We start from the raw sequence: 57,671 nt of genomic DNA, 5'->3' as shown, positions 1-57,671 counted from the left end.
GGTTGGTAATATCGTAAACCATAATCCCGCCCATGCGCTCAAGACCTATAAAGGCAAAAGTGCGTTCGTCTATCGTACCTATTGTTAGCGCTTCGGGTTCTGCGCCTTTATCATCTGAGCGTGTGTCACCTTCGTTTTCATCTTCATTGTTATTAAAGGCTTCACCATGAACCGATGCGGTAATACGACCTATGTCATCGCCTGAGTCAAATACCACCAGCCCATTACTGTCCCAAATAGTAAATGAGCGTGCACCATAGGCATAAAGCGATTCGTATTGATCGTCGTCATTCGTATTACCTTTTACAGTGCTTACTTTCAAGCGGCCTATATCGTCATCGTCGTTATTTAAGTAATCAAAATTAGCTGCAAGCGTTAAATCTTCAACACGGCTTTCATCTATATAGGCAAGACAGCCATCATCTTCATCGTAATCTAGGCCGCCCTTTGCTGCGCAGTCTGCTTCATCTGTTACATCAAAGAAGTACTCGCGTGCATCACCTTCATTTGCCGATACTATAAAATTTGCGCCTTTCCAGCTAAAGCTTGAGATAGTATCTGGCTGATACATACCATAAAGCCCTGGGTACGATTTAAAATTAACACCGCCGTCTTTATCTGATGCATCTATTTGTAAATTTGACCAGTCTTTAAAGCCTAGCGCTTTTAGCTCTACGCTATTATCTTCTAGGTTAATAATAGCGAGACCGTTATTTTCTTGAATTGATACGTAGGCATATTTGTTATCTTTAGAAATGCTGACGTACTCAGGCTCTAAATCCATAGCTACTGTCGTATTTATTACATTTCCGTTAATAGTGCGCCCTGTAGGGTTAGCAAACACAAATCCATCAGACTCAAGTTCAGCTTGCTGACTATTGTAAGTAGTAAAGTCAATATTAGTTGCCGTATCAGCTACTACACCTTCTACTATATTAATTATGCTTACAGAGCCTTCTGGGTCGATACTGTAATCGCCATTAGGTTCACCTTCATTGGCTACAACTACTTTTGTACCGTCGTGGTTAAAAGTCACCATGTCTGGTAAAAAGCCCGCTGGTACATTTTTTATGAATGCGGGTGCATCGCCGCTTATGTCGTAAAATGCAATTTGACCCGCTTCGCCCACATTTTTAGCAGCCATAGCCACAGCTAGCATTTGGTTGTTTTCATCTATTGCTATGCTGTTTGCATCGCCTGGGGTGTTGTCGTTTAAGGTAAGGGTAATGGTTGATGTTAGGTTAGTTGCACTCACTATCCCTTCGTTATCTTGAACAAGGGCCGCCGTATCAAAGGTGTCGGCGGGTATAATATTCACTACTGCTTCATCACCAGAACTATTAATGGCGTATATCCACTTTTTAGATGCTTGATAAGCGACTATTTCGGCTGCACCTTCGGGGCTTTGGGCATTAAGTACAGCGCGGCCTACTAAACTTATATTTAACGCAGAGTTTGCATTAGTGCCGTTAGTACCATTTTGACCCGCTGTGCCTTGCTCCCCTTGGATACCTTGCGTGCCGTCTTGGCCGTCATCTCCATCTAGTGAGCAACCCGTTAATATTGATATGAGTGAAAGTGCTATAAGTGACCTTTTTAACATTGTTATTTTCCTTAGTGTGGTATTGAACAAAATAACAACACACAGGTATGACAAAGCTATGGCACTTTTATTTTCATTAGATTTCGGCAATAAAAAAGCGAGTGTTAAACTCGCTTGAAGCTAAGGAGTAGCTTATTACCCATGAAAGCAGCTTTGTAGCTAAAAGCTATTAATTTCGAGTTTCTTTTATAAACTCTTTTAGCTCATCAACCGAAGGCTCAATACCTTGTTGGTTTTTTTGCTCGAACCAATCGGCTAGATCACTGATTATGACAGAGCCATCTTGTAAGCATAACTCATCGTTTTTTAGCCAAACATCAGGCGATCGAAGTGAGGGTTCAGTATACCAACTACAATAAGTGTAACCTCTGCTTTTTAAATTAGCCTCTATAACGAGATTCGTCGGGATTGATAGAATTAATAAAACAATTAAACCTACAACTGCAGTTTTAAATGCATTAATTAAAGTTAGCTTTATATCAAACCCCAAAAAGCGCTGTAAAGTCGATAAAAACGTTAGAAATAAGCAAGGCAATAATAAAAAAGATAATAGTATGGTGGCCTGCTCTTTGATAAAAAATTGAGGCTGACTAACTAAAAATATAGTTTCCACTTCGGAAAAAAAGTTTAAGGCTATTTTGTAGCACAGTCCTCCACTAATAATTAACAAGAAAAAAACAGATGCTAATTCCTTCATATTTGCAAAAGATAACTTCTTATCTGCTTTTTTCCATTCTAAAAACTTCAAAAGTTATAAGACCTATTTTTTTTAAACATAGGAACCCCAAAAAACTCATGTAAAAATTCATTTGGATTTTCTTTATATTCGTTATTAATTTTCTGCGCTCCAGCCCTAATTTTAACTACATCACTTTGTATCTTATTTTCAATATTTCTTAACTCTTCAGAAAGTACTTTTACATAACCACTGGTATCCGAAAATGCAATTGAAAAAGCCACCCCAACGACTACAACAACCAACAAGGGCACTAATACTGTACCAGCAATTATTGTTGCTAAACCTGCTGATGCTGATGATGCAACACCTAATATTGTACTAGTAGTCACAATAGCAGCTCCAACTACAGCCATGTCTACGGCTACACCTGCTACTAAGTCATGCCATGTTTTTTGATCGTTTAATAAATAGTCTGTAGCATGAAATGTCACTGAAATTACTAGAGTAAGCACAAACCCACCCTTCATAGCTTTTGCAGCTTCTAATTTACCGACACCGATAGTAAAAAGTTTGGGGTTGCTTGCTAAATAACGAGTACCCGTTAAATGAGCTTTGATACCGGGGTAAGAGGACATTATAATAGCGGGGGAACCATTATAAACTTTAATTTTAAACTTACCGAAAACATTACCTTGGCGGTGCATTGCAACCGCTATAATGGCTAATGCCTTCACATCATTAAATAAAGGATAGAGTCCACCTCCAGTCTTTAACTGATCTTTAATTCGTTTCCATTTACTTGATAGTGAATTATGCTCTTCCAGTAACTCATCAAGCCAATCAACCACTTCTGAACGAGATTTACCTTGCTTCATCTTTACAGAAATAATGTAGTCTACAAACTCTGCTGAGTTCATTTGGATAAGCGTGTGATTATTACCTGATAGTATGTTTTTGATTTGATTTTGGCGCTGCCTTTCGGCGACAGCACGACGAGCATATGCAGACATAAGACTTCCTTGAGTGTAATTTTTAATCCGTTAACTATAAGTTTAAATAATAGTCAAAATTTAAGCAATAAAAAAGCGAGTGTTAAACTCGCTGTAATTATTTAATAAGTAATGATCGTTGCTATTTTTTAACCGGGCGTTTCCAGCCCGTTAAATTACGCTGTTTAGAGCGTGCTATTGCAAGTTGTTCATCTTCAACGGTACTGGTGATCACAGAGCCTGCACCTACAGTTGCTGTTGTACCAATGTGTACTGGGGCAACAAGCGATGAGTTAGAACCAATAAAGGCGTTATCACCAATAATGGTTTTTGCTTTATTAACTCCATCGTAGTTACAGGTAATAGTGCCTGCGCCTATATTCACTTTTTCACCAATTTCAGCGTCGCCTAAGTAACTTAAGTGGTTTGCTTTAGAGCCTTTACCTAAGCGGGTTTTTTTAATCTCTACAAAGTTACCAATGTGCGAGTCTTCTTCCATTACCGCACCTGGGCGTAGGCGTGCATAAGGCCCCAGCGTACATTTAGCCGCTACGCTTGCATCTTCAATTAGGGTATTCGCTTTTATTACAACGTTATCGCCTATGGTACAGTTTTTAAGTACGCAGTTAGGGCCAATTTGTACGTTATTGCCAAGGGTTACATTACCTTCAAAAATAACGTTTATATCAATTAATACGTCTTCGCCTGTTTTAACATTGCCACGTACATCAATACGAGCAGGGTCGGCGAGGGTGGCACCATTTAACATTAGCTCTTCTGCTTGCCATGCTTGATAAGCACGCTCTAGGCCTGCAAGTTGTACGCGGTTGTTTGCGCCTTCTACTTCCATTGCATGATCGGGCTGTGCTGAGGTGATTTCTACACCTTCACTGTGCGCCATAGCAACGATATCTGTAAGGTAGTATTCGCCTTGCGCATTATTGTTAGATAGATTGCCTAACCATGTTTTTAAAAGCTTGCCGTTAACCGCCATAATGCCGGTGTTTACTTCGCTGATAAGTAGCTGCTCAGCGCTTGCATCTTTTTGCTCAATAATACCTACAAGCTTGCCCTCTTCTCGTAGCATACGGCCATAGCCATTTGGGTTAACCAAATTAACTGTTAATACCGCCAAACCATTTTTAGGTGTTGCGGCTAGTAAGCGCTCAAGTGTTGATTGCTTTGTAAGGGGTACATCGCCGTATAAAACAAGCACAGTGTCGTCATCATTAATATGAGGGCTTGCTTGTGCTACTGCGTGGCCAGTACCAAGTTGTTCTGCTTGCAGTACCCAGTTTACGTCGTTATCGGCAAGTTGTTGTTGTAATAGTCCGCCGCCATGCCCGTAAACTAAATTAGTGGTGGTTGCACCAAGTGCCTTTGCGTTATCTATAACATGCTGCACCATAGGTTTACCTGCCACTTTATGCAGTACTTTTGGTAGAGCAGAGCGCATACGAGTACCTTTACCCGCAGCAAGAATTACTGTTGTTAGAGCCATTAAAACAATTTCCTTTTTCCGTTGTTTTAGTGAGGAGTTAATGAAAGTAGCTTAACTAGATTACGCATGTCACTCCATGTATACATACTCAGCGGTATTATAAAAAATAATGACTGAATCTATGATAAACAAACTATTCATAATAATTACACTTATTGTAACCAGCTTTGCTAACCGATATAAGTGTAAAGCCAAATTACAGGCACAAAAAAGCCCACATAACGTGGGCTTTTAAAAACCGGATAGGCTTACTTTTTACGTAATTGCTGTATTACGCGAAGTTGTGCAATAGCTTCTGCTAGTTGCATAGCTGCTTTTTGATAATCAAATTCAGCTGCTGACGCATTAGCCATTTGGCTTTCTGCGTCACGCTTAGCTTGCTCTGCGGCTTGCTCGTCTAGGTCTTCACCACGAACAGCTGTATCAGCAAGTACGGTTACTATGTTCGGTTGAACTTCTAGTGTACCGCCAGCAATATAGATCAGTTCTTCTTCACCATGTTGCTTAACTAAACGTACCATACCAGGTTTAAGGGCAGTTAGTAGTGGGGCGTGACCGGCATTAACACCAAGCTCACCTTCACTACCAGATACTTGAATCGATTCAACTAGACCAGAGAACAAGCTCTGCTCTGCGCTTACTACGTCAAGATGTACAGTCATAGCTGCCATACTACCCTCCTAATTACATGCTTTTAGCTTTTTCTTGAGCTTCTTCGATAGAGCCAACCATGTAGAACGCTTGCTCTGGAAGGTCATCAAATTCACCGCTTAGAATGCCTTTAAAGCCAGCAATTGTGTCTTTTAGTGAAACGTATTTACCTGGCGCACCTGTAAATACCTCTGCCACGAAGAATGGCTGAGATAGGAAACGCTGGATTTTACGTGCACGAGATACAAGTTGCTTATCTTCGTCAGAAAGCTCGTCCATACCTAGGATAGCAATGATGTCTTTAAGTTCTTTGTAACGCTGAAGAACTGTTTGAACGCCACGTGCTGTATCGTAGTGCTCTTGACCAATTACTAATGGGTCAAGTTGACGTGAAGATGAATCAAGTGGGTCTACCGCTGGGTAGATACCAAGTGATGCGATATCACGTGAAAGTACGACTGTTGCATCTAAGTGAGCAAAGGTAGTTGCTGGAGATGGATCCGTTAAATCATCCGCAGGTACGTATACCGCTTGGATTGATGTAATTGAACCTGTCTTCGTTGAAGCGATACGCTCTTGAAGTACACCCATTTCTTCAGCAAGTGTAGGCTGGTAACCTACCGCTGATGGCATACGACCAAGAAGTGCAGATACTTCTGTACCAGCAAGCGTGTAACGGTAGATGTTATCTACGAAGAAAAGTACATCGCGACCTTCGTCACGGAACTTCTCAGCCATAGTAAGACCAGTTAACGCTACGCGTAAACGGTTACCAGGAGGCTCGTTCATCTGACCGTATACAAGCGATACTTTATCAAGTACGTTTGAATCGTTCATCTCATGGTAGAAATCGTTACCCTCACGAGTACGCTCACCAACACCTGCGAATACTGAGTAGCCGCTATGCTCGATTGCGATGTTACGGATAAGTTCCATCATGTTTACGGTTTTACCTACACCGGCACCACCGAATAAACCAACTTTACCACCTTTAGCAAATGGACATACAAGGTCGATTACCTTGATACCAGTTTCTAAAAGTTCTACTGAACTTGATTGCTCTTCGTATGAAGGCGCTGCACGGTGAATAGACATACGGTCTTCTTCGCCGATTGGGCCAGCTTCATCGATTGGCTCACCAAGTACGTTCATAATACGACCAAGCGTTGCTTTACCAACTGGAACTTGAATCGCTTCACCTGTATTTTCTACCGCTGCGCCACGACGTAAACCGTCAGTAGTACCTAGTGCGATAGTACGAACAACACCGCCACCTAGCTGTTGTTGAACTTCTAAAGTCAAACCAGCTAAATCGCCATCTGTTACTTTTAGCGCGTCATATACGGCTGGCACGTTGTCTTGAGAAAACTCAATATCCACAACGGCACCGATAATTTGGACGACCTTACCTAAACTCATGTCTATTCCTCTCGTTAATCTTTGCCTGAAGCATTAAACTGCGGCTGAACCAGAAACAATCTCACTAATTTCTTGTGTGATTGCCGCTTGGCGGGCCTTGTTATAAACAAGCTGTAACTCATCCATAAGGTCGCCGGCATTATCTGTTGCAGCTTTCATTGCAACCATACGGGCAGCCTGTTCAGAGGCAGCGTTCTCAACCACACCTTGGTATACCTGAGACTCAACAAAGCGTACAAGCAAAGACTCTAATATAGCGTCTGGGCCTGGCTCGTATAAGTAGTCCCATGTGTGGGCAGATACTTCTTCTTCAGCTTTTGGCAAAGGGAGTAACTGGTCAATTGTTGGTTCTTGCTTCATGGTATTAACGAAGTTGTTATATACCAGGAATAAACGGTCAATTTTACCTTCAGAGAATGCATCTAGCATAATTTTTACAGGACCAATTACGTCTTGTACTGAAGGCTTATCTCCAAGGCCTGCTTTTTTAGCAAGCACTTGACCGCCAAAACGTTGAAAGAAGCTAGCTGCTTTGCTACCTAAAGTTGCAAACTCAGCGTCCACACCTTTTTCTTTCCACGCTTTAATGTCTAATGCAACTTTTTTAAACTCATTTGAGTTTAAGCCGCCACATAGACCACGGTCTGTAGAGATAACAATATAACCAACTCGTTTTACTTCACGTTCTTCTAAGAACGGGTGAGTAAAATCAAGATTTGCTTGAGCAACACGACCAATTACTTTGCGTAATTTGTCAGCGTATGGACGGCTTGAAGCCACTCGTTCTTGCGCCTTTTTCATTTTAGACGCAGCAACCATTTCCATTGCGCTAGTGATCTTTTGAGTATTTTTAATACTCCCGATCTTGCTTTTAATCTCTTTTCCGCTGGCCATGACTCTCTCTCCGAATCAAGGTGTGCTTTAGTAAACTAAAGCGCACCATTAATAACTAAATTACCAAGTTTGCGTAGACTTGAACTTCTCAAGAAGTTCTTTAAGCTGCGCTTCGATCTCGGCGTTGTAGTTACCAGTTTCATTGATTTGAGCCACAAGCTCTGCGTATGTGCTACTTGCATAAGAAAGTAAAGCTGCTTCGAAATCCATAATTTTAGAGATTTCGATATCTTTAAGATAACCTTTCTCAGCTGCAAATAACGACAAAGACATTTCAGCAACAGACATTGGTGCGTACTGTTTCTGCTTCATTAGCTCTGTTACACGCTCACCATGCTCAAGTTGAGCACGAGTTGCATCATCAAGGTCAGACGCGAACTGCGAGAACGCAGCTAATTCACGGTACTGAGCTAGGGCTAGACGGATACCGCCACCTAGTTTCTTAACGATTTTAGTTTGTGCAGCACCACCAACACGCGATACCGAGATACCAGCATTTACTGCCGGACGGATACCTGAGTTGAATAAGTCAGTTTCTAAGAAGATCTGACCATCGGTGATAGAGATAACGTTTGTCGGTACGAACGCAGAAACGTCGCCGCCTTGAGTTTCAATGATTGGCAATGCCGTCAATGAACCAGTTTGTCCTTTCACTTCACCGTTAGTGAACTTTTCAACGTAATCAGCGTTTACACGCGATGCACGCTCTAAAAGACGCGAGTGAAGGTAGAATACGTCACCTGGGTATGCTTCACGACCTGGTGGACGCTTAAGTAGTAATGAGATTTGACGGTAAGCAACAGCTTGCTTAGATAAATCATCATATACGATTAATGCGTTTTCACCACGGTCACGGAAGTATTCACCCATAGTACAGCCCGAGAACGGTGCTAAGTACTGAAGTGCCGCAGACTCAGAAGCAGATGCTACAACTACGATAGTATTTGCAAGTGCACCGTGCTCTTCTAATTTACGTACTACGTTAGCAATAGTAGATGCTTTTTGGCCAACCGCTACGTACACACACTTAACGCCTGTGTTCTTTTGGTTGATGATTGCATCGATTGCTAGTGCAGTTTTACCTGTTTGGCGGTCACCGATTACAAGCTCACGCTGACCACGACCAACTGGAATCATCGCATCAATAGATTTGTAACCAGTTTGAACTGGCTCATCTACAGATTGACGCTCGATTACACCTGGTGCAATTTTTTCTACAGGTTCAAAACCATCGTTATCTAAAGCGCCTTTACCGTCGATAGGAGCACCTAGTGTGTTTACAACACGACCAAGTAAGCCAGCACCAACAGGAACTTCTAAGATACGACCAGTTGTGTATACTTTTACGCCTTCAGTAAGGTCAGCGTAAGGACCCATAACTACTGCACCAATTGAGTCACGCTCAAGGTTTAGTGCGATAGCATAACGGTTGCCTGGAAGCTCAATCATCTCACCTTGCATACAGTCAGCTAGACCGTGGATGCGGATGATACCGTCAGTAACAGATACGATAGTACCTTCGTTACGAGCTTCACTTACAACTTCGAACTGCTCAATACGTTGTTTGATCAGATCTGAAATTTCAGTGGAATTAAGTTGCATGCTCTTTTTCCCAATTACGATTGTAGTGTTGTGGCTAAGCGGTTTAATTTACCGCGTACTGAGCCGTCGATTACAGTGTCACCCGCCTTAATAATAAGGCCGCCAACAACTGCAGCGTCTTCACTACAATTCAGCTTAACTTTGCGTGCGAAACGTTTTTCAAGTGTCGCTACCAATGACTCTTGCTGCGCTGCAGCAAGAGGGGTTGCCGAAATCACATCTACGTCGATTTCTTTGTCATACTCTGCTTTAAACGCAGCGAATAACTGAGCAACCTCAGGCAGTGCAATCAAACGTCCATTTTCAGCCATCACCTTAACTAGGTTCTGACCTTGTTCGTTGAGCTGCTCAGCACATAAGTTAATAAATAACTCAGCTTGTGCAGTAGCAGTAGGCAATCCAGCTAGAATGGCTGATGCTTGTTCATTGCTGGCAACTTCGCCTGCAAAAAACAACATGTCATTCCAGCTTTCAATCGTGCCTTTTTCAACGGCAAGTTCAAAAGCCGCTTTAGCGTATGGGCGAGCGATAGTAGTCAATTCAGACATGCTCATACCCTCCTAATTACAGCTCAGCGACAAGTTTTTCAACGATGTCACTATGTGCGGCTTGATTGATTTCACGCTCTAAAATTCTTTCAGCGCCAACCACTGCCAGAGTTGCTACTTGCTTACGTAGCTCTTCTGTTACACGGTTACGCTCTGATTCAATTTCAGAGTGCCCTTGAGCAATAATTTTTTCACGCTCTTCTTGTCCACGAACAGTTTCTTCGTCAACAATAAGCACGGCACGCTTTTTAGCTTGTTCAATGATATCAGCCGCTTGAGCTTTTGCATCTTTAAGCTGTTCTGCAGCTTTTTGTTGCGCAAGTTCTAAGTCTTTTTCGGCTCTATCAGAGGCAGCTAAACCATCTTCAATTTTCTTCTGGCGAGACTCAATTGCATCATTAAGTGGTGGCCATACATATTTCATACAAAATAGTACAAACACCGTAAACGCAATTAATTCACCGATAAGAGTGGCTGTTATGTTCACGACCGCTCCTCCTTAAAATAGTAAGCTGTTCAAAAAATAAAATTAAAGTACGAACAGGATTACCATTGCGATACCAACACCGATCATTGCTACCGCATCGATTAGACCAGCTAGGATGAACATCTTAACTTGTAATGAAGGTGCAAGTTCAGGTTGACGCGCACATGCTTCTAGGAATTTACCACCCATGTTACCGAAGCCGATAGCAGTACCGATTGCACCGAAGCCGATAAGTAAAGCAACTGCGATGTACTTAAGACCGATCATTAGTTCCATTTTTTTCTCCAAAGTTTCAATTGTTAAAGTTAAATATAAAAAGTGTATAAATTAGTGATTGTCTGAACTTGCCATGCTTAGGTAAACAATGGTTAGCATCATAAATACGAATGCTTGTAACACGATTACTAAGATATGGAATACAGCCCAAACAAAGTGCAACGGAAGTTGCATTAAACCAACTGCGCCGATAAGTATGAATATCAATTCACCAGCGTATAAGTTACCGAATAAACGCAGTGCTAGCGAGAAAGGCTTAGACACTAGAGCGATTGTTTCTAGTAATAAATTACAAGGAATTAAGAAAATCATAGCCACTTTGCTATTAGAGCTAAACGGGTGAAGTGTAAGCTCTTTAATGAAGCCACCAACCCCTTTAATTTTAATAGAGTAACCAATCATCAGAATAAACACACCCAATGCTAATGCAGCAGTTAAGTTTATGTCTGTGGTAGGTACAATTTTCATGTAAACGTCGTGTGAGTCCATGCCAAAGGCTTGTTCACCAACAAAACCAGCAAGTGCAGGTAAGAAATCAACTGGGATTAAGTCCATTAAGTTCATTAAGAACACCCAAACAAAAATTGTTAAGGCTAATGGAGCAATTAATTTGCTTTTACCGTGGTATGTGTCACGTACGTTGTCACCAACGAACTCAACAATCATTTCAATAAAACATTGAAATTTACCCGGTACTCCGGTGTGTGCTTTCTTTGCGGCGCTTCGGAAGGTCCATAAAAATAATAGACCAAGTCCGATTGACCATGCGAGGGTATCTATATTCCATGTCCAGAAACCACTGTCTGCACACGCTTTGTTGAAGGCAAGACCTGAGTCGGTCATACACATCTTAGCGTTTGTTAAGTGATGCTGGATATGGCTTGATATAGTAACTTCTTCTGCAGCCATGTTATATCCCAAAAGTTAATGTTTAAAAAAAACGGGTGCAAACAATCCAGTAAAGAGCACAAATACGTAAACACAAAAAAACGGCACTAAAACGACCGTGGTTGACTTGAGTATCAGTGCAAACAATACGATTGTTAGCATAAATTTTAATCCGTTACCGCGTTTTAACGAGGTATACGCTTGATTTGCTTTGCTTGCACCCATATATCTGAATGCATAAAGCGCAAATACTAGGTGGGGAAGTATTGCTACGCTGCTACCGGCAAGTGCTGATACGCTGGCGTTTACTCCCCAACCAACAAAAATAATTACTGCAGCTACAAGTGCTACGATACCCTGAAGACAAATTAATTTAAATGCGGCAAGCCTATAAGGTCTTGCTAACTTATTAGTCACGTTTAGTTAACCTTTATGGCGTTCTAATTGTTAGGGTGTGAAAACTGGCGAAATTATACTTAATCCTACCAGTTTTGCAACTTGAGTAGACGCTTTGTAACACAAAATAGCTACAAATGTCTCTTATCGGACATGTAAAATTTTAATGGTCGGTATTGCTGTGATTTATACGATTTAAAATGCCATCAAGCTCATCTAAATTGGTGTAAGAAATAACCAACTTACCTTTGCCTTTCGCGTTATAATTTATTTCTACTTTAGCCCCTAAGTTGTCGGCTAATTTTTGCTCTAAACGCTTAACATCTGGGTCTTTTTCAGGTGCTTCTTTAGCAGCAACCGGCTCTAAAATTGAGCGAACTAACTTTTCGGTTTCGCGAACAGTTAGCGCTTTAGCAACGGCTAATCTTGCAGCGTCAGATTGTGTTTCACCTTCAAGGGCTAATAAACAGCGTGCGTGGCCCATTTCTATGTCGCCATGCTCTAACAGAATTTTAACATCACTATTTAAATTGTTTAATCGTAGTAAATTGGTCACGGTAGTGCGCGACTTACCCACCGCATCGGCAACTTGCTGGTGCGTTAATTCAAATTCATTCAATAATCTGTTTAAAGCGATAGCTTCTTCCATTGCGTTTAAATCTTCACGCTGAATATTTTCTATCAGCGCAATAGCAACGGCGGCTTCATCTGGCACATCTTTTACAATACAAGGTACGCTTTCAAGCTTTGCTATTTGTGCAGCACGCCAACGGCGCTCACCGGCAATTATTTCAAAGCTATTTTCTGCAACAGGGCGCACCACAATTGGCTGAATAATGCCTTGAGAGCGGATAGAGCTTGCTAATTCCTCAAGCGCTTCTTCAGACATATCTTTACGAGGCTGGTATTTTCCTGAGTGTAAAAACTCAATAGGCAGCTTTTGCAATTCATTCGCAACGGGCTGTGCTGCAGTTTGTACAGCTTCAGTCACATTTACTGTGTCTTGTTCCTTGCTTGAGCTCGGCGCTGGTTTTGATGAACTTAAAAGGGCATCGAGTCCTCGGCCTAAACCTCGTTTTTTAGCAGACATGTTATTTTTTTACCTTAAAGTTAGGCGACTACCGGCGCTGTTTTTTCTTTTCTGCGTAGCATTTCGCCCGCAAGTGCTAAGTAGGCTTTTGCGCCACTTGATGCGCGGTCGTAGTACATTGCTGGTGCACCAAAACTAGGTGCCTCGGCAAGACGCACATTACGTGGGATCACGGTGCGGTATACTTTATCGCCAAAATGTTGTTTTAATTGTTCTGATACATCATTTGCTAATCGATTGCGCGGATCGTACATAGTACGAAGAATGCCTTCAATTTGTAAGTTAGGGTTAACTAACTTTGCAAGTTGCGTAATAGTGTCCATTAATGCGGTTAACCCTTCAAGCGCATAATATTCACATTGCATAGGTACTAAAATAGAATCAGCAGCAGCCATGGCGTTTACTGTTAACATATTTAGTGAAGGCGGGCAGTCGATAAAAATAAATTCGTATTTATCTTGTATTTTTTCAAGCGCATTACGAAGGCGTACTTCGCGTGCAAACAATTCCATTAACTTTACTTCGGCTGCGGTTACATCGCCGTTGGCCGCTATCATATGATACTCACCCGAGGTTTCAGTGATTATCACCTCATCCATTGGTTTTTCTTCAATGAGTAAATCGTAAATGGTGGCGACATCGCCATATTTGTCTACACCGCTACCCATCGTAGCGTTGCCTTGGGGGTCGAGATCTATTAACAGCACTTTACGCTTCGTTGCAGCCATAGATGCAGCGAGATTAACAGCCGTTGTTGTTTTACCAACGCCGCCTTTTTGATTTGCTAATGCGATGACTTTTGCCACTATGTCTCTGATCCCTAGTCTTTAGAAAGAATAATTAAATGTCGTTGTGCATCAAGCTCAGGCACTACTAGCGAGATTTTATCTTCAAATTTTACCCCCTCAGGAAGCGACTCTAGCTCTTCACTAGGAAACACACCTTTAAGCGCTATAAATTTGCCTGAGTGATCAATTAAGTGTGAACACCAATCAACCATATCTTGCAGTGAAGCAAACGCACGACTTAGTACGCCATCTAATTTAACACTTGGTTGATATTCTTCAACTCTTGACTGCACAGGGGTGACATTATTTAGCCCGAGCTCGTGTTTAACTTGCATTAAAAAGCGAACACGTTTGCCTAAGCTATCAAGCAATACAAATTGCGTATCAGGTAGTGCAATAGCTAATACAATACCTGGTAAGCCAGGACCTGTGCCTACATCAATATAATGATGACCGGGTAAATGAGGTGCAACAACTAAGCTATCCATAATGTGCTTAATCATCATTTCTTCTGGTAAGCGTACAGACGTTAAATTATACGCTTTGTTCCATTTGTTTAGTAACTCAACGTATTTAACTAATTGCTGTTGTTGTTTTTCAGTTAGCGCAATATCAGTTTGCGCTAACAATGTTGTTAATTGTTGCTGTAACACAGTTTACCTTTACCATTACGCAGTTTTGCGTAATAAGCCTTGCTTCTTCAGATACACTAATAATAGCGAAATCGCCGCTGGGGTGATACCAGAAATACGAGAAGCTTGGCCAATAGTGTCTGGACGCGCATCCGTTAGCTTAGCAACTACCTCGTTTGATAAACCCGATACCGTTGAGTAATCGAACTCTTTAGGCAAAATGGTTTCTTCATGACGAAGCTGTTTATTGATCTCATCTTGCTGGCGCGCAATGTAGCCTGCATATTTAGTGTGGATCTCAACTTGTTCAAGTGCAGCTTGGTTTGTAAACTCAGATCCAAGCCCATCAATAGCCATTAAGTCGTCGTAACGAATTTCTGGACGACGAAGTAGATCCTCTAAACTTGCTTCACGAGTAAGCGGTGTTTTTAATAAAGCGTTTACTTGATCAACCACAGCATGATCTTTATGGATCCAGGTTTCTTTAATACGCTGTTTCTCTTTTTCGATCACTTCCATTTTTTCGTTAAATGCCTGCCAGCGCTCATCGTTAACTAAACCAAGTTCACGGCCTTTTTCTGTTAAGCGAATATCAGCGTTATCTTCACGCAATAATAAACGGTATTCCGCACGGCTAGTAAACATACGGTACGGTTCTTTTGTACCAAGCGTCGCTAAGTCGTCTATTAGTACGCCCACATACGCTTCATCACGACGTGGAGTCCATGCATCTTTGCCTTGTACTTGTAAAGCGGCGTTCATGCCGGCAATTAAACCTTGTGCACCGGCTTCTTCGTAACCAGTAGTACCATTTATTTGGCCTGCAAAAAATAATCCGTCTATAAATTTGGTTTCTAATGATTGTTTTAAATCACGTGGGTCAAAGAAATCATATTCAATAGCATAACCAGGACGACAAATATGTGCGTTTTCAAAACCATCTATCGATTGCACAATTTGTAACTGCACATCAAAAGGTAAGCTGGTTGAAATACCGTTAGGGTAAAGCTCGTACGATGTTAAACCTTCTGGCTCTACAAATATTTGGTGCTTGTCTTTATCAGCAAAGCGCACAATTTTATCTTCTATTGAAGGGCAGTAACGTGGTCCTATACCTTCAATTACGCCAGAGTACATAGGCGAGCGATGTAAATTGTTACGAATAACCTCATGGGTTTTTTCGTTTGTGTAGGTGATATAACACGGTATTTGCTGTGGGTGATCGCTTTGTTTACCAATAAACGAAAATACCGGTGTAGGCGCATCACCTGGTTGTTCTTGCATCTTGCTAAAATCAACTGTACGGGCATCAATACGTGGTGGAGTACCTGTTTTTAAACGGTCTACTCTAAAAGGTAACTCACGTAAACGATCAGCAAGTGCAATTGAAGGGGGATCGCCTGCACGACCACCTTTAAAATTCTCTAAACCAATATGTATTTGGCCACCTAAGAAAGTTCCTACGGTTAATACAACACTAGGTGCGCTAAAACGTAATCCCATTTGGGTTACTACGCCAACAACTTTGTCGTTTTCAACGATAAGATCATCACACGATTGTTGAAATATTTTTAGGTTTTCTTGGTTTTGTAATGTGTTTTGAATTGCAGCTTTGTACAAAGCGCGATCTGCTTGTGCTCGAGTTGCACGAACAGCAGGTCCCTTTGAAGAATTTAAGGTACGAAATTGAATACCGCCTTTATCAATAGCTTGTGCCATAGCACCGCCTAGCGCATCAATTTCTTTAACCAAATGGCCTTTGCCTATGCCACCAATTGCAGGGTTGCAAGACATTTGACCAAGTGTATCCATATTATGAGTTAGCAGCAGGGTATTCATCCCCATACGTGCAGCAGCCAATGAGGCTTCAGTGCCTGCATGTCCACCACCTACTACGATAACGTCAAACTTTTCGTGAAAAATCATTAATGGGATCCTACTTAATCAAACCAGTAAACTTCAAAAGGGAGCGTATTCTACCTAGAAATTAGCAGAAGATAAATGATTAAACAGTGGGCAAGATCTAAGTCACTGATCACTTATAATATAAAGGATCTTTTAAAGAGATCTTTTAATACTATTACTACTAGTGATCGGGTTTTCTGTTGATAAGCTCTATTTATTCATTTAAAACATAAAATTAGATCAGATCTAAAGGTGTTAATATGATCGGATCATCAGGCAAATAAGCTCTGATCAAAAAGGGGGTTTATACACAGCCCAATATCGATTGGATCTTATCCCATGGATAAGCATGCTTAAAAACGCAGTTTGATCAGCGGTTATCCACAAAAGCTATTAAATTATTAGTAAATTGTGGGTAACTTTGTTTATGCATTTTGATCGATCACATTACTTTAATTGTGTTTTCTCTATCCACGAGTCTAACCACTCTAGGGCGGTATCTTCGGGTAATGCCTCATCAAGAATATTTAATTCAAGCCTTGGCGCTATGCATATTGCGCCTTTGCTGGCCATTAAACTATTTATATTACGTCCAGCAAGGTTATAGGTGTCGTAGCTGGTATCGCCTAAGCCAATGACTGAATATTTAATTGCAGATAAGTCACTTTGCTGATTTAGCTGCTCAATAAATGGTAAAAGGTTGTCGGGGTAATCGCCCGCGCCATAGGTCGATGTGCATATAAGCCAGATTGTATTGTGTTGATCAATATCAGATAAATTAGGTTGATCATGTAGTTCAGCACTTATACCTTGGTTATTTAACTCATCACATAGTTGCTCTGCTACATATTCTGCAGATCCCATTTGACTACCAACGATTATATTTACAGAACTCATATTTAAACTGATCACACTTTACTTATTTGCCCGCTATGATAACTGAGTTAGCCTTGCAGTAAAGAAAACCTTTGTAATTTTGTATAACTATTTTTGAGTTGTTTTTACTCTTTGTTGCAATCGCTTATATAAGTTATTGAATATAAATGAATTAACAAAAACTATTTAAATGTAATCTTCTGATCAAGTTGTTGATAAGGTTGGGGAAAGCTCTGCTTAACTAGTATGTTTTGTTGATCTAAATAAAGCTAAGTCATTGATTTTTTATTATAAGTGAGGCCACCAGCCCACGTTTTTATATAGCTAAGCTGTTGTTGATCATAATGTGGATAGTAATCTTGTTGATAACTTAAAAGGGCGATCAAAAATAATTTTTAAAAACGATCCGATTAAGCGGATCTGCCCTAAAAAAGTGAAAATAAGTGTAATAAACCACGCTTTTTTATAGATCGTGACTGTTTAAGCTTATAAATGTGCCGCTATTTTAAATTTATTAGCCATAAAGTAGGCGATTGTGGATAACCTTTTTTTAATTAGTTTTATTATTTTTCAAGTTCAGAGAGGAGTTTTGCTGGTGGATCAATTAAAAACGAGGGCGTTGGCCTTAATAGTACCGGTTACTTTTGCTTATAAATTCACAAACCGTAGTTAAAACGATCTACTTAAGGATACTTTTTAGCGGCATATTGGTACTTTTTTAAGCTATATCGAGCGCCAATTACGCGCTTAACGTGGTGTATTTTTATACTGTAAGAGATTAAAGAGGTGAGTTGAATATGCTAAAATCAGGCGCGTTTTTATTAAATTTTTAACCCATTTTAGCTTTTTAATTTTTATACCGGGCATAAAAAAGGGCACTAATGTGCCCTAAAGTAAGTGTTATTTTATGCTGCTTTAGCGAGTTATTTACCAATACAGAACGAGCTAAATATTTTGCCTAGTAGGTCGTCTGAGGTAAATTCACCGGTTATTTCGTTTAAGTACTGCTGCGTTAAGCGTAGCTCTTCGGCTAATATTTCGCCGGCGACGTGCATTTCTAACTGCGTTTTACCAGTATCTAAGTGATAGGCCGCATGTTCAAGTGCATCTAAATGACGGCGACGCGCCATAAATCCACCTTCTGTTGCGCCTTGAAAGCCAATACAAGCTTTTAAGTGATCGCGTACAAGCTCAATACCTTGCGCATTTTTAGCGCTTAAACTAATTACTGGGTATTGTTGGTTTTCATCCATACCTACTGCATCGCCCGATAAATCGGCTTTATTTCTGATAACGGTAACACCCATACCTTGCGGTAATTTTGCCATAAACTCAGGCCAAATTGCGTGTGGGTCGGTGTCGGTGGTGTCGGTGCCATCAAGCATAAACAACACGCGATCAGCTTGATTTATTTCATCCCACGCGCGCTCTATACCTATTTGTTCAACGCGGTCAGGGCTTTCACGTAGGCCTGCGGTATCGATAATATGCAGTGGCATGCCATCAATATGAATGTGCTCACGTAGTACGTCGCGAGTAGTACCGGCTATTTCGGTTACTATAGCGGCTTCGCGTCCTGCTAAGGCATTAAGTAGGCTTGATTTACCCGCATTAGGGCGCCCTGCGATAACAACGCGCATACCTTCGCGCATAATACTGCCTTGCTTAGCTTGGCTCGTTACTGTGTGTAATTGACTGATAATGGCATCTAAATCGCCCGACACTTTGCCATCGGATAAAAAGTCAATTTCCTCATCAGGGAAGTCAATGGCTGCCTCTACATACATACGTAAATGAATAACTTTTTCTACTAGGGTTTCAATGTGTTTAGAAAACTCACCTTGTAGCGACTGTAGGGCGCTTTTAGCTGCTTGCTCTGAGGTTGCATTAATTAAATCGCTAATAGCCTCTGCTTGGGTTAAATCAAGCTTGTCGTTCATAAAAGCGCGCTCAGAAAACTCACCAGGCTTAGCTAAGCGAACGCCTTCTATTTGGCTAATTTCTTTTAATAGCATGTCGAGTACAACAGGGCCGCCGTGACCTTGCAGTTCAAGTACGTCTTCGCCGGTAAATGAATTTGGCCCTGCAAAATAAATAGCAATACCTTGGTCGAGTTGCTCGCCGCTTAAACTTTTAAAAGGAACGTAGTCGGCATAGCGAAGCTTAGGTACTTTACCTATTATTTTTTCGGCCACGCTTTTAGCAAGGCTGCCAGAAACCCGAATTATACCTACGCCACCACGCCCAGGAGCGGTCGCTTGTGCTGCAATTGTGTCTTGATTGATCATGCTATTTATTTGCCAACGAGAGTAACTTTAATGGCGCTATTGTAACCTATGCATTTATTGGTAGCGAATAGCTGTGGTAAAAAATAGGCAATAAAAAAGGCGACCTAAGTCGCCTTTATATGAGTAGCCGTTAAGCTAGCCTCTTACTTTTATACCTTGCTTTTCCATGCCACGGTAGATGATAAGCATCTGGACAATAGAAATAAGGTTAGACACTAACCAGTAAAGTACTAAACCAGATGGGAACCATAAGAAGAATACAGAGAAGATAACCGGCATAAAGGTCATCATTTTTTGCTGCATTGGATCGGTAACCGTCATTGGTTGTAGTTTTTGCGTCACAAACATACTTGCACCAAATAATATTGGTAATACGTAGTATGGGTCTTTTGTAGAAAGGTCAGTAAGCCAAAGAATGAACTCTGCATGGCGCAGCTCTGTTGATTCTAAGAATACGTAAAATAGCGCTAAGAAAATTGGCATTTGTAGCAAAATAGGGAAACAGCCACCCATAGGGTTAACTTTTTCTTTTTTGTACATTTCCATAGTAGCTTGGCCGAACTTTTGACGGTCATCACCATATTTTTCTTTTAGGGCAGCCATTTTAGGCTGAAGGGCACGCATTTTAGCCATTGACGTGTATTGCGCTTTAGTCAGTGGGTACATTAACGATTTAACGATAATAGTGATGGCAATAATAGCGACACCCCAGTTACCTAAAATGCTGTGTAACCATTTAAGAAGTACAAATAAAGGCTGCGAAATAAACCATAACCAACCGTAATCTACAGTCAGGTCTAAATCTGGGTGAATCGCTTCAAGAATATCTGACTCTTTAGGACCCATGTAGTAAGTCGCATTAAGAGTTTGCTCGCTGCCGGCTTGTACATTTATAGGCGCTGCTTTTGTACCAATAATAGCAGCATTACTTTTAGTAATTAAGCTGTAAAGCGTGTGTGTTTCGTCTTGCTTAGGTACCCATGCACTTACAAAGTAATGCTGAATAAATGCAACGTAACCGCCTTGGGTGTTTTTATTTAGGTTTTTGTCAGCCATATCTGAAAAGCTGTATTTTTCGTACGACTCTTCATCAGTACCGTAAGCTGCACCTAGATAGTTTTGATCTACTAAGCTGCCTTTTTCTTGTACGGTACGCTTAATTTGCGTGTATAGCTGTACTTGCACTGGCGCACTTGTCGCATTATTTACTGTGTACTCTAGGCCTACATCGTATTGACCTTTTTTAAATACGTATGTTTTAGTGAAGCTAACGCCATTACTATCAACATAGGTAAGTGGTACACGTAGCTCATCACCGCTTAGCGTGTAGGCTTTTTGCGTTGCTTGGTAAGTAGGGCGACCATTCGCTGATGCGTCTGGGCCATTTAAACCAATTAAACCACTTTGTGAGAAGTATTGATTGCCATCAAACTCGCCTAGAAGCATAAATGGTGTTTCTTCACCTTTTACTTCTTCGTATTGGAGTAAGTCTGCTTCAACAATGTCACCGCCTTTGGTGTCTATTTTTACTTTGAAAACGTCAGTCGTAATGTCAATAACTGAACGCTTAGCAGCGGTAGCCGAAGCAGGTAAACCTGAATCTGACGATGACGGTATATAATCATCTGACTCTGGTGACGTTGTGTTTAGTGTTTGTGTAGTGGCACTAGGATCGGCTTTAGGTGTGTTGTAGTCATTATTCCATTCTTGAAATAATAAAAACGACACTAACATTAAACCGATTAATAAAAACGTGCGTTGCGATTCCATAACAGCTCTTATTTCTCGTGTTGGTGGTTAATACGGGTTAATTTTTCAGGAACGGGGTCTTCTCCGCCTGAATGTAAAGGATGGCATTTTAATATGCGTTTAAGTGCTAACCAACTCCCTTTTACAAATCCATGCAAATTAATTGCTTGAATAGCGTAATGAGAGCAGCTTGGATTAAAACGACAATGCGGGCCTAGTAGTGGGCTTATCCACATTTGATAACCGCGGATAAATAACACCAAACAACGCTTTGGAATAGCAACAAGTGGTTTAAGTAACCTCATGGTGTTTATACCCCTGCGTATATTTAGTGAATAGATACCATGTATTTAAAGGCTCAATTAGAGATTTTAAACGCATGATTAAAAGGTGAGCTAAAGATACCCTAATTAACCCTGCAATTCTATTGCTATCGGGTTTGTTTATTAGATTTAGCTGATTTGTTTGGGCGTTTTTTAAAAGGTGGTGGTTTAGGTGCACCAGGTTTGCAGCGTTCATTTATTTTACGCCACAGCTTTGTAAGTTGTTTGGTTATTTCTTCGTTAGACTGCTCATCAATACCACTTTTTACCATAAGCACAATATCGATATTATCGATGGTGTGTTGATTTAAACGAAAACTTTCGCGAGCGAGTCGTTTAATACGGTTACGTTGGCATGCCTTTTTTACACGTTTTTTAGCAACAGTGAGTCCTAACCTAGGTTTATCTTGGTCATTAGGTTTAGCTAAAAGAGTAAATAAGGGAGTTGCAGCCCGAGCGGGTTCGTTAAATATGCGAGAGTAATGCGAGGGAGTTAACAGACGTAACTCCCTGCCAAAGCTAAAGTCTTCCACTTATATATTAAGCAGAAAGAACTTTGCGGCCTTTAGCGCGGCGACGTGCTAATACTTTACGGCCATTTACAGTTGCCATGCGAGCACGGAAGCCGTGTGCACGTTTGCGTTTTAAAACGCTAGGTTGAAAAGTTCTTTTCATAACAATCTCATCCGATCGGTTAAAGTTAAAACATCCTATGCAGGTCGCGATCCTGGCACAGGTGCCATTGCGAGCGCGAGATATTATAGATTAAGCACTTTAAAGTCAATCATAATTGCGCTGTAAACACCGTGTTTATTACATTTTTTGTACGCTGGCTTGATATTTATGGATTAATTTTAAAGCAAAATGGTCTGCTTTTGCGCAAAAAGGCGAATTAATGGCCGAGACTGACTTAAAGAATGTGGATCGTAATAAAGTAGGGTGATCAACTAGGATCATCATAATTAAGAAGTTTTCCACAGCTGGTGTTTAAAAAGTGAATAAAAGCATGGGAAAACTCATTTAGATCGTAAAATTGGTTCGCGATCTCAGTGTGTTTTTGTTATGATCTGTTATCAGGCTTTAAAATAAAAGTCGCTATAAATCAGTCTGTTAAGATATTTATACACTGATATCAACAATTTTATAAAAATCAATCTTTTACTTGTGGATAAAGTGCCTTCATAATACCCGGTCTTGGGTCGGGTAGCTGGCCAATTGAACGCAATAAATGCATGATTTTTAATCATTATTGATGTGCGGGAATAAAAATTATACCTCTGGGAGTTTAACTGTGTATCTGTCGGTTTGGCAAAGTTGTTTATATGTATTGCAAGATGAGTTGCCTTCGCAACAATTCAGTATGTGGGTAAGACCACTACAAGCAGAAAGTACCGAAGATACCTTAACGATTTACGCACCTAATCGCTTTGTTCTTGATTGGGTAAGAGAAAAGTATTTAAACCGTATTAATGAGTTACTGGTAGAAATTTGTGGTGATGAAGCGCCCGAATTGCGTTTTGATGTAGGTAGTAAACCACTACTAAATACTCAAGCGGCGGCGCCAAGTGTTGAAGCCCCTGCATCACCTAGTTCACAGGCACCTGCTAAACAGCAACCTGTAGAACAAAAAGCAGCAGTAGAGCCTGCGCCTAAATCAGGCTATAAATCTAATATAAAAGATAACTATACCTTTGACAGCTTTGTTGAGGGTAAATCTAACCAGCTAGCAAAAGCGGCTGCAACACAAGTTGCAGATAACCCTGGCTCTGCCTTTAACCCGGTATTTATTTACGGTGGCACTGGCTTAGGTAAAACTCACTTATTACATGCAGTAGGTAATGGCATTATGGCTAACAAGCCCGATGCTAAAATTGTTTACATGCATTCTGAGCGTTTTGTGCAAGACATGGTAAAAGCACTACAAAATAACGCCATTGAAGAATTTAAACGTTATTACCGTAGTGTAGATGCGCTAATGATTGATGATATTCAATTTTTTGCTAATAAAGAGCGCTCACAAGAAGAATTTTTTCATACCTTTAATGCATTATTAGAAGGTAATCAGCAAATTATTTTAACCTCTGACCGCTACCCAAAAGAAATTGAGGGCGTAGAAGACAGGCTTAAATCACGATTTGGTTGGGGTTTAACGATTGCTATAGAGCCGCCAGAGCTTGAAACGCGCGTTGCCATTTTGATGAAAAAAGCGCAGCAGAGTAAAATTAATTTACCGCACGAAGTCGCTTTTTTTATCGCTAAAAAATTACGCTCAAACGTACGTGAATTAGAAGGCGCGCTTAACCGTGTAATAGCTAATGCTAATTTTACCGGGCGTCCTATTTCTATCGACTTTGTAAAAGAAGCGCTGCGTGATTTATTGGCGCTACAAGATAAGCTTGTCACTATAGACAACATACAGCGCACCGTGGCTGAGTATTACAGAATACGTGTGTCAGATCTGTTATCTAAGCGCCGCAGCCGCTCTATCGCGAGGCCGCGCCAGGTAGCTATGGCATTATCAAAAGAATTAACTAATCACAGCTTACCTGAGATTGGTGACGCATTTGGTGGACGTGACCACACCACGGTATTACATGCGTGTAGAAAGGTTAAATCACTTCGTGATGAAAGCCACGAAATAAAAGAAGATTATCAAAATTTAATAAGAACGTTGTCATCTTAGGGCTGACTTTATTATGCAAATAACCATTTCAAGAGAACAATTTTTAAAGCCATTAGTGCAAGTATCGGGTGCGATTGAACGTAAACATACGTTACCTATATTATCTAATGTATTGTTAGTGGTAGAAAACGGGCAACTTTCAATGACAGGCACAGACCTTGAAATTGAACTAGTTGCAGGTGTTTTTGTTGGTGATGATATTGCCGATACAAAGTTAACGCTACCTGCTAAAAAATTACTCGATATTTGTAAAAGCCTGCCTGATGGTTCTGAGCTTACATTGAGCTTACAAGAGCACCAACTGCTTTTAACCAGTGGTAAAAGCCGCTTTTCACTTACAACGCTTGCCGCGGAAGACTTTCCTAATTTAGAGCAGTGGGATGGCGAGGTTGAGTTTCAGCTAACGCGTTTAGAGTTACGTAAATTACTTGAAAGCACGCATTTTTCAATGGCTAACCAAGACGTTCGTTATTACTTAAATGGCATGTCGTTTGAAGTAGATAATACCGACATAAAAACAGTGGCCACCGATGGCCACCGTTTGGCAATAGCGCAAAAAGAATTAGGCCAATCGTTAAATACGCAGCGCCAATTAATAATACCGCGCAAAGGTGTGCAAGAAATTATGCGCCTTATGGTTGCCGACGAAGAATTAGTTACTATTCAATTTGGCGCTAACCATATTCGTATTATCGATGTGGAATTTACTTTTACAAGTAAGTTAGTGGATGGCCGCTTCCCTGATTATCGCCGCGTATTACCTCGTGGTGGAGATAAAGTAATTACCGCTAACCGTGAATGGTTACGTAATGCGTTTCAACGTGTGTCTATTTTATCTAACGAAAAATTTAGAGGTGTGCGTTTAAACCTTGCCAATGGCTTACTTAAAATTACGGCTAATAACCCTGAGCAAGAAGAGGCTGAGGAAATAGTAGAAGTAATGTATGAGGGTGATGAGCTAGAAATTGGTTTTAATGTATCGTATGTATTAGATGTACTAAATACATTAAAAACAGAAGATGTACTATTTACATTAGCAGATTCAAACAGCAGTGCACTTATTGAAGGTGCGGGCGATGAAGAAGCAATGTACGTGGTTATGCCTATGCGATTATAAGATACCCATTATAAATGAGTTTAAGTCACTTGAGCCTCAAGTATTTTCGTAATATTGAGGCACTGACGCTAGAACCAGTCAACGGCGTTAATATAATTTATGGTGAAAACGGCAGCGGAAAAACCAGCCTTTTAGAGGCTATTTATTACCTTTCTCACGGCAAATCTTTTCGAACACCTAAACATAAAAGTATTATTCAACATCAGCAAGATCAGTTTGTAATACATGGCCGCAAAGCGCTACACGACTTGTCTATTCCTATTGGGATTAGTAAAACCCAAAGTGGTGAAACCAATTTAAAAATACAAGGCAAAGCCAGTAGAAAAATCTCTGAACTTGCGCAGTTAATGCCTGTGCAAATTATTACACCCGAAAGCTATTCATTGTTTTTTGGTGGCCCAAAAGAGCGACGCAAGTTTTTAGATTTGGGTTTGTTCCACGTGGAACATGAGTTTTTTTATTTATGGCAATCGTTTAATAAAGTGCTAAAACAACGCAATGCATTATTAAAAAGTAAGCCAAAGAATTATTTTGACCAAATTAGGTTTTGGGACAAAGAATTTGTTAGACTGGCAGAACAAATAAATAAATTAAGAATGGCGTATATAAGTAGGTTTAAGCAGCAGTTTTTTGATAAAATGTGTGCAGAATTAACGCTTATACGCGATTTAGAAATCAACTTTAATGCAGGTTGGAAAGACAGTGAGTCTTTAAGTGATGCGTTAGAGCAAAACTTTGAGCGAGACGCTCGCCAAGGTTTTACAAGTAAAGGCCCTCATAAGGCCGATTTTAGTTTTAGTGTCGCTGGCAACAGCGTAGAGAATACGTTTTCACGCGGTCAATTGAAGTTATTGCTTTATGCGTTAAAAGTAACGCAAAATAGTTTAATTGAGTCAGAGACAGATAAGCAATCTATATTGCTAATAGATGATCTACCTTCAGAGTTAGGCGAGGATACAAAAGAGAAAGTGGGACAATTATTGGCTCACTGCAGTTCTCAAATTTTTATTTCTTCAATTTTGTCTGAAAGTATTTCTGCTGTGGTGGAACCCATGCAACGAGAACTACAAATGTTCCACGTGAAACATGGCAACCTAATAACAAGATAAGTGGGATTAACCATGTCTGAGAATTATGATTCGTCGAGTATTAAAGTACTTAAAGGATTAGACGCTGTAAGAAAGCGTCCTGGAATGTATATAGGGGACACCGATGATGGCACAGGCTTACACCACATGGTGTTTGAGGTCGTTGATAACTCTATCGATGAAGCCTTAGCAGGTCATTGTGATGATATTTATGTAACGATTCACTTAGACGGTTCAGTCTCTGTAAGAGATAACGGTCGTGGTATCCCAACTTCTATCCATGAAGAAGAAGGTGTGTCTGCTGCCGAGGTTATCATGACGGTACTTCATGCCGGTGGTAAGTTTGATGATAACTCTTATAAAGTATCAGGTGGCTTACACGGTGTTGGTGTATCGGTAGTAAATGCATTATCAGAAAAACTAACTCTTACTATTCGTCGTGAAGGCAAATTGCACGAGCAAACTTACAGCATGGGCGTACCTAACGCTCCATTAACTGTTATTGGCGATGCTGACACTACGGGTACTGAACTGCGTTTTTGGCCAAGTGGCGAAACATTTACAAACCTTGATTTTCATTATGATATTTTAGCTAAGCGTTTACGCGAGCTCTCGTTTTTGAACTCTGGTGTAAGCATCATCTTATCTGATGAACGCGAAGAAAATAAAACCGACCACTTTAAATATGATGGCGGTATTCAAGCGTTTGTTGAATACTTAAACCGCAATAAAACACCTGTACATAAAGGTGTATTCCATTTTACTCACGAGCGTGAAGAAGATGGGATTAGCGTTGAAGTTTCAATGCAGTGGAACGATGGCTTCCAAGAAAACATTTACTGTTTTACTAATAACATTCCACAACGTGATGGTGGTACTCACTTAGCCGGCTTTAGATCTGCGCTAACACGTACACTTAATAACTACATGGAAAAAGAAGGCTTTAACAAAAAAGCTAAAACAACCAGTAACGCAACGGGCGATGATGCGCGTGAAGGCTTAACTGCGGTTGTAAGTGTTAAAGTACCTGATCCTAAGTTCTCATCACAAACTAAAGACAAGCTAGTATCAAGCGAAGTTAAATCTGCGGTTGAGCAAGCAATGGCTGAAAAGTTTTCTGATTTCTTATTAGAAAACCCAATGGATGCCAAAATTGTTGTTGGTAAAATTATTGATGCAGCACGAGCACGTGAAGCGGCGCGTAAAGCCCGTGAAATGACTCGTCGTAAAGGCGCTATGGATTTAGCAGGTTTACCAGGTAAATTAGCTGACTGCCAAGAAAAAGACCCATCATTATCTGAACTATACATAGTGGAGGGTGACTCAGCTGGCGGTTCAGCCAAGCAGGGTCGTAACCGTAAAAACCAAGCAATTTTGCCACTTAAAGGTAAAATCTTGAACGTAGAGAAAGCACGCTTTGATAAGATGCTTTCTTCACAAGAAGTAGCGACGCTAATAACAGCCCTAGGTTGTGGTATTGGCCGTGATGAATATGACCCAGAAAAATTACGTTACCACAGCATCATTATCATGACCGATGCGGACGTGGATGGTTCTCACATTCGTACATTGCTACTAACATTCTTCTATCGCCAAATGCCAGAAATTGTTGAGCGTGGTTATATTTACATTGCACAACCGCCACTTTATAAAGTGAAAAAAGGTAAGCAAGAGCGTTATATTAAAGACGATCCTGCACTAGTAGATTACCTAACATCACTTGCACTAAATAATGCAGCGCTTTACACAAGCGAAGATGCAAGTGCAATTGAAGGTGAAGCGCTTGAGCAAATAGTACAAGATTACCAAAACACAGTTAAAGTCATTGAGCGCTTAAAACGTAAATACCCTAACACGGTAATGGAACGTTTGATTTACCAAAGCGAGTTAAAAGTAGAAGACTTATCTAACGAAGCTAAGGTAATTGAGTGGACGAAAGAGCTAGTTGACGACTTAGTTGAACGTGATGAAGATGCGACAATTTTCCATGCGGGTACTGAGCATGATGCAGAGCGCAACTTGTACTTCCCGGTTGTGAATATTCGTCAGCACGGTGTGGATAAAGCACACGTATTACATTACGACTTTATTGCATCACGTGACTACCAACGCATTGCTGTTACTGGCACGAAGATCGCAAACATCTTAAAAGAAGGCGCATATGTTCAACGTGGTGAGAAAACAAAACCTGTTGATAACTTTGTGGATGCTTTAGAATGGTTGATCGCAGAATCTAAGCGCGGGATCTACATTCAGCGCTATAAAGGATTAGGCGAAATGAACCCTAGCCAACTGTGGGAAACCACAATGGATCCTAGCGCTCGTCGTATGTTACAAGTAACAATTGAAGATGCTGTAGCGGCAGATCAATTGTTTGCAACATTAATGGGCGATCAAGTTGAGCCACGTCGTGAGTTTATAGAAACCAACGCACTTCGCGTAGTTAACTTAGACGTGTAAAAAATTATACTTACATCTTAAAAGGAGCCTAATGGCTCCTTTTTTATTTTAACAACCGCACAAACTGCTTAAAACCTGCGTGTGCACAAGGTATACTGAGGGTAATTTTCACGCTACTTTCAGATAGTAAAAAGCCAAATATGCAAAAATATGACGTTAAAACCTTTCAAGGTTTGATCCTGGCTTTACAGGATTATTGGGCGCAGCAAGGCTGTGTCATTATTCAACCACTTGATATGGAAGTGGGCGCAGGGACATTTCACCCGCAAACATTCTTAAAATCTATTGGCCCTGAGCCAATGTCGAGCGCATACGTACAACCGTGTCGCCGTCCTACCGATGGCCGCTACGGCGAAAACCCAAACCGCTTACAGCATTACTACCAATTTCAGGTAGTTTTAAAGCCATCACCAGATAACATTCAAGAGCTTTACTTAGGCTCACTAGAAGCGATGGGAATTGATACCCTAACGCACGAAGTACGCTTTGTAGAAGATAACTGGGAATCGCCAACACTAGGCGCATGGGGCTTAGGTTGGGAGATTTGGCTAAACGGTATGGAAGTAACCCAGTTTACTTACTTTCAACAAGTAGGGGGCTTAGAGTGCTCTCCTGTAACTGGTGAAATTACTTACGGCCTAGAGCGTTTAGCAATGTACATTCAGGGCGTAGACAGTATTTACGACCTAGTATGGGCAGACGGTCCATTAGGGCGTGTAACTTACGGCGATGTATTCCATCAAAATGAAGTAGAACAATCTACTTACAACTTTGAACACGCAAACGTAGATGACTTATTTGCACAGTTTGATAAGTGTGAAGCTGAGAGCCAAAAGCTAATAGAAGCAAATTTACCACTACCTGCTTATGAGCAAGTAATGAAAGCATCGCACGCGTTTAACTTACTCGATGCGCGCCATGCAATCTCAGTAACCGAACGTCAGCGTTATATTTTACGGGTTCGAGCGTTATCAAAAGCGTGTGCACAAAGCTATTACGATGCACGTGAAGCGCTTGGTTTCCCGCTGTGTAAGGATAAGTAAGCATGTCAGCACAAAATTTATTAGTAGAAATTGGCACCGAAGAGCTGCCACCAAAAGCACTGCGCAAATTAGCAGAAGCCTTTGCCGCAAACTTAACTGCAGAGCTTGAAACACTAGAGCTTGGGCATGAAGGCGTAAGCTGGTATGCATCGCCTCGTCGTTTAGGTTTACAAGTAAAAGCGCTTGCAGCAAAGCAGCAAGATAAAGAAGTAGAAAAGCGTGGCCCTGCAACTAAAGCCGCGTTCGATAGCGAAGGTAACCCAACTAAAGCAGCAATGGGTTGGGCACGTGGTTGTGGTATTGACGTAAGTGAAGCACAAACTCTTGAAACCGACAAAGGCGCTTGGCTTTTACATATTGCTAAAGTAGCAGGGCAAGACACTAAAACGCTGATGAGCGATGCCATTGCAAAGTCGTTAGCAAAGTTGCCAATACCTAAGCCAATGCGTTGGGGCGCGAATAAAACACAATTTATTCGCCCAGTTCATACCGTAACTATTTTATTTGGTGATGAACTTATTGAAGGCGAAATTTTAGGTAAGCAAGTAACAAATCAGTTACAAGGCCACCGTTTTCATCATCCAGAAAAAATCACCATTAACCATGCAGATGACGTGTTCGACGTATTAAAATCAGCCTACGTTATTGCTGATTACGAACAACGTAAAGCGCAAATCCGTGCACAAATAGAAGAAGCGGCAAGCGCAGTGAATGCGGTTGTTGCAATGGATGAAGACTTATTAGAAGAAGTTACTTCACTGGTAGAGTGGCCAGTAACGTTAACGGCAACATTTGAAGAAGCATTTTTAGATGTACCTGCCGAAGCGCTAATTTACACCATGAAGGATGATCAAAAATACTTCCCGCTATTAGATCAAAACGGCAAACTTTTAAATAAGTTTTTGTTTGTATCTAACATCGAAAGTAAAGATCCAAGTGTAGTTATATCTGGTAACGAAAAAGTAGTGCGCCCACGTTTAGCTGATGCGCAGTTCTTCTTTGAAACAGATAAAAAGAAAACCCTAGAAAGCCGCCTAGAATCACTTGATACTGTTTTATTCCAAAAGCAGTTAGGTACGCTTAAAGATAAATCTGTACGTATTAGCGAGCTTGCCGGCTACATTGCAGAGCAACTAGGTGCCGACAAAGACCTTGCAAAACGTGCTGGCCTATTAAGTAAAACAGACTTAATGACCGAAATGGTAATGGAATTTACCGACGTGCAAGGTGTAATGGGTATGCACTATGCACGCTTTGATGGCGAAGCAGAAGATGTAGCTATTGCACAAAACGAGCAATACATGCCGCGTTTTGCGGGCGACAATTTACCTACAAACCTAATCAGCTGTGCAGTAGCAATTGCAGATAAGTTTGATACGCTGGTGGGTATTTTTGGTATAGGCCAAGCACCAAAAGGTGACAAAGACCCATTTGCACTTCGTCGTGCTGCCATTGGTGCACTGCGTATCATGGTAGAAAAAGAGCTACCGCTTGATATTTTAGACCTAGTAGCAAAAGCACAAACACTGTTTGGCGAAAAGCTTACTAACCTAAATGTATCAACCGACGTATTTGACTTTATGCTAGGGCGCTTCCGCGCATGGTATCAAGACGAAGGCATTGAAGTAGATGTTATTCAGGCAGTACTGGCACGTCGTCCTACTAAACCTACTGACTTTGATCGTCGTGTTAAAGCAGTAAGCCACTTCCGTACGTTAGACGCCGCAGAAGCGCTTGCAGCAGCGAATAAGCGTGTAGGTAACATACTGGCTAAAAATAACATTACCACCGAAGGTGATGTTGATGAGAGCCTATTAAGCGACGACGCTGAAAAAGTATTAGCATCACAAGTAGCAAAATTTGCGACTGAGCTTGCACCACTTTACGCTGATGGAAACTACCAAGAGGCATTAAGCCAATTGGCAGGTATTCGCCAAAGTGTTGATAACTTTTTTGACAACGTCATGGTTATGGCCGACGATGAAGCTGTAAAGCAAAATCGCCTCGCACTATTAAGCCAGTTAAGCCGCTTATTTTTAGATATTGCAGATATATCTGTACTACAAAAATAACACCGCTTAAGCCAATAAAAAGCCAGCGTATTGCTGGCTTTTTAGTTTTAACAGAACGAAGGAAACCCATTAATGATGCCAATGAAACGAATTTTAACGCTTGCTATTGCCGGCTTACTCACAGCGTGTACTAGCCAAGTGTCTATTAACGACGTACTGCCTCAGCAAGAGCTGGATAAAACAGTTTACCTAAGAGGCGATTTTACGCTTTGGGATGCAGAGCCTCAGTACCAGTTTATGCCAGTAGGCGGCGCGCTTTACCAAGCAGAAGTTAAATTTAGTACCCCAGGTAAAGTGTACGAATTTAAAATAGCCGACGCCGATTTTAGTGAAGGCTACAACTGTGGCTATAGCGACTCACAACCTGCAGGGCAAAAACTAACGCTCGGCCAATCCGTACTGGCAGACTGTAATACTATTTATAACTACTTTAGCTACACGCCAGCGATAAAAGGCACCTACATAGTAAGTATTGATTACAGTGACTATGATAAGCCGAAGGTGACGATTAATAAGAAATAGCTGTTAGTTGGGAGCTGTCAGCTTTTAGCTGCCCGAGTGGGCTTATAGATTTGCGACAAGGATGTTGTAGGTAGAGTGAAACGAAACCCAACATGTGCGGCGAATAGAACTGTGCTGCTGGTTATCAAATACGTTGGGTTTCGTAAAACTCAACCCAACCTACATCAATAATAATTTTTATTGATTGCTATAAATATACAATCAAATTAATGAGCTTAGTTAGTCTAATTACAGTCGTAAACCAAAAGCGCGGTAATAGATAAGTAGATTTTAAGTAGGTTGGGTAGAGTGAAACGAAACCCAACATGTGCTGTGAGTAAAACAGTACTGCTGGTTATCAAATACGTTGGATTTCGTAAAACTCAACCCAACCTACATCAATAATAATTTTTATTGATTGCTATAAATTTGCAATCAAATTAATGAGCTTAGTTAGTATTAATTACAGTCGTAAACCAAAAGCGCGATAATAGGTAAGTAGATTTTAAGTAGGTTGGGTAGAGTGAAACGAAACCCAACACATGCGGCGAATAGAACTGTGCTGGTGGTTATCAAATACGTTGGGTTTCGAAAATTCAACCCAACCTACGCCAGGAATACGCTTTTGTGGTTGCTAGAGTATGCAACAATATCGTGGATAAGCTTGGCTTAAACTTGTCTTGATTATAATTAACAAAACTAATCTATACTCTTATTTATCTGTTTATTTTATGGATAAAAATATGCGTTATAAACGTATGTTAGAGGCGGGCGCATGTTATTTTTTTACGGTAAATTTAGAAGATAGATCTCAGCCTTTGCTTGTGGAAAATATAGAGTTATTACGCCGTGTATATTCAAAGGTGGCAAAAAAGCATCCAATAAAGACGATTGCAATTGTTATCATGCCCGATCATCTTCATGCTATTTGGCAATTACCTAAAGGTGATAGTAATTACGCAATGCGTTGGCGACTTATAAAATCATGCTTTTCTCGAGAGCTGCCAGCAACAGAGTTTTGTAATAAAAGTCGAATAGCTAAAGGAGAGCGCGGGATTTGGCAGCGTCGCTATTGGGAACATAAAATTAGAGATGAAGAAGACTTAAATAATCATATTAATTATATTCACTACAACCCGGTGAAACATAACCATGTTATTAAAGTGAGTGATTGGCCATTTTCAAGCTTTCATCAATACGTTAAAAATTCAAAACTAAGCCAAGATTGGGAGTGCAATAATGATTCAACCACTTTGTATGATGAATAAAATTTCGGTGTTATAAAACAAGTTGGGTTTCGTAAAACTCAACCCAACCTACATCTGGTTTAAGTTCTTAACGATGCGTTAAATATTCAAAAATAACCCAACTTACTAAACCAACTTTCAAACCTATAACCCTTTCTTCACCACATACCTATACGGTGCTTCATCGGCGTCTGTAGCCACCAGCGTGTGATCCATAAATGTACAAAAACTTGGAATATCGCGAGTGGTTGATGGGTCATCCGCGGTAATTAATAACGTTTCACCGTCGTTCATCTTACGAATTGCAGCGCGTAACATCATTACAGGTTCTGGGCAGCGTAGGCCCATGGCGTCTAATTGGTGATCGGGATTATCAAAGCTCATAAAAAGTTACCTGTAAAAATAGTCGCGGCTTGGTTTGGTCGGGTAGTTTAGCGCAATTAATCTGTTTGGTTAACTGTTTTGCATATAACGGGTAAGCGTAATACAGTAAAAAATAATCTGGTTTAAATTTAATACACCCGATCACATTATTCATATCAGCAATAAGCTGGTGGCATAAAAAAAGGCGAACTAACTTGCGCTAGTTCGCCTTTTTAATCACCAAGATGGTTTACATGTTTAAGTTAATACTTAGTCTTGAACACGTTCAAATACAGTCGCGATGCCTTGGCCTAAACCAATACACATAGTTGCTAGACCATATTTTGCATTTTTGTCTTCCATTAAGTGTATAAGCGAGGTGCTAATACGCGAACCTGAACAACCTAGTGGGTGGCCAAGTGCGATTGCGCCGCCGTTTAAATTCACTTTTTCATCAACCACGTCTGCTAAACCTAAGTCTTTAAGTACAGGCAGTGATTGTGCTGCAAATGCTTCGTTAAGCTCTGCTACGTCAATGTCATCAATAGTAATACCAGCTTGTGCAAGTGCTTTTTTACTTGCTGGTACTGGGCCGTAACCCATGATTGATGGATCGCAACCGGCAACAGCCATTGCTTTAACGCGTGCACGAATTGGTAAGCCAAGCTCTTTTGCTTTCTCTTCGCTCATTACTAACATGGCTGATGCGCCATCAGAAAGTGCAGAAGATGTACCCGCAGTAACCGAGCCTGAAGCCGGGTTAAATACTGGGCGAAGCTGAGATAAACCTTCAACCGTTGTTTCAGGGCGAATTACTTCATCATCTTCAACTAAAATTAAAGAGCCATCAGCTGCGTGGCCTTCCATTGCTAAAATTTCGCGGCGGAAACGCCCTTCAACTGTTGCAGCATGTGCACGTTGATGTGAGCGGTATGCAAATTCGTCTTGCTGCTGGCGGCTAATTCCGTGAATAGTAGCAAGGTATTCTGCAGTTAAACCCATAGAGCCAGATGCTTGCGCAATTGAAGTTGCTAAGCCTGGGTGAAAGTCGTTACCGTGAGTCATAGGTACGTGACCCATGTGCTCAACACCACCAATAAGGTAAGTGTCGCCAGCGCCTGTCATAATTGCGCGTGCTGCGTCATGCAATGCTTGCATAGACGAGCCACATAAACGGTTAACGGTTGTAGCAGGTACTGAGTGTGGAATACCTGCAAGCAGTGATGCGTTACGTGCAACGTTAAAGCCTTGCTCTAATGTTTGCTGTACACAGCCCCAATAAATATCGTCAATTGATGCAGGGTCAACTGCTGGGTTGCGCTCTAATAACCCTTTCATAAGGTGAGCACTTAAATCTTCCGCACGCTTGTTTTTAAATACGCCGCCTTTTGAGCGACCCATTGGTGTGCGGATACAATCTACAATTACTGGATTATTCATGATATTAACCTTCCACCTTATAGAAAACACGACCTTCTTCGGCCCATTTGCGAGTTTGCTCTGATACTTGGTAAATCGCACCTAGGTGAGCATATTTGTCTGCTGCTGCAACAAAGTTAGCTAAACCTGTTTGATCTAAGTAACGGAACGCGCCGCCTCTAAATGGAGGGAAACCAACGCCGTATACAAGGGCCATATCAGCTTCTTGAGGAGAAGCAACAATGCCTTCTTGTAAACAAAGTAGTACTTCGTTGATCATTGGGATCATACAACGGTCGATAATTTCTTGTTTATCAAATTCTTTAGGTGCATCAGTAATTGGCGCTAGTAGCTCAACTGCTGTTGCATCGCTTGATTTTTTAAGACGACCACGACGGTCTGTTTCGTACTTGTAAAAACCTGCTTTGTTCTTTTGACCAAAACGTTTTTCGTTAGCAAAAACAGTCACCGGATCTTTTTCTGCGCGTGCCATACGCTCTGGGAATCCGTCAGCCATTACGCCAGTACAGTGATAAGCCGTATCAATACCTACAACATCAAGCAGGTAAGCCGGGCCCATTGGCCAGCCAAATACGTTTTCCATTACTTTATCTACTTTTGCAAAGTTAGCGCCTTCAACAACTAATTTGCTAAAGCCTGCAAAGTAAGGGAATAAAACACGGTTTACAAAAAAGCCAGGGCAATCGTTTACAACAATTGGAGACTTGCCAAGTTTAAGAGCGTAATCAACAACTGCATTAATTGTTTTATCAGAGGTTTTTGCACCACGGATAATTTCTACTAATGGCATTTTTGGCACTGGGTTGAAAAAGTGCATACCACAGAAGTTTTCTGGCTTTTCTAACGCTTCTGCAAGTAAGTCGATACAAATAGTCGATGTGTTTGATGTAAGTACCGTGCCTTCAGGCATGTTCTTTTCAAGGTCAGCTAATACCGCTTGCTTAACTTTAGGATTTTCTACTACGGCTTCAACAATAATGTTGGCGTTTTGTAGGTCTGCATCGTTAAGCGTTGGCTTAATTTTGCTAAGCGTTGCCAGCATTTTTTCCATAGGCATGTGGCCGCGTTTAACTTTTGCACCCAGTAGTTTAGATGCTTCACCCATACCTAAATCAAGCGCGTCCTGTTGGATGTCTTTCATTACAATTGGGGTACCTTTATAAGCAGACTGGTATGCAATACCGCCGCCCATAATACCAGCGCCTAATACAGCCGCTTGTTTAATTTCAACATCGCTGTGCTTAGCAAGCTTACGTGCTTTACCTTTAATAAACTGGTCATTTAAGAAAATACCGGTTTGCGCTGCAGCTTCGTTAGTGCGCGCAAGTTTTGCAAAGTTAGCATTTTCGATTGCCATTGCTTCATCGCGAGTACAGTTGGCCGCTGCTTTAATAGTGCGAACTGCCATAACCGGAGCAGGATAGTGGCCTTTGGTTTTACCCATTACCATACCTTCTGCCATTGCAAAGCTCATGCCTTGCTCAACACGGTTTAATTTAAGTGGCTGAAGTTTAACATCGCGCTTTGCCTGCCAATCTAGCTTGCCGGCAATTGCTAATTCAAGTGTTGCTAGGCTTGACTCTAAAAGTTTGTCAGCACTAACTACCGCGTCAAACGCACCTACTTTTAGGGCGTCAGCGGCACGGTTTTCTTTGCCTGAGGTGATCCAAAGCATGGCGTTATCTGCGCCAATAATGCGTGGTAAGCGCACTGTGCCACCAAAACCAGGCATTATACCTAGTTTAACTTCTGGTAAGCCCATTTTAGCGGTTTCGCTTGCAACGCGATAATCGGTAGCAAGTGCCCACTCACAGCCGCCGCCAAGTGCCAAGCCATTTATAGCGCTAAGAGTTGGGAATGGTAAGTCTTCGATTGCGTCAAAAACGTCGGTTGCGTTTTTGATCCACGTTACTAATTCTTCTTCTGGTTTAGTAAATGTTGGTAAAAATTCGAAGATATCTGCACCAATAATAAAGTGATCTTTATCACTGGTAAAAATCATGCCTTTGATATCAGAATTAGACGCTAATTCTTTTAATGCTGCTGCACAATCTGAAAGAGTTTGCTGAGATAGTGTGTTTACAGAACCTGCAACACAAAACTTAAACTCGGCGATGTTTTCCTTTAGGAAGCTAACTTCAAAGGAATCGCTTTTATATAACATTATTATTCTCCCTAGTTGACGAACTAAGACTGGTACGATGAGTTTGTATTTCGACCAGTGTGCTTGCTTTAAAATTAAAATGCAACGAAAAATTTAACTCGGTTACAAACGGTTGGTTAAAATATAGCTGGTTTGGTGCTAAGGTGTACTGGAATATGCTAAAGGTACTCATTAATTATTATGAGTGCGTAAATTAAATGTTGTTCATACTTTATTAAAGGCACTCTCATTATTGTTTTAGTGTCTCAAACTGGAAATTATTAACCCTGACAGGTCGTTAAACCTAAAGGATATTATGAAAAAAATTTTATTAAGCGCTGTGGCAGCTGCCTTTATTCTTCCTTTTAGTTCTGCCCAAGCGAGTATCGATAATGACGCGTTTTTAGATGCTGAAAAAAAAGTGCGCTATGGAAGCTACCAAGACTTTAAAGAAGCAATAAACGGGTTAGACCACCCGCTAAAGCCGTATGTCGAAAAAACATATTGGCAACGCCATCCCAATTTTAAATACCAAAGCGAAATAGAAGATTACCTAACCATTTATGAACATACCCCGCTTGAGTGGCCGGTACGCAAAGCGTGGTTAGAGTATCTTGAAAAAAACAATAAAAAAGCAGCTTATATAAAAAACTACCGAGAAACGTCTAACGCAGCGCTAACATGCACGTTTTTAGATTTTCAGCTTGATTTAGGGGCGCCAGAAAAAGCCATTTTTAATCAGGTTACCGATTTATGGACGGTGGGTAAGTCGCAACCGAATGAATGCGACCCGCTATTTTCGCTTTGGCGCAAAAAAGGCTATTTAAATAATGAACTTATATGGAAGCGCATAACGCTTGCAGCGCAGGGCGGTACGCAAAGTTTACTCCCTTATTTAAAAACGTTGTTACCTAAAAACGAGCGTTACTTAGCCGATTTATACTTAAAAGTACGCCGCGACCCTAGTGCGGCAGCAGGCTTGTATCGTTATAAAACTAAGTCGGCAAAAGAAGCGCAAATAGCCATTTATGGTGTTAAGCGTTTAATTTGGCGCGATAAAGCGCTGGCTTTAAGAGCCTGGCAAAAGCTAGAAAAAATGTTTACCTACAGCGATGAAGAAAAAGCAGATTTATATTACACGTTTGCTTTATCGCTTGCTTCAAGTGGGCATAAGCAGGCTAGTTTTTGGCTTAATAAAGTGCCTAAAGCGCGACAAGACAGAAAGTTAATTCAGTGGCAACTTGGTAATATGCTTAAAACCCAAGACTGGGAAGGCATAGCGGCTTTTTTTACAGGTAAAGACGATTTAAGTTTAGGTCAGCAATATTGGCTTGCTTATAGCTATGCTAAGCGAGGCGAGCAACAAAAAGCAGACGAAATTTGGACTAAAGTGGCCGCTAACCGCGATTACTATGGTTTTTTAGCGGCGGCACGATTAGGGCTGCCGGTTGATTTAAACAATCAGCCTTTGCAGGTTGATCAAAAATTAGTAGAGAAGGTGAAGAATGCGCCGGGCTTTAAACGTGCAAAAGCACTTTACGAACTCGAGCGTTTTACCTCTGCACGCCGAGAATGGAATTACTTAACGAACACCTCTACCGATGAAGAAAAACTAGCTGCCTCAAAGGTTGCAGCGCAAAACAATTGGCACGATAACGTTATTTTCACGTTAGCTAAAATTAAAGCATGGGATTATGTTGAACTGCGTTTTCCGTTTGCATTTCAAGATATATTTGAGCGCTACAGTAAACGCAGCAAAATAGACCCCGCGTGGAGTATTGCAATTGCACGGCGCGAAAGCTCGTTTGCACCAGATGCGCGTTCGCATGCAAATGCGCGTGGTTTAATGCAATTACTCCCTAGTACGGCAGAATACGTTAACAAAGCAAGGGTATCGAGTACGCGTTTGTACCAACCTAAAACCAATATACGCTTAGGTACTAGTTACTTGCAGTACTTAAAAAAGAAAAACAAAGGGAATGAAATACTTGCTACGGCTTCTTACAACGCAGGGTATCATCGTATTAAACGCTGGTTACCTGACGAAGCCATACCTGCAGAGCTATGGGTTGAGCTGATCCCGTATAGAGAAACGCGAGATTACGTAAAAAATGTGTTTGCTTATCGCCAGGTTTATCACACCCGGATGGGCCGAGAAGGAAACGTGCTCGCGCCGTTACTCAACATGAAAATGGGCGGGTAAATTATGTAATACCAATTGCCTAAAATATTTAGCCATTCTAGCGTGCTAAATAAAGGGCTAATAACGTAACACGATGGGTATAAGTATTAGGGGGATATTTACATGTTAAATATCCCCCTTTTTTGAGCGCTTTACGTTTAAGTGGTAGACTCAAAGCAAGTTAAATTTAACAGATGGATTAACAATGGATAAATTAGCCGTTTTATATGCAGAGCATATTGCCACATTACAACAACGTACGCGTACAATTTGTGACCGTGAAGGGCTCGAGGGTTTAGTTATTCACTCAGGCCAAGCTAAGCGCCAGTTTTTAGACGACATGTATTACCCATTTAAAGTTAATCCACACTTTAAAGCATGGCTTCCTGTTATTGATAATCCACATTGTTGGATTGTGGTAAATGGTAGCGATAAACCTAAGCTTATTTTTTACCGCCCAGTTGATTTTTGGCACAAAGTACCAGATGAGCCGCGTGATTTTTGGGCTGAGTACTTTGATATAGAATTATTGCTACAGCCTGATCAAGTTGAAAAACTATTACCTTACGATAAAGCTAAATACGCTTACATGGGCGAATACCTAGAGGTAGCGCAAGCGCTTGGCTTTAGTATTATGAATCCTGAGCCGGTACTTAACTATTTTCATTATAACCGCGCTTATAAAACGCAGTACGAGCTTGAATGTTTACGCCAAGCCAACCGCATTGCGGTAGATGGACATAAAGCAGCACGCGATACGTTTTATAATGGTGGTAGCGAATTTGATATTCAGCAAGCGTACCTTATGGCTACACGCCAAAGCGAAAACGAAATGCCGTATGGCAACATAGTAGCGCTTAACGAAAACTGCGCTATTTTGCATTACACACATTTTGAGCCAAAAGCACCGCTTACTCATAATTCGTTTTTAATCGATGCTGGCGCAAACTTTAATGGGTATGCCGCAGATATAACCCGTACGTACGATTTTAAAAAACAGGGCGAATTTGCTGAGCTAGTACAAACTATGACGGCAATACAAATTGAGCTAGGCAACGCATTAAAGCCTGGCATGTTATATGGCGATTTACACGTTGATTGCCATAACCGTATTGCGCAAATTCTTAGCGACTTCAATATTGTAAACTTACCTGCAACAGAAATTGTGGAACGTAAAATTACCTCAACATTTTTCCCTCATGGCTTGGGCCATCACCTTGGCCTACAAGTGCACGATATGGGCGGCTTTATGCGTGATGATAAAGGCACCCACCAGCCATCGCCAGAAGGGCACCCATTCTTGCGTTGTACTCGTAAAATAGAGAAAAACCAAGTATTTACTATTGAGCCAGGGCTTTACTTTATAGACTCATTATTAGGTGATTTAGCGCAAACCGACAGTAAGCAGTTTATTAACTGGGAAAAAATTGAGTCGTTAAAACCATACGGCGGTATTCGTATTGAAGACAATATTATTGTTCACGAAGACAGCCTAGAAAATATGACTCGTGATTTAGCGCTCGACTAAGCTAATAAAGACGAGCTCGCCAATACGCGCTAAAATACGCGAATGCAAAGGGGCCTTTTGGCCCCATTTTTAATTGAGCTTTAATTATGTCTGAATATAAATACCCCGCCGATGATGTGTTTCATCAAGAAGAAATTAAAAAAAGCACCTTTATAGTTCATATCGCGCATACGCCAGACCTACAGGCTGCTAAAGCATTTATTAAAAGCATTGAAGAAAAGTACCCAGATGCTCGTCATAATTGTTGGGCGCACGTAGCGGGTAACCCAGGCGGAAGCCATGTTTATGGTTTTTCTGATGATGGCGAGCCAAATGGTACCGCAGGAAAGCCGATGCTTAATGTGCTGGTGGGTTCTGGACTTGGCGAAATTACTGCGGTTGTCACCCGTTATTTTGGCGGTATAAAGCTGGGCACCGGTGGGTTAGTGCGTGCCTATGGTGGGTCGCTTAATAATGCACTTTCGCAGCTAAAAACGGTGACTAAAGTACCGAGTATCGAGATTGTAGGCCAGAGTGAATACAGCATGCAGGGCGCAATAGAGCAATTGTTAAAAACCAATTATCAAGTACTTAACATAGAAAAACAATTTACTGCTAATATTGAATGGGTTATTACTATTGATAGCCGCCAAGCAAAACAGGCCATTAAAGATATTTTTGATTTAAGCCATGGCGCAGTTGAGTTAACTATCAAAGAGTAAGACAATAACTTACACACTTATATTTACTAATAATAAAAGCGATAAGCTACATGCAATTTCGTACCATCATAAAAATCCTTGGCCAACTTGTTGCGCTGTTTAGTATTACCATGGTGCCGCCTGCGGTGGTGTCTTTATTTTATAAAGATGGTGGTGGTGTTCCTTTTGTATTAGCGTTTATATTTAGTGTGGTTATTGGTTTAACAGCTTATTACCCAAACAGGCATGAAAACGGCGACTTAAAAGCACGCGAAGGCTTTTTAATTGTTGTACTGTTTTGGCTGGTACTAGGGGCGTTTGCATCGTTACCGCTGATTTTTTTACAAGAACCTAATTTGTCTATGGCCGATGCGGTGTTTGAGGCCTTTTCTGGCCTTACAACCACTGGGGCCACGGTACTTACCGGAATTGAATACCTGCCTAAGTCTGTTTTGTTTTATCGCCAGCAATTACAGTGGTTTGGCGGTATGGGTATCATTGTACTTGCTGTTGCTATACTGCCCATGCTTGGGGTCGGTGGCATGCAGTTATACCGAGCTGAGATCCCAGGCCCAGTAAAAGATTCAAAAATGACCCCCCGTATTGCCGATACCGCAAAGCACCTTTGGTACATTTATGTGTCGTTAACGGTAACCTGTATGTTGGCGTATTGGGCGGCAGGTATGGAGTGGTTTGATGCTATATGCCATGCGTTTTCTACAGTGGCGATTGGCGGTTTTTCTACTTACGATGCCTCAATAGGGCACTTTGATAGCCCTGTCATTAACTTTATATGTGTTTTCTTTTTAATTATTGCTGCGGTTAACTTTTCACTGCATTACGCGGCGGTAGCGAGTCGTAATGTTCAGGTATACATTCGCGACCCTGAATTTAAAGTTTTTTTACTGATACAGTTAGCGCTGGTGGTGATTTGTTTTACGGTGCTCTCATCTAACGAAATATTTGCCGATGGCGATGAAACCCTCGATCAGGCCTTATTTCAGGCGGTTTCTATGAGTACCACAGCCGGTTTTGCCACTGATAACTTTTCTACTTGGCCGCTGTTTTTACCTATATTGCTTATTTTTTCGAGCTTTATAGGTGGCTGTGCAGGTTCAACCGGTGGCGGTATGAAAGTTGTACGCGTGTTTTTACTTTACCTACAAGGCATACGTGAGCTTAACCGCTTAGTGCACCCACGTGCTATATACTCTATTAAGCTTGGTCGTAAAGCCTTGCCCGATAAAGTAGTTGAAGCGGTTTGGGGGTTTTTCTCAGCGTACGCATTGGTATTTATTATTATAATGCTGGCGCTAATGGGAACCGGCATGGATAACATTACCGCGTTCTCTGCTACAGCGGCATGTTTAAATAATTTAGGCCCAGGCTTAGGTGATGTTGCCTCGCATTATGGGGCGGTGAGCGATGGTGCCAAATGGCTATTAACCATTGCCATGGTATTTGGTCGCTTAGAAATATTCACTTTACTCGTGCTATTTACGCCGACCTTTTGGCGTGGGTAATAATATAAAAATGATGCTCAGGAACAGGCATGCCACATTCTAATTTAGATAAATTACACCAGTTAACAACAGGGCGATTGGTCGACTTGGAAATTGTTACGCCTACCAGTAGTAAACGCGTGAAAACAGAGTTTATTGGCTTGCTAGAAAATAAATTTATTATTTTAAATTACCCAAGTTCAAAGCGTTTACCTGCTGCAAGTGATTACCTACGTGATGGTGTAATGGTGGTGGTAAGAGCGGTTATAGAAGGCAGTGGCGGACAAGTAATAGCATTTAGGCAGCAGCTTATGTCGGTTGCCTCACACCCTGCTAGGCTCATTTTTATTAATTACCCTACGCAAGTGCAGTTATTTGCACTGCGCGCGCAAACACGCATACCTACCTTATTACCTGCAAAATTAACTCTCAGTGACGATAGAGTACTTGAAGGGGTGATTAAAGACATCTCGCTTACCGGGGTGATGTTTGATGTACGCGGCGATCAAAACGATGAAAATATTAAAGATATGCAATGCACGGTGACGGTTGATACCAACAATAAAGCATTTACTGGCGAAATATGCAGTGTAAAAGAACACGCTGCGGGGGTTAATTGTGGTATTAAACTTTTAGCCAGTGAAGATGAAATGAAGGCATTTATGAAAGAGCACTTTATCGATCCCGCAATGCTTGAGTTGCCATTAGAGTAAGTACTTTCGCTTAATAGCAACAAATGGCCATTTTTTATTTTAGTGGCAGTCATATTTTTTAAAACTTCACAAAATATTTTTTATTTTCTATAAAAATCAGATGTATAGATTAGTTTTACGAGTGAGTTATTTTAATACGTTAGCTCCCCTCACGGCTAAAATTTAGTCTCTTTTTTCGATAAATCTTCACCCTTACAATTTACGCCGAAAATTGTAGCTTTTTTCTTTTATGTAACTAGCTGTTTTTATTGTATTTAAAAACTTAGCTTTACCCTTTGTTGCTAGTTTGCAACATAAAACCCCCGCAAATTTATCAAAAATAGCCAAGCACTAATTTAACTGATTGAAATTAATAAACTTTTAAAACTTGGCATTCAAGTTGTAATAGTCTGGCTGTACTGAACAATAACGTGATTTAAAGTAAAACACTTAATCGCACACATATACTTGAAGGAATTATATTATGAAAAGCATTAATAAAACTTTAGCACTTATCGCCCTTGCTTCATCATCAGCGGTATTTGCAGCAACCGATTTTGATACGTTAGATGTAGATGGCAGCGGCACAATTAGCAAATCAGAGGCATCAATTGATGCAAAACTGATGAGCATGTTCTCAGAATTAGATACTGACCAAGATGGTGAGCTATCAAAAGAAGAATTTTCAGAAGCTTAAAGTGTGGTAACAATCCTGAGTTGCCAATGACAACCTAAGTAGGCAAGGGAGCTTACGAAAAAGGATTACAAGGATTACGTACACCACGTAGTGAACTTAACTAATTTGTTTATATTGAAGGATTAAATTATGAAGCATTTAAATAAAGCACTCGCATTTATGGCTATTGCCTCTTCTTCTGCTGCCTTTGCAGGGACTGATTTTGACACGCTAGATGTAGATGGCAATGGTGCCATTAGCCAAGCTGAGGCATCGGTTGATGCGGATTTAATGGCTGAGTTTGTTGAGCTTGATACCGACGGAAATGGTGAGCTTTCAAAGCAAGAGTTCTCTAAATACTAGGGTGTGATGATCTTTGCCAATTGAGCGCAGGACAGCGCATGTTCACTTAGCAAAGAGTCATTTTCTCTAATCCAATGTGCATTAAAACTTAATAATGCACATTGGCAAAAGCACTTTTTAGTTAATTTTTAAACCCATGGATCTTAGAAAAGGATTTCCTCTTAATTAGGACACAACTATGAAAACATTAAATACAGCACTTGCCGTTATCGTATTAGCTTCTTCATCAGCGGCGTATGCTGCAGTCGACTTTGCCTCGTTTGATGCCGATGGTGATGGTGCAATTTCAAAGCAAGAAGCGCAGGTAAATTCACAGCTAGTGAAAATTTTTGACCAGCTAGATACTGATGGTAATGGTGAAATTTCTGAGCAAGAGTTTTCAAAAGTACAGTAATTAGAAGCTGCTAAGCAGGGTTGCCTAGCATTAAAAAACATACTCCACTAAAGCCGCCTTAGTCAGCGGCTTTTTTGTGTTTAACTATAAAAATATAGCGCTAACTTGGAATAGCTTTTCTACTACGTTGATATGCTTTTTATCGATTAAAAACATAATAACGTGATCACCAGACATAATAACGGTGTCGTCGTGGGCAATCAGTACGTCGTCATTACGTACAATAGCGCCAATCGTTGTACCTGCAGGTAGCTTGATATCGGCAATCGCACGGCCAACTACTTTTGATGTGTTTTCATCGCCATGGGCAACGGCTTCAATGGCCTCTGCCGCGCCTTTACGTAACGAGTACACATTAACAATATCGCCACGGCGTACGTGTGTAAGTAGCGCCGAAATAGTTGCTTGTTGTGGTGATATAGCAATATCTATTTCACCCCCTTGCACTAAATCTACATACGCACCACGCTGAATAAGCACCATGGTTTTTTGTGCGCCCATGCGTTTTGCAAGCATGGCCGACATTATATTTGCTTCATCGTCGTTGGTTACGGCAATAAACACATCAACTTGTTCTATGTGCTCTTCAGATAGTAGTTCTTGGTCTGAGGCGTCTCCACAAAACACGACGGTGTTATCTAGCATTTCAGAGAGTTGCTCAGCACGCTCTTTACTGCGCTCTAATAACTTAACGCTGTGGTTTTTTTCCAGTGAGCGAGCAAGGCCTGCACCAATGTTACCGCCACCGGCTATCATAATTTTTTTGTAAGAACGCTCAAGTTTTTGTAGCTCGTTCATAACCGCACGAATATGCTTAGTGGCAGCAATGAAAAATACTTCATCGTCCGCTTCTATTACCGTGGTGCCCAGTGGTTTTATAGCTTTACCTTGGCGATAAATTGCTGCTACACGGGTTTCTACATTCGGAATATGCTCTTTTAAAGCAGAAAGCGCATAACCCACTAATAAGCCACCGTAGTAAGCTTTTACAGCCACAAGAGAGAGCATGCCATCGGCAAATTGCAGCACTTGCAACGCGCCTGGGTAATCTATTAAACGGCGAATATATTTGGTAACAAGTGCTTCGGGGGCAATATAGTGATCAACCGGGAGGTCATCGTTATGAAATAGCTTTTCGCGGTATTTTAAATATTGCTCTGATCGGATACGGGCTATTTTAGTGGGCGTATTAAAAATACTATACGCGACTTGGCAGGCCACCATATTGACTTCATCTGAGCTGGTTACCGCAATAATCATGTCGGCGTCTTCAGCACCTGCACGTCTGAGCACATCTGGGTGAGCACTGTGCCCCGTGACCCCTTGTAAGTCGTACTTATCTTGTAGCTCTCGTAAGCGGTTGCCGTCTATATCAACAACGGTTATTTCGTTTTGTTCGCCAACTAAGTTTTCAGCAAGCGTACCACCGACTTGTCCGGCACCGAGTATGATTATTTTCATTATTTACCCGAATTACTGTTTAATTAAAAAAATAGCCATTTACTGTTTAATAAATGGCTATTGAGTGTACGGCTATTAGGCTTTTTTAACTAGCTTAGCGTAATAAAATCCGTCGCTTTCACCTGGTAGTAATTGTAAACCAGGGTTGGTAACTGTGTCGTTGTCGTGCAGTGGTATATGCTCAACGTCACTATTATTAGCTAAAAATTTAGCGACTTGCTGTTGGTTCTCTTGCGGCAGTACCGAACAGGTTGCGTATATCATTGTGCCGCCTGGTTTTAGTAGCGGCCAAATGCTATTGAGTATATCGCTCTGTAGTGTAGCTAAATCTTCAATGTCTGATGCGCGGCGAAGCCATTTTATATCTGGGTGGCGGCGTATAACCCCGGTTGCCGAACAAGGGACATCTAATAAAATGCGGTCAAACTGTTGCTCATCCCACCATGTGTGTGGCTGCGAAGCGTCTGCACATTGTAGGTCTGCGCCTAAACCGATACGGGTTAAATTTTGTTTAACACGTTCTAGGCGAGTGGCGTCACTATCAAGTGCTAATACTTCTGCATCAGCAAGCTCTAATATATGACATGTTTTACCGCCAGGTGCTGCACAGGCATCTAAAATGTATTCATCAGCTTGAGGTGCTAAAAAGCGTGCGGCTAATTGTGCTGCGGCGTCTTGAACTGAGCAGGCGCCCACATCAAATTCTGGCAACGAAAATACATCACGCGGCTTAGCTAGTTTAATACCATCAACAAACTCAGGGTTTAACGTGTGCTCTATATCGTTAGCCGTTAACATTTCGCTGTATTGTTGCGTGCTGTATTGGGCTTGATTGACACGTAACCACATAGGGGCTTGTTGTTGGTTTTCTTCAAGAAGCGCTTCCCAGTTGTCTGGGTAGGCAGCTTGCACTTGTTTAATAAACCAATTTGGATGGTTATATAAACACACTGGTATTTGCTTGGCTTTTTCTTCAAGCTCGCTTTGTTGGCGCTGAAAGCTACGCAAAATAGCGTTGATTAAGCCTTTTAAGCCTAATGCACGCATTTGGCCAAGGGCATTAACGGTTTCAGAAATGGCGGCATGCGGTGGCACGCGCATATGCTGCAGCTGATAGATACCGACATATAACAAAAACTGAAAAATACGACGCTTACCTTTAAGTGGCTGTTCTACTAAATGTTGGCAGTAGTTTTCAAGGCTAGGTAGGTAGCGCAACACGCCGTAACAAATTTGCTGTAATAGCGCTTTGTCTTTAGGGGGCAGGCCTTGGCTGGCAAATGGTAGCTCTTGATTTAGCGAAGCGCCTTTATCAACCACGTTATATAAAGTTTCAGCGGCAAGCGCACGTACGTTTTGAACATTACTCATTGTTTTCGCCTAATACGGTGCCAGGAGTTACCCAGTCACTGCGACCGTTTAAAAAGTCGCTAATTGCCATTGGTTTTTTACCTTGGGGTTGCAGCTGTGTAATACTTAATGCCTGCTTGCCACACGCCACTACAATGCCGTTTTTATCGCTTGATAAAACAACGCCCGCACGGCCTGTTTGCTCAACTACTGAGGCTTGGTAAATTTTTACGCTGTGCTCACCCATTTGAGTAAAACACACTGGCCATGGATTAAATGCACGAATATTACGCTCAATTTGTACGGCATCCATCGTCCAATCAATATTTGCCTCCTCTTTTGAAAGCTTTTTAGCGTAATTTGCCAGCTCGTCGTTTTGCGGCTCAGCTATAAGCTCGCCATTGGCTAACTTATTAATGGTTTGAACAAGTGCTCCGGGACCAAGTTCAGCCAGTTTAGTGTATAAACTGGCACTGGTTTCATCCGCAGCAATAGGGCAGCGGCTAATGTGCAGCATGTCGCCGGTATCAAGCCCTTCATCCATTTGCATTATGGTTACGCCGGTATCTTCATCGCCAGCCCAAATTGCGCGCTGTATAGGCGCAGCACCGCGCCAGCGCGGTAAAATAGAGCCATGCACATTTAAGCACCCTAAGCGTGGCGCCTCTAAAATGGCTTTTGGTAAAATTAAGCCATAAGCCACCACTATCATGATATCGGCATTTAAGCTTTTAAGCTCAGTGAGTGCGTCTTCATTTTTTAATGATTGTGGCTGAAAAACAGGTAGCTCATGTTCAAGCGCAAGCGCTTTTACTTCACTGGCTTTTAACTTTTTACCACGCCCAGCAGGGCGATCTGGTTGGCTGTAAACTCCAACAATTTGGTGTTCGCTTTGAATTAACGCTTGTAGGTGACGAGCGGCAAAGTCCGGCGTACCGGCAAATATAATGCGTAGTGGTTTTGTCACTGAGTTTTCCTAAGGTGCTTATTACTTCGCGGCAAATTTAGCTTCTTTTTCAAGCTTTTTGCGAATACGTTGACGCTTTAATGGCGATAGGTAATCAATAAATAGTTTACCTTGTAAGTGATCTAGTTCGTGTTGAATACAAATAGCTAATAGCTCATCTGCATCTAGTACAAATTCTTCACCATTTTCGTTAAGAGCAGCAACGGTTACGGTTTCAGCACGGTCTACTTTTGCGTAAGAGTTAGGCACTGATAAGCAGCCTTCTTCGCTAATTGTTGCACCATCTTTTTTAATAATTTGTGGGTTAATTAAAACCAGTGGTTCGTCGCGTTCTTCTGATACGTCGATCACCACAATACGTTGATGAATATCAACCTGTGTAGCAGCTAGCCCAATGCCGTTTTCATCGTACATTGTCTCTAGCATGTCTTTTACAATTTGGCGAACGTTGTCATCAACCTGTGCAACTTCTTTTGCTACCGTACGTAAACGCTCATCTGGAAATCTTAAAACTTCTAACCTAGCCATAGTTACCTTTTTACACTTGTGCTTAATTTAGGGTATTGTATGCTCTTATTTTAGCCATTCGCGTTCCCCTTTAACAGGTTTTGGTCAATAATAATGAAAAAACAATACAAGGAAGCCCAATGAAATCTCAATTGGCTGCAATTATGTTTGCACTAAGTACTGCTTTTCCTGCAGTCGCTGATGTTTTACAAATAAAAAAAGATGCTCCAAAACAATATGTTGTAAAAAAAGGCGATACCCTTTGGGATATTTCCGGCATTTATTTAGAAGAACCATGGCTGTGGCCAGAGTTGTGGCAAATGAACCCGCAAATAGATAACCCGCATCTAATTTACCCAGGCGATGCACTCGCGTTAGTGTACGACGCCGACGGTAACCCGCGTTTGGTGATTAATAAAGCGTACAGAAAATTATCGCCGCAAGGGCGTATTACACCAAAAGGTAATAACGCCATCACCACTTTGCCACTTGAAATAATTAAACCTTATTTAAGTTATGAGCAAGCGATTAACAGCGATGACATAGATGATAAGCCGTATATTTTAGGGGCAAACGAAAATACTAAAACGCAAACTCTCGGGCATATTTTATACGTTAAGGGCGATTTAAAAGTACATAAAGCATATGCTATTTATCACAAAGGCGAACCTTACATAGATACACAAACCGGTGAAGAGCTAGCCACTCGCGCTACTTATGTCGGTATGGCTCGTGCATTTAGAACGGGCGATGAACGCAATGGCGTACCATCGTCTTTACGGGTTGAGTCAGTTAAACAAGAAATACAACAAGGCGATTTTTTACTCCCTGCTATGCAAGGGCAAATGTTACCAGCGTACTTTAATATGCATCGTCCAAAGCAAAGTGTATCAGGCAGTGTTATTGACTCGCCGCGCCAAGTAAGAGAATTCAGCACAATGGATGTAGTGGTGCTAAACTTAGGTGCTGAGCAACAAATTGAAGTTGGTCATATCCTCGATTTAGAACGCCAATCACCCACCGTTATTGATGGCCCTCGAGGACCGCGTTATCCAGAGGATTCGAGCAAATTTGAAAAGCTTTTATCTGATGCAGGTGAATTATTTGGCAGCGAGCCAGATGAAGACACCACAACATGGACAATGCCACACGAAAAAGTGGGTGAGTTAATTGTATTTAAAGTGTATGACAAAGTGAGTTATGCATTAATAACAAAAAATCAGCACCCAATTCGCGTTGGAGATAGTGTAGTAATTCATTAAGTTGTAGCGAGTCGGTGCTCTAGGAGAGAGCATGGATCAGTCATCTGGCAAGCTAGCCCACTGGCTTGCCTTTTATATGTGTAAAGGCTTAGGTATTAAAACACTGTTAGCCTTATCACATACTCACCCCCTCGAATCATTATTTGATTTAAACCAAAGTGAATTACAACAGCTTGGCCTTACCCAAAACCAAGCCTGCAACTTACTCAATACCAATTGGCAGCAAGTAAACCATTACGAGCAACAAATACAGCAGCTTAATATTACAGTGGTGTGTATTTTTGATGCGCTATACCCAAACGAGCTAAAACACATAGCCAGTGCCCCTTTACTGTTATTTTGTAAAGGCGATATATCGCTATTATCTAGCCCGCAAGTGGCTATTGTTGGCAGTAGAAACGCGACCCCTACGGGGCTTGAAATAGCTTCGGAGCTTGCTTATCAGCTTACTTTAGCCGGTATTACTGTTACCTCGGGCATGGCGCGGGGTATTGATGGTGCCGCGCACAAAGGCGCATTGGCCAATAATGGCAAAACAATTGGTGTATTAGGGACTGGGGTTGATATTTACTACCCCAAACGCCATAAATTATTAACAGACCAAGTATTAGAGCATGGCTTATTAATAAGCGAGTTTTTACCGGGTACCGCTGCTAATGCGCATAACTTTCCACGCAGAAACCGTATTATATCTGGGCTGTCTTTAGGCGTGGTTATTGTAGAGGCTGAAATTAAAAGCGGTTCATTGATCACGGTACGTTACGCTATTGAACAAAATAAAGAAGTGTTTGCAGTACCAGGCTCTATTAAAAACCCATTATCGCAAGCGAGTCACTTTTTAATAAAGCAGGGCGCTAAGTTAGTCGAAAATGTAACAGATATTTTAGATGAGGTGAGCTTTTCTTATCAAAGCGGTCTATATAATAAAGAGGAGCCTGTAAACAAACAGTCACAGTGTGAGGTGTTAAATAGTATAGGGTATGAGGTAACCAGTGTTGATGAAATTGTACGTCGCGCCAAGTGGCCAATTGATAAAGTGCTGGCAAGGTTGCTCGATTTAGAGTTAGACGACGAAATAGAGCGAGTGTTAGACGGGTATATAAAGCTAAGCACAGGAAGGTAATATGTTTGATATTCTCATGTATCTTTTTGAAAACTACATTCACAGTGAAGCCGATATTTATATTGAAGAAAACGAGCTTACCGATGAATTACTTCGCGCGGGCTTTAATAAGACCGAAATTTTTAAAGCGTTAAACTGGCTTGAACAATTGGCCGATTTACAACGCAGCGACGAGTCGCCTTATTTAATTACAAAGCCTCACCAAGCAATGCGCATTTTTACCGATAGCGAATGCAAAATGTTAAACGTTGAATGCCGTGGCTTTTTGATGTTTTTAGAGCAAATAAGGGTCGTTAACAGTGTAACCCGTGAAATGGTTATGGACCGCCTAGCCGCATTAGATAAACCTTATATTTCGCTCGATGACTTAAAGTGGGTGGTGCTTATGGTGCTATTTAACGTACCTGGCTCAGAAGAGGCTTACGAGCAAATGGAAGACCTTATATTTGACGAACCCACCGAACTTCTACATTAAAATTGTATGCCAAACCACTTAAACATATATGCACAGCTTGTATCTTTAAGTGGTTTGGGTATATTAGGCGAAAATTCAGCAACCCATTAGGAACCTCATGAGTAAAATCGACCATTCGCTTTTCTCGGCGGATAAACACGCCTTAGAAAAAGAATACGAAGTCTGCCCACAATGTGGTTCTGAATTAGTGATCCGTAACTCTAAAACAGGTCCGTTTTTGGGTTGTGCTAGTTACCCTAAATGCGACTTTATTCGTCCATTAGCGCATCACGACAGCAACGAAATAAAGGTGCTTGAAGATTCAGCCTGCCCACAGTGCACAAAACCGCTGGTGGTTAAAAATGGCCGTTATGGCATGTTTATTGGGTGTACAGGGTACCCTGAGTGTCATTATATCGCTCACGATGAAGAACCTAATAATAACGATGATGAATTACCTGGGTGTCCTAAATGCAAAAAAGGGCAGCTAGTTGCACGCAGCAATAAATTTGGTAAAACGTTTTACTCATGCGATTGTTACCCAAGCTGTAAATATACTCTAAATAACAAACCCATAGCCAAGCCATGCCCTAAGTGCGATTGGCCGCTTGTTATTGAGAAAAAAATGGCCAATGGTACTGTGCTACAGTGCCCACAAAAAAGTTGCCTGCATAAACTTACCACTACTGATTAATATAAATTTCTGGAGCATATTTTGTCAGACCTTTCTACATTGCCTACGGCTATATCTTGCTTAGAGCAAGGTGAAGTTATTTTATATCCTACTGAAGCTGTCTATGGTTTAGGGTGTGATCCAGATAATCAGCAAGCTGTTGAGAAGTTGCTAAAAATAAAACAGCGTCCCGTTGAAAAGGGCCTTATTTTAATCGCCGATAACTACGGCCAGTTATTAAAGTATGTTGACGATGTAAAGCTGCCAATGGACAAGCGCGCTGATATTTTTTCTAGTTGGCCCGGTGCTATTACCTGGGTAATGCCTGCAGCTAAAAATACGCCTAAATGGTTAACAGGGCAGTTTGATACGATTGCAGTACGGGTTACTGATCATCCAAGTGTTAAGCGCTTATGCCAGCAATTAGGCAAGCCTCTTGTCTCCACTAGTGCTAATTTAACCGGACAGCCAACCGTAACAAGTATTGAACAAGCCAAGCAGCAATTTGCAGATAAGGTAGGCTGTTACATTGATGAGCCCTTAGGGGGCAACACGCAGCCAAGCACAATTAAAGATGCCATGACCGGCAAAGTATTTAGAGGTTAATATGCAAAGCGAATTATTAGAACAAGTAAAAGCGTATTTTATGGCTTTGCAAGACACCATTTGCCAAGGCTTAGAGCAGGCCGATGGCAGTGCAAAATTTGTAGAAGATAGCTGGCAACGTGCCGAAGGCGGTGGCGGACGTACGCGTGTTACCACCAACGGTAATGTAATAGAGCAAGGCGGCGTTAACTACTCGCATGTGTTTGGTGCATCTATGCCGGGCTCTGCGACCGCTCATAGACCAGAGCTTGCAGGGCGAAGCTTTCATGCATGTGGCGTTTCATTAGTTATTCATCCAAAAAACCCACATGTTCCTACAAGTCATGCCAATGTACGCTTTTTTATAGCTGAAAAAGAAGGCGAAGAGCCTATTTGGTGGTTTGGCGGAGGGTTTGACTTAACGCCTTTTTACCCCGTTTTTGAAGATGTACAGCATTGGCACCAAGTCGCACACGACATTTGTGCACCATTTGGTGAACAAGTGTATCCAAAATACAAAACGTGGTGTGATGAATATTTTTACCTAAAACATCGCGACGAAACACGCGGTGTAGGCGGCTTATTTTTTGATGACTTAAACGAGCTAGGGTTTGAGCAGAGCTTTGCATTTATGCAATCGGTTGGTAATGGCTTTTTAGATGCGTACTTGCCTATTATTGAGCGTCGTAAAAATGACGAATACACGCAACAGCAGCGCGACTTTCAATTGTATCGCCGCGGTCGTTACGTAGAATTTAACCTTGTGTGGGATAGAGGTACTCTATTTGGCTTACAAAGCGGTGGGCGCACAGAGTCTATATTAATGTCGATGCCGCCACTGGCGCGTTGGGAATACAATTATAAGCCCGCGCCCGACAGCGCAGAGGCTAATTTGTATCAATACTATTTACGTCCACAAGAGTGGCTAACCACTAAACCTACTGATTTGATAGCCAGAGAGTGGCAGTTATAAATATTAAATTAAGGTAGGGGCTGTTTAATCCGCAAAGCTCAATAAACCCTAATAAAAGGCGCTTAACAGCGCCTTTTTGCTAAGCAGTTACAATTAGTGCTCATTAATCATATGGGTGGCAAGTTGTCCAAAAGACTGCTTTAACCCTTCGCGCAGTAGGGGGTTGTCTACTTCTATATCGAGCGTTTTATTCATGCAATACATCCACTGATCGCGCAGGTCTTTATTTATAGTAAAAGGCATATGGCGTTTGCGCAGCATAGGTTGGCCATGTTTTTCAGTAAATAGGTTAGGGCCGCCTAACCAACCTGATAAAAATTCAAAAAACACTTGGCGAATTCTATCTAATGGCAGAGGATGCATATCATATAATGGTTTGGCGTATTCATCGCTGGCCATTATGTCGTAGAATCTATTAGCAATAGCACGGGTACCCGCTTCTCCACCAATAATTTCATACGGTGTTTTCTCAGGAGTGGGCGCTGGTTGCTCAGGAGCTGGTTTAGATTTTGAAAAAAGTCGTTTAATCATATTACTTATCATCGTTAATAGGCAGTGTATAGCTGCAAAGAGGTTGCTTTAAAATGGACAAATATGCGGTTTTTGGAAATCCAATCAAACATTCAAAATCCCCCGCGATACATAAACAATTTGCTGTATCTTTGGGTGAGCAAATCGACTACCGCGCAATATTAGCACCTATCGATCACTTTGAAAAAACAGTAACCACCTTTTTTGAGCAAGGCGGAATAGGTGCCAATGTTACTATGCCATTTAAAGAGCAAGCGTATGCCATGGCTGATGAGCTCACCCCACTTGCTAAAATTGTTGGTGCAGTTAATACACTTAAAAAACGCGATGATGGCACTTTGTTAGGCGATAACACCGATGGCGTGGGCTTTGTTAATGATTTACTTGCCAATGAAGTGACAATTACCAATAAGCGTATTTTAATTATTGGTGCTGGTGGTGCAGCAAGAGGGGTGATACTACCGCTACTTGAGCATAATCCAGCTGAAATAACGATTGTTAATCGCACGGCAAAAAAAGCGCAAGACTTAGCGCAACTATTCGCTGAATATGGCAAGGTAACAGGCTATGGGTTTGATACATTACCTGTAAGCAATTACTCACTTATCGTAAATTCTACCTCTAGCAGTATGAACAACGAGTTACCAGCACTTGACGAAAAACACCTAAGCCAGTGCGCGGTGGCATACGATATGTTTTACTCCCAGCAAAATACCGTATTTATGAACTGGGTTGCAGAGCATAATAACCACGCTAAGCTGTTAGATGGCAGTGGTATGTTAGTAGGCCAAGCTGCACAGGCATATTATGTATGGCGTAATAAAATGCCCGCCATACTTCCTGTTGTTAAAGCACTAAAACAAGGCATGCTTAAATGAATCAAGCCATACAGTTTATAGATAGACTCGAGTTTAGAGAACCTTCCCACCAACTAGTCTTTTTTGCACAAGTAACAGGGATGCTGGTGGAGTGTATTATAGATTTACGAAAGCTAGGGCTTCAAGATGAAAGCCATGCAACGCAGCATTTTGATAAATACCGATTTGATTACGAAGAATGTGCCGAGCAACTTATAGAAGATGAAAGTTATAACTCGGCAGGGCAGATAGAAGTGAATCTAGTTGATCTCTGCTAAATACTCGTCTTTTAATTGCACATAGTTATCTGCCGATACTTTTAAAAAGGCAAGCTCTTGCTCTGTTAATGGGCGGGCTTGCTTTACTGGACTACCAACATATAAATAACCAGACTCCAATCGTTTATTTGGCGGTACTAATGAACCCCCACCAATAATAACGTCGTCCTCTACTATTACATTATCCATTACAATAGCGCCCATACCGACAAGTATACGATTTCCAAGCGTACATCCATGCAGCATCACCTTGTGTCCTACTGTCACATCATCACCAATAATAAGTGGGTAACCATCTGGGTTACTTTTAGTCGCGCGTGATAAATGAAGAACACTACCGTCTTGTATATTTGTACGTTCACCAATACGTATATAGTTAACATCTCCTCGCGCTGCCACTAAAGGCCATACGCTACAGTGGTCACCAATCGTAATATCTCCTACCAAAACAGACGACTCATCAACATAAACAGACGAATTAAAAGAAGGAGTCACACCTTTATAAGAACGGATAGCCATATATATACCTTTTAAATACCAGTTATAGTCGCTTGAGTGTAACAGCAACACTTAAATATAGGCCAGAAAAGGCCTGTTTTGATTATAAAACTACCAGTTATAGAGGGTTTAGTTCACATATTGACCGAACGGTGCTTTTTTTTGGTTTTTCTTTAAAAAAGTGCTTGCGTAAAAATCTGTTCTCCCTATAATGCGACCCCACTGAGACGGGGAACGCCAACGCATAGCGAGGCAAGAGCTGCTCACAGAGTTAAGTAAAACTTCGGTTTTAAATCTTCTAAAAAGAAAGTTTAAAATTAAGTGTTGACTCGAGAAATAAAGGATGTATTATACGCATCCCTAGCGACAAAGTCGCAACGTTCTTTAACAATAT

General features: G+C 41.3%; 56 protein-coding genes (1 of these 56 running past the window's edge). 24 read left to right on the top strand and 32 right to left on the bottom strand.

Annotated elements, in window-relative coordinates; translation table 11 throughout:
• The 23 genes from PSH50_RS20000 to rpmH form a co-directional block, all read right to left on the bottom strand.
• Positions 1 to 1,603, bottom strand: partial view of a choice-of-anchor I family protein gene (locus PSH50_RS20000; protein WP_273609997.1) — the 5' portion only. The gene continues 191 nt to the left of window position 1, outside the view; 1,603 of the gene's 1,794 nt are visible here — the first part of the coding sequence; its start codon is at positions 1,601 to 1,603; its stop codon lies beyond the left edge, outside the window.
• Between the two features lie 169 nt (positions 1,604 to 1,772).
• Positions 1,773 to 2,351, bottom strand: coding sequence for a DUF1240 domain-containing protein (locus PSH50_RS19995; RefSeq protein ID WP_138576256.1), 579 nt, complete (start codon positions 2,349 to 2,351; stop codon positions 1,773 to 1,775).
• Positions 2,348 to 3,292 (bottom strand): hypothetical protein, encoded by a 945-nt coding sequence (locus tag PSH50_RS19990; protein WP_138576254.1) that lies wholly within the window; start codon positions 3,290 to 3,292, stop codon positions 2,348 to 2,350. Before PSH50_RS19990 ends, PSH50_RS19995 begins: the two co-directional genes overlap by 4 nt.
• A 121-nt stretch (positions 3,293 to 3,413) precedes the next feature.
• The gene (gene glmU, locus PSH50_RS19985) at positions 3,414 to 4,772 is read right to left on the bottom strand and encodes a bifunctional UDP-N-acetylglucosamine diphosphorylase/glucosamine-1-phosphate N-acetyltransferase GlmU (protein WP_273609996.1); all 1,359 of its coding nucleotides are present in this window, start codon (positions 4,770 to 4,772) and stop codon (positions 3,414 to 3,416) included.
• Positions 4,773 to 5,020: 248 nt separating this feature from the next.
• Positions 5,021 to 5,443, bottom strand: coding sequence for a F0F1 ATP synthase subunit epsilon (locus PSH50_RS19980; RefSeq protein ID WP_004588077.1), 423 nt, complete (start codon positions 5,441 to 5,443; stop codon positions 5,021 to 5,023).
• 13 nt (positions 5,444 to 5,456) lie between these two features.
• On the bottom strand, positions 5,457 to 6,842 hold the full coding sequence (gene atpD, locus PSH50_RS19975) for a F0F1 ATP synthase subunit beta (protein WP_004588076.1): 1,386 nt from the start codon (positions 6,840 to 6,842) through the stop codon (positions 5,457 to 5,459).
• Positions 6,843 to 6,875: 33 nt separating this feature from the next.
• Complete coding sequence (atpG, locus tag PSH50_RS19970) at positions 6,876 to 7,736, bottom strand: F0F1 ATP synthase subunit gamma (protein WP_004588075.1); 861 nt, start codon at positions 7,734 to 7,736, stop codon at positions 6,876 to 6,878.
• Positions 7,737 to 7,796: 60 nt separating this feature from the next.
• Positions 7,797 to 9,338: a F0F1 ATP synthase subunit alpha gene (gene atpA, locus PSH50_RS19965; protein WP_004588074.1), complete on the bottom strand. Its 1,542-nt coding sequence runs from the start codon at positions 9,336 to 9,338 to the stop codon at positions 7,797 to 7,799.
• Positions 9,339 to 9,352: 14 nt separating this feature from the next.
• Complete coding sequence (atpH, locus tag PSH50_RS19960) at positions 9,353 to 9,886, bottom strand: F0F1 ATP synthase subunit delta (protein ID WP_004588073.1); 534 nt, start codon at positions 9,884 to 9,886, stop codon at positions 9,353 to 9,355.
• A 16-nt stretch (positions 9,887 to 9,902) separates the two neighbouring features.
• Entirely contained in the window at positions 9,903 to 10,373 is a 471-nt protein-coding gene (atpF, locus tag PSH50_RS19955) for a F0F1 ATP synthase subunit B (protein ID WP_004588072.1), read from the bottom strand.
• Between the two features lie 42 nt (positions 10,374 to 10,415).
• Entirely contained in the window at positions 10,416 to 10,649 is a 234-nt protein-coding gene (gene atpE, locus PSH50_RS19950) for a F0F1 ATP synthase subunit C (RefSeq protein ID WP_138683981.1), read from the bottom strand.
• Between the two features lie 51 nt (positions 10,650 to 10,700).
• Positions 10,701 to 11,558 carry a F0F1 ATP synthase subunit A gene (gene atpB, locus PSH50_RS19945; protein ID WP_004588070.1) on the bottom strand — a complete coding sequence of 286 codons (858 nt, stop codon included), beginning with the start codon at positions 11,556 to 11,558 and terminating at the stop codon, positions 10,701 to 10,703.
• A gap of 15 nt (positions 11,559 to 11,573) precedes the next feature.
• The gene (locus PSH50_RS19940; protein WP_024032126.1) at positions 11,574 to 11,954 is read right to left on the bottom strand and encodes an ATP synthase subunit I; all 381 of its coding nucleotides are present in this window, start codon (positions 11,952 to 11,954) and stop codon (positions 11,574 to 11,576) included.
• Positions 11,955 to 12,096: 142 nt separating this feature from the next.
• Entirely contained in the window at positions 12,097 to 13,023 is a 927-nt protein-coding gene (locus PSH50_RS19935; RefSeq protein WP_273609995.1) for a ParB/RepB/Spo0J family partition protein, read from the bottom strand.
• A gap of 20 nt (positions 13,024 to 13,043) precedes the next feature.
• Positions 13,044 to 13,829 (bottom strand): ParA family protein, encoded by a 786-nt coding sequence (locus PSH50_RS19930; protein WP_004588067.1) that lies wholly within the window; start codon positions 13,827 to 13,829, stop codon positions 13,044 to 13,046.
• A 14-nt stretch (positions 13,830 to 13,843) separates the two neighbouring features.
• Positions 13,844 to 14,464: a 16S rRNA (guanine(527)-N(7))-methyltransferase RsmG gene (rsmG, locus tag PSH50_RS19925; protein WP_004588066.1), complete on the bottom strand. Its 621-nt coding sequence runs from the start codon at positions 14,462 to 14,464 to the stop codon at positions 13,844 to 13,846.
• A gap of 15 nt (positions 14,465 to 14,479) precedes the next feature.
• Positions 14,480 to 16,369: a tRNA uridine-5-carboxymethylaminomethyl(34) synthesis enzyme MnmG gene (mnmG, locus tag PSH50_RS19920; RefSeq protein WP_054983815.1), complete on the bottom strand. Its 1,890-nt coding sequence runs from the start codon at positions 16,367 to 16,369 to the stop codon at positions 14,480 to 14,482.
• A gap of 426 nt (positions 16,370 to 16,795) precedes the next feature.
• Complete coding sequence (gene mioC / locus PSH50_RS19915) at positions 16,796 to 17,245, bottom strand: FMN-binding protein MioC (protein WP_248444336.1); 450 nt, start codon at positions 17,243 to 17,245, stop codon at positions 16,796 to 16,798.
• Positions 17,246 to 18,147: 902 nt separating this feature from the next.
• A complete protein-coding gene (mnmE, locus tag PSH50_RS19910) occupies positions 18,148 to 19,512 on the bottom strand; it encodes a tRNA uridine-5-carboxymethylaminomethyl(34) synthesis GTPase MnmE (RefSeq protein ID WP_004588063.1) in 1,365 nt (454 codons plus the stop codon).
• A 135-nt stretch (positions 19,513 to 19,647) separates the two neighbouring features.
• Complete coding sequence (yidC, locus tag PSH50_RS19905) at positions 19,648 to 21,282, bottom strand: membrane protein insertase YidC (protein ID WP_024032130.1); 1,635 nt, start codon at positions 21,280 to 21,282, stop codon at positions 19,648 to 19,650.
• A gap of 8 nt (positions 21,283 to 21,290) precedes the next feature.
• The gene (gene yidD / locus PSH50_RS19900; RefSeq protein ID WP_004588061.1) at positions 21,291 to 21,566 is read right to left on the bottom strand and encodes a membrane protein insertion efficiency factor YidD; all 276 of its coding nucleotides are present in this window, start codon (positions 21,564 to 21,566) and stop codon (positions 21,291 to 21,293) included.
• Positions 21,567 to 21,691: 125 nt separating this feature from the next.
• The gene (gene rnpA / locus PSH50_RS19895; protein ID WP_029772813.1) at positions 21,692 to 22,117 is read right to left on the bottom strand and encodes a ribonuclease P protein component; all 426 of its coding nucleotides are present in this window, start codon (positions 22,115 to 22,117) and stop codon (positions 21,692 to 21,694) included.
• A 7-nt stretch (positions 22,118 to 22,124) separates the two neighbouring features.
• On the bottom strand, positions 22,125 to 22,259 hold the full coding sequence (gene rpmH / locus PSH50_RS19890) for a 50S ribosomal protein L34 (protein ID WP_004335215.1): 135 nt from the start codon (positions 22,257 to 22,259) through the stop codon (positions 22,125 to 22,127).
• Between the two features lie 616 nt (positions 22,260 to 22,875).
• On the opposite strand from rpmH, the gene dnaA reads away from it, so the two are divergent.
• From dnaA to PSH50_RS19850, 8 genes are all read left to right on the top strand, one after another.
• Complete coding sequence (dnaA, locus tag PSH50_RS19885) at positions 22,876 to 24,267, top strand: chromosomal replication initiator protein DnaA (RefSeq protein ID WP_004588059.1); 1,392 nt, start codon at positions 22,876 to 22,878, stop codon at positions 24,265 to 24,267.
• Between the two features lie 13 nt (positions 24,268 to 24,280).
• On the top strand, positions 24,281 to 25,384 hold the full coding sequence (dnaN, locus tag PSH50_RS19880; protein ID WP_004588058.1) for a DNA polymerase III subunit beta: 1,104 nt from the start codon (positions 24,281 to 24,283) through the stop codon (positions 25,382 to 25,384).
• A gap of 14 nt (positions 25,385 to 25,398) precedes the next feature.
• Positions 25,399 to 26,493 (top strand): DNA replication/repair protein RecF, encoded by a 1,095-nt coding sequence (recF, locus tag PSH50_RS19875; protein ID WP_024032132.1) that lies wholly within the window; start codon positions 25,399 to 25,401, stop codon positions 26,491 to 26,493.
• A gap of 12 nt (positions 26,494 to 26,505) precedes the next feature.
• Entirely contained in the window at positions 26,506 to 28,932 is a 2,427-nt protein-coding gene (gene gyrB, locus PSH50_RS19870) for a DNA topoisomerase (ATP-hydrolyzing) subunit B (protein ID WP_029772815.1), read from the top strand.
• A gap of 140 nt (positions 28,933 to 29,072) precedes the next feature.
• Complete coding sequence (gene glyQ, locus PSH50_RS19865; protein ID WP_004588055.1) at positions 29,073 to 29,975, top strand: glycine--tRNA ligase subunit alpha; 903 nt, start codon at positions 29,073 to 29,075, stop codon at positions 29,973 to 29,975.
• Positions 29,976 to 29,977: 2 nt separating this feature from the next.
• A complete protein-coding gene (gene glyS / locus PSH50_RS19860; RefSeq protein WP_273609994.1) occupies positions 29,978 to 32,047 on the top strand; it encodes a glycine--tRNA ligase subunit beta in 2,070 nt (689 codons plus the stop codon).
• Positions 32,048 to 32,119: 72 nt separating this feature from the next.
• Entirely contained in the window at positions 32,120 to 32,569 is a 450-nt protein-coding gene (locus PSH50_RS19855; RefSeq protein ID WP_273588035.1) for a hypothetical protein, read from the top strand.
• Positions 32,570 to 33,291: 722 nt separating this feature from the next.
• On the top strand, positions 33,292 to 33,816 hold the full coding sequence (locus tag PSH50_RS19850; RefSeq protein ID WP_273609993.1) for a transposase: 525 nt from the start codon (positions 33,292 to 33,294) through the stop codon (positions 33,814 to 33,816).
• Between the two features lie 123 nt (positions 33,817 to 33,939).
• On the opposite strand, the gene tusA is transcribed toward PSH50_RS19850, so the two are convergent.
• The 3 genes from tusA to fadB all read right to left on the bottom strand — a co-directional run bounded on the left by tusA (position 33,940) and on the right by fadB (position 37,762).
• Positions 33,940 to 34,179, bottom strand: coding sequence for a sulfurtransferase TusA (gene tusA / locus PSH50_RS19845; protein WP_004588051.1), 240 nt, complete (start codon positions 34,177 to 34,179; stop codon positions 33,940 to 33,942).
• Between the two features lie 249 nt (positions 34,180 to 34,428).
• The gene (gene fadA, locus PSH50_RS19840; RefSeq protein ID WP_004588050.1) at positions 34,429 to 35,598 is read right to left on the bottom strand and encodes an acetyl-CoA C-acyltransferase FadA; all 1,170 of its coding nucleotides are present in this window, start codon (positions 35,596 to 35,598) and stop codon (positions 34,429 to 34,431) included.
• A 4-nt stretch (positions 35,599 to 35,602) separates the two neighbouring features.
• Positions 35,603 to 37,762, bottom strand: coding sequence for a fatty acid oxidation complex subunit alpha FadB (gene fadB, locus PSH50_RS19835; protein WP_273609992.1), 2,160 nt, complete (start codon positions 37,760 to 37,762; stop codon positions 35,603 to 35,605).
• Between the two features lie 295 nt (positions 37,763 to 38,057).
• Here fadB and PSH50_RS19830 point away from each other — a divergent pair, with 295 nt between their 5' ends.
• From PSH50_RS19830 to PSH50_RS19795, 8 genes are all read left to right on the top strand, one after another.
• Positions 38,058 to 39,944, top strand: a complete 1,887-nt coding sequence (locus PSH50_RS19830; RefSeq protein WP_138579976.1) for a transglycosylase SLT domain-containing protein — start codon at positions 38,058 to 38,060, stop codon at positions 39,942 to 39,944.
• 184 nt (positions 39,945 to 40,128) lie between these two features.
• The gene (pepQ, locus tag PSH50_RS19825; protein WP_004588047.1) at positions 40,129 to 41,451 is read left to right on the top strand and encodes a Xaa-Pro dipeptidase; all 1,323 of its coding nucleotides are present in this window, start codon (positions 40,129 to 40,131) and stop codon (positions 41,449 to 41,451) included.
• A gap of 86 nt (positions 41,452 to 41,537) precedes the next feature.
• Positions 41,538 to 42,152 (top strand): YigZ family protein, encoded by a 615-nt coding sequence (locus PSH50_RS19820; RefSeq protein WP_024032141.1) that lies wholly within the window; start codon positions 41,538 to 41,540, stop codon positions 42,150 to 42,152.
• A 50-nt stretch (positions 42,153 to 42,202) separates the two neighbouring features.
• Positions 42,203 to 43,654 (top strand): TrkH family potassium uptake protein, encoded by a 1,452-nt coding sequence (locus PSH50_RS19815; protein ID WP_273588039.1) that lies wholly within the window; start codon positions 42,203 to 42,205, stop codon positions 43,652 to 43,654.
• 29 nt (positions 43,655 to 43,683) lie between these two features.
• Positions 43,684 to 44,346, top strand: a complete 663-nt coding sequence (locus tag PSH50_RS19810) for a flagellar brake protein (RefSeq protein ID WP_004588044.1) — start codon at positions 43,684 to 43,686, stop codon at positions 44,344 to 44,346.
• Between the two features lie 463 nt (positions 44,347 to 44,809).
• Positions 44,810 to 45,022: an EF-hand domain-containing protein gene (locus PSH50_RS19805; protein ID WP_273609991.1), complete on the top strand. Its 213-nt coding sequence runs from the start codon at positions 44,810 to 44,812 to the stop codon at positions 45,020 to 45,022.
• Positions 45,023 to 45,151: 129 nt separating this feature from the next.
• Positions 45,152 to 45,364 carry a calmodulin-like protein gene (locus tag PSH50_RS19800; RefSeq protein ID WP_004588042.1) on the top strand — a complete coding sequence of 71 codons (213 nt, stop codon included), beginning with the start codon at positions 45,152 to 45,154 and terminating at the stop codon, positions 45,362 to 45,364.
• Positions 45,365 to 45,542: 178 nt separating this feature from the next.
• Positions 45,543 to 45,758 carry an EF-hand domain-containing protein gene (locus PSH50_RS19795; RefSeq protein WP_004588041.1) on the top strand — a complete coding sequence of 72 codons (216 nt, stop codon included), beginning with the start codon at positions 45,543 to 45,545 and terminating at the stop codon, positions 45,756 to 45,758.
• Positions 45,759 to 45,842: 84 nt separating this feature from the next.
• Here the strand turns inward: PSH50_RS19795 and trkA are convergent, their stop codons facing one another.
• From trkA to def, 4 genes are all read right to left on the bottom strand, one after another.
• Positions 45,843 to 47,219 carry a Trk system potassium transporter TrkA gene (trkA, locus tag PSH50_RS19790; protein WP_004588040.1) on the bottom strand — a complete coding sequence of 459 codons (1,377 nt, stop codon included), beginning with the start codon at positions 47,217 to 47,219 and terminating at the stop codon, positions 45,843 to 45,845.
• Positions 47,220 to 47,294: 75 nt separating this feature from the next.
• Positions 47,295 to 48,590: a 16S rRNA (cytosine(967)-C(5))-methyltransferase RsmB gene (rsmB, locus tag PSH50_RS19785; RefSeq protein ID WP_004588039.1), complete on the bottom strand. Its 1,296-nt coding sequence runs from the start codon at positions 48,588 to 48,590 to the stop codon at positions 47,295 to 47,297.
• A complete protein-coding gene (gene fmt, locus PSH50_RS19780) occupies positions 48,583 to 49,536 on the bottom strand; it encodes a methionyl-tRNA formyltransferase (protein ID WP_256851888.1) in 954 nt (317 codons plus the stop codon). The genes rsmB and fmt overlap by 8 nt, the downstream gene beginning before the upstream one ends.
• 21 nt (positions 49,537 to 49,557) lie before the next feature.
• On the bottom strand, positions 49,558 to 50,064 hold the full coding sequence (gene def / locus PSH50_RS19775; RefSeq protein WP_004588037.1) for a peptide deformylase: 507 nt from the start codon (positions 50,062 to 50,064) through the stop codon (positions 49,558 to 49,560).
• A 119-nt stretch (positions 50,065 to 50,183) separates the two neighbouring features.
• On the opposite strand from def, the gene PSH50_RS19770 reads away from it, so the two are divergent.
• The 6 genes from PSH50_RS19770 to hemF all read left to right on the top strand — a co-directional run bounded on the left by PSH50_RS19770 (position 50,184) and on the right by hemF (position 55,113).
• Entirely contained in the window at positions 50,184 to 51,305 is a 1,122-nt protein-coding gene (locus PSH50_RS19770) for a LysM peptidoglycan-binding domain-containing protein (RefSeq protein WP_248444326.1), read from the top strand.
• Positions 51,306 to 51,336: 31 nt separating this feature from the next.
• On the top strand, positions 51,337 to 52,428 hold the full coding sequence (gene dprA, locus PSH50_RS19765; protein ID WP_004588035.1) for a DNA-processing protein DprA: 1,092 nt from the start codon (positions 51,337 to 51,339) through the stop codon (positions 52,426 to 52,428).
• Between the two features lies 1 nt (position 52,429).
• Positions 52,430 to 52,903 carry a DUF494 family protein gene (locus PSH50_RS19760; RefSeq protein WP_004588034.1) on the top strand — a complete coding sequence of 158 codons (474 nt, stop codon included), beginning with the start codon at positions 52,430 to 52,432 and terminating at the stop codon, positions 52,901 to 52,903.
• Between the two features lie 97 nt (positions 52,904 to 53,000).
• A complete protein-coding gene (locus tag PSH50_RS19755; RefSeq protein WP_138579980.1) occupies positions 53,001 to 53,576 on the top strand; it encodes a type I DNA topoisomerase in 576 nt (191 codons plus the stop codon).
• 21 nt (positions 53,577 to 53,597) lie between these two features.
• Positions 53,598 to 54,161 carry an L-threonylcarbamoyladenylate synthase gene (locus PSH50_RS19750; RefSeq protein WP_054983829.1) on the top strand — a complete coding sequence of 188 codons (564 nt, stop codon included), beginning with the start codon at positions 53,598 to 53,600 and terminating at the stop codon, positions 54,159 to 54,161.
• A 1-nt stretch (position 54,162) separates the two neighbouring features.
• Positions 54,163 to 55,113: an oxygen-dependent coproporphyrinogen oxidase gene (hemF, locus tag PSH50_RS19745; RefSeq protein ID WP_055255674.1), complete on the top strand. Its 951-nt coding sequence runs from the start codon at positions 54,163 to 54,165 to the stop codon at positions 55,111 to 55,113.
• Positions 55,114 to 55,206: 93 nt separating this feature from the next.
• Here hemF and PSH50_RS19740 read toward each other — a convergent pair whose 3' ends face one another.
• Entirely contained in the window at positions 55,207 to 55,644 is a 438-nt protein-coding gene (locus tag PSH50_RS19740) for a group II truncated hemoglobin (protein WP_029773006.1), read from the bottom strand.
• Positions 55,645 to 55,697: 53 nt separating this feature from the next.
• Here PSH50_RS19740 and aroE point away from each other — a divergent pair, with 53 nt between their 5' ends.
• Both aroE and PSH50_RS19730 read left to right on the top strand, forming a co-directional pair.
• Positions 55,698 to 56,522: a shikimate dehydrogenase gene (aroE, locus tag PSH50_RS19735; protein ID WP_126005383.1), complete on the top strand. Its 825-nt coding sequence runs from the start codon at positions 55,698 to 55,700 to the stop codon at positions 56,520 to 56,522.
• Positions 56,519 to 56,779, top strand: a complete 261-nt coding sequence (locus PSH50_RS19730) for a DUF1488 domain-containing protein (RefSeq protein ID WP_024031321.1) — start codon at positions 56,519 to 56,521, stop codon at positions 56,777 to 56,779. Before aroE ends, PSH50_RS19730 begins: the two co-directional genes overlap by 4 nt.
• On the opposite strand, the gene PSH50_RS19725 is transcribed toward PSH50_RS19730, so the two are convergent.
• Positions 56,762 to 57,298, bottom strand: a complete 537-nt coding sequence (locus PSH50_RS19725) for a gamma carbonic anhydrase family protein (RefSeq protein WP_029773008.1) — start codon at positions 57,296 to 57,298, stop codon at positions 56,762 to 56,764. The two genes, PSH50_RS19730 and PSH50_RS19725, sit on opposite strands and share 18 nt — an antisense overlap.
• Between the last annotated feature and the right edge of the window lie 373 nt (positions 57,299 to 57,671).

The sequence above is a fragment of the Pseudoalteromonas sp. Angola-7 genome, from assembly GCF_028599255.1.
Classification (GTDB): Bacteria; Pseudomonadota; Gammaproteobacteria; order Enterobacterales; family Alteromonadaceae; genus Pseudoalteromonas; species Pseudoalteromonas atlantica.
The sequence above is the reverse complement of the archived record's forward strand: the minus strand, read 5'-3'. Positions and strand labels throughout refer to the sequence as shown.

Bases quoted from the DNA above. Each gene is read 5' to 3' on its own strand.
- PSH50_RS19990 (WP_138576254.1), bottom strand. From the start codon at position 3,292: ATGTCTGCATATGCTCGTCGTGCTGTCGCCGAAAGGCAGCGCCAAAAT.
- glmU (WP_273609996.1), bottom strand. From the start codon at position 4,772: ATGGCTCTAACAACAGTAATTCTTGCTGCGGGTAAAGGTACTCGTATG.
- PSH50_RS19980 (WP_004588077.1), bottom strand. From the start codon at position 5,443: ATGGCAGCTATGACTGTACATCTTGACGTAGTAAGCGCAGAGCAGAGC.
- atpD (WP_004588076.1), bottom strand. From the start codon at position 6,842: ATGAGTTTAGGTAAGGTCGTCCAAATTATCGGTGCCGTTGTGGATATT.
- atpG (WP_004588075.1), bottom strand. From the start codon at position 7,736: ATGGCCAGCGGAAAAGAGATTAAAAGCAAGATCGGGAGTATTAAAAAT.
- atpA (WP_004588074.1), bottom strand. From the start codon at position 9,338: ATGCAACTTAATTCCACTGAAATTTCAGATCTGATCAAACAACGTATT.
- atpH (WP_004588073.1), bottom strand. From the start codon at position 9,886: ATGTCTGAATTGACTACTATCGCTCGCCCATACGCTAAAGCGGCTTTT.
- atpE (WP_138683981.1), bottom strand. From the start codon at position 10,649: ATGGAACTAATGATCGGTCTTAAGTACATCGCAGTTGCTTTACTTATC.
- atpB (WP_004588070.1), bottom strand. From the start codon at position 11,558: ATGGCTGCAGAAGAAGTTACTATATCAAGCCATATCCAGCATCACTTA.
- PSH50_RS19935 (WP_273609995.1), bottom strand. From the start codon at position 13,023: ATGTCTGCTAAAAAACGAGGTTTAGGCCGAGGACTCGATGCCCTTTTA.
- mnmG (WP_054983815.1), bottom strand. From the start codon at position 16,369: ATGATTTTTCACGAAAAGTTTGACGTTATCGTAGTAGGTGGTGGACAT.
- mioC (WP_248444336.1), bottom strand. From the start codon at position 17,245: ATGAGTTCTGTAAATATAATCGTTGGTAGTCAAATGGGATCTGCAGAA.
- mnmE (WP_004588063.1), bottom strand. From the start codon at position 19,512: ATGATCAATCAAGACACAATTGCAGCACAAGCGACCGCTCCTGGGCGT.
- yidC (WP_024032130.1), bottom strand. From the start codon at position 21,282: ATGGAATCGCAACGCACGTTTTTATTAATCGGTTTAATGTTAGTGTCG.
- yidD (WP_004588061.1), bottom strand. From the start codon at position 21,566: ATGAGGTTACTTAAACCACTTGTTGCTATTCCAAAGCGTTGTTTGGTG.
- rpmH (WP_004335215.1), bottom strand. From the start codon at position 22,259: ATGAAAAGAACTTTTCAACCTAGCGTTTTAAAACGCAAACGTGCACAC.
- dnaN (WP_004588058.1), top strand. From the start codon at position 24,281: ATGCAAATAACCATTTCAAGAGAACAATTTTTAAAGCCATTAGTGCAA.
- recF (WP_024032132.1), top strand. From the start codon at position 25,399: ATGAGTTTAAGTCACTTGAGCCTCAAGTATTTTCGTAATATTGAGGCA.
- gyrB (WP_029772815.1), top strand. From the start codon at position 26,506: ATGTCTGAGAATTATGATTCGTCGAGTATTAAAGTACTTAAAGGATTA.
- glyQ (WP_004588055.1), top strand. From the start codon at position 29,073: ATGCAAAAATATGACGTTAAAACCTTTCAAGGTTTGATCCTGGCTTTA.
- glyS (WP_273609994.1), top strand. From the start codon at position 29,978: ATGTCAGCACAAAATTTATTAGTAGAAATTGGCACCGAAGAGCTGCCA.
- PSH50_RS19855 (WP_273588035.1), top strand. From the start codon at position 32,120: ATGATGCCAATGAAACGAATTTTAACGCTTGCTATTGCCGGCTTACTC.
- PSH50_RS19850 (WP_273609993.1), top strand. From the start codon at position 33,292: ATGCGTTATAAACGTATGTTAGAGGCGGGCGCATGTTATTTTTTTACG.
- tusA (WP_004588051.1), bottom strand. From the start codon at position 34,179: ATGAGCTTTGATAATCCCGATCACCAATTAGACGCCATGGGCCTACGC.
- fadA (WP_004588050.1), bottom strand. From the start codon at position 35,598: ATGAATAATCCAGTAATTGTAGATTGTATCCGCACACCAATGGGTCGC.
- fadB (WP_273609992.1), bottom strand. From the start codon at position 37,762: ATGTTATATAAAAGCGATTCCTTTGAAGTTAGCTTCCTAAAGGAAAAC.
- PSH50_RS19830 (WP_138579976.1), top strand. From the start codon at position 38,058: ATGAAAAAAATTTTATTAAGCGCTGTGGCAGCTGCCTTTATTCTTCCT.
- pepQ (WP_004588047.1), top strand. From the start codon at position 40,129: ATGGATAAATTAGCCGTTTTATATGCAGAGCATATTGCCACATTACAA.
- PSH50_RS19820 (WP_024032141.1), top strand. From the start codon at position 41,538: ATGTCTGAATATAAATACCCCGCCGATGATGTGTTTCATCAAGAAGAA.
- PSH50_RS19815 (WP_273588039.1), top strand. From the start codon at position 42,203: ATGCAATTTCGTACCATCATAAAAATCCTTGGCCAACTTGTTGCGCTG.
- PSH50_RS19810 (WP_004588044.1), top strand. From the start codon at position 43,684: ATGCCACATTCTAATTTAGATAAATTACACCAGTTAACAACAGGGCGA.
- PSH50_RS19805 (WP_273609991.1), top strand. From the start codon at position 44,810: ATGAAAAGCATTAATAAAACTTTAGCACTTATCGCCCTTGCTTCATCA.
- PSH50_RS19800 (WP_004588042.1), top strand. From the start codon at position 45,152: ATGAAGCATTTAAATAAAGCACTCGCATTTATGGCTATTGCCTCTTCT.
- PSH50_RS19795 (WP_004588041.1), top strand. From the start codon at position 45,543: ATGAAAACATTAAATACAGCACTTGCCGTTATCGTATTAGCTTCTTCA.
- trkA (WP_004588040.1), bottom strand. From the start codon at position 47,219: ATGAAAATAATCATACTCGGTGCCGGACAAGTCGGTGGTACGCTTGCT.
- rsmB (WP_004588039.1), bottom strand. From the start codon at position 48,590: ATGAGTAATGTTCAAAACGTACGTGCGCTTGCCGCTGAAACTTTATAT.
- def (WP_004588037.1), bottom strand. From the start codon at position 50,064: ATGGCTAGGTTAGAAGTTTTAAGATTTCCAGATGAGCGTTTACGTACG.
- PSH50_RS19770 (WP_248444326.1), top strand. From the start codon at position 50,184: ATGAAATCTCAATTGGCTGCAATTATGTTTGCACTAAGTACTGCTTTT.
- dprA (WP_004588035.1), top strand. From the start codon at position 51,337: ATGGATCAGTCATCTGGCAAGCTAGCCCACTGGCTTGCCTTTTATATG.
- PSH50_RS19760 (WP_004588034.1), top strand. From the start codon at position 52,430: ATGTTTGATATTCTCATGTATCTTTTTGAAAACTACATTCACAGTGAA.
- PSH50_RS19755 (WP_138579980.1), top strand. From the start codon at position 53,001: ATGAGTAAAATCGACCATTCGCTTTTCTCGGCGGATAAACACGCCTTA.
- hemF (WP_055255674.1), top strand. From the start codon at position 54,163: ATGCAAAGCGAATTATTAGAACAAGTAAAAGCGTATTTTATGGCTTTG.
- PSH50_RS19740 (WP_029773006.1), bottom strand. From the start codon at position 55,644: ATGATTAAACGACTTTTTTCAAAATCTAAACCAGCTCCTGAGCAACCA.
- aroE (WP_126005383.1), top strand. From the start codon at position 55,698: ATGGACAAATATGCGGTTTTTGGAAATCCAATCAAACATTCAAAATCC.
- PSH50_RS19730 (WP_024031321.1), top strand. From the start codon at position 56,519: ATGAATCAAGCCATACAGTTTATAGATAGACTCGAGTTTAGAGAACCT.
- PSH50_RS19725 (WP_029773008.1), bottom strand. From the start codon at position 57,298: ATGGCTATCCGTTCTTATAAAGGTGTGACTCCTTCTTTTAATTCGTCT.